The organism is Bradyrhizobium sp. Arg237L (assembly GCF_029990105.1).
Taxonomy (GTDB): Bacteria; Pseudomonadota; Alphaproteobacteria; order Rhizobiales; family Xanthobacteraceae; genus Bradyrhizobium.
The window spans coordinates 115,211-155,588 of the sequence record NZ_JAQMIL010000010.1; the positions used below are offsets into that span (position 1 = coordinate 115,211).

The following is a 40,378-nucleotide window of genomic DNA, read 5'->3' on the forward strand; positions in this document are numbered from 1 at the left end:
AGCTTGCTTGTGCGGCCACGATCGTTCGGCCGTCACCTTGCATGCCCAGCACGTGACGGGACGAGAACCGCTCGCCCTCTCGCGATATTGGCCGAACTGCACAAGCTCGACTGGCGCGAGCAATCGTTGGCCTCGCTGCACGGCGACGGCCGCGAGCGCGAGGAAGTGCGCGCGATCTCGGTCTGGCGCCGATCGCTCGCGCGCCCGACCGCGCGCTATTACCCCTTGCTTGACTGGGGCGGGCGCTGGCTTGCTGAAAACTGCCCGCAGCCGCCGCGCCGAACCATCGTGCATGGTGACTACAGGATCGGAAATTTTCTCGAGCGCGAGCGAAAGATCACAGCCATCCTCGATTGGGAGCTGACGCATCTCGGCGATCCCCACGAGGACCTCGCATGGGCCCTGATGCCAACCTTCAACGCCAGGAGCCGCAAGCTCTATGGCGTGGTCGAGCGGGAGGAGGTGATCGAGCTCTATCAGCGCGCCTCGGGAATCTCGATCTCGGCAAGGAGTCTCGCGTTCTATGAGGCCTTTGCTCTGTATCAGGCTGCGGCGATCCAGATGTGCGCGGTTCGCGCCTTCGAGGTCGACCGCTTCAACGACATGCGTATGGCCGTGATGGCAAGCCAGATGCCGTCGATCGTGCGGGCGTTCGAGCGAGCATTGGAGGCTGTGGCATGAGCGCGTCCTTTGAAAGGCTGATCGACGGCATGGTCGAAGCGCTGCAGGCACACGTTCTGCCGGGAAGCCACGATGATTTTGCCCGGGGGCAGATCTTCTCGGTGATCTTTGCGCTCAATGGGTTGAAGCTCGCGGCGGACTGGAAGACGGGGCCGCTGTTGGAGCAAATTCGCCTTCAGGATGACGCCTTCGCGGCGGTGAGGCGATTGGCGGATGGAATGAGCCATCCGCCGTTGCCGGTGACACGTCTCACCGGCGGCATCGTCGACGCCGCGACCGTCGAAAGCCTGCGTGACGAGGGCGACCGGAAGCTGGGCGAGCTCTTGCTGTGGGCGACCGGCGAGGATGCGAGGACGGCCGACCGGAGCGCGGCAAGCGAGATCGAGATGATGCTGCGGCGTCTGATCTGCGATCAGCTCAAGGTCGAACTCGCGACGACGCCGAAATCGATGCTGCAGCAAATTGCGGGCGAACGGGTCGCGTCCGGGGCCAACTGAAGCTTAGTGAATGCCGGGGAAGGCGCTTGCCGCCGGCAAGTTGGAGTGATATTAGTTAAACGGTCAGTCGGATTATTAAATGACCGATGCGGAACCGAGCTGTGGGAGGCGGAGCGATGAACGTAATGACCGGCATCTCGCCATGGGAGCAGTTGATCCGGCCGGATCGGGTGCACGGGACGCTCTACACCAATCCCGCGATCTTCGAGGCCGAACTCGAGAACATATGGTACCGCACCTGGGTCTATGTCGGGCACGAGAGCGAGGTGCCAAAGGCTAACGACTATGTGGTCAAGTCGATCGGCCCGCAATCGGTGATCATGACACGCGACGAGCAGGGCAAGGTCAATCTGCTGCTCAACCGCTGCTCGCATCGCGGCAATCAGGTCTGCTCCTACGACAAGGGCAATGCGCGCTCCTTCACCTGCCCGTTCCACTCATGGACCTTTGCCAACGACGGCCGCCTGGTCGGCTATGCCTTTCCGGATGGCTATGAGGGGCAGGACAAATCGAAGCTCGCGTTGGGGCGTGTCACCCGCGTGCAGTCCTATCGCGGCTTCGTGTTCGGCTCGTTCGCGGGCGAGGGGCCGACGCTGGAGGAGCATCTCGGCGGCGCCGCCGAAACCATCAATCGCCTGGCGCGCTCCTCACCGGAAGGCGAGGTCGAGGTCACGGCCGGTTTCCTCAAGCACCGCGTCAAAGCGAACTGGAAATTCATCCTGGAGAACGAGTGCGACGGCTATCACCCGGCCTTCGTGCATACCTCGATCTTCGGCGTCGCCGATAGCGCGATCGGCAAGCTCTATGGCGGCGCCTCGACCGCGATGACGCGCGACTACGGCAACGGTCACACCGAGATCGATTTGCGTCCCGAGTTCCGCAAGCGCGATCAGCCGATGAGCTGGTTCGGCACCTCGTCCGAGCGTCTGCCGGATTACACCGCGCAGATGAACGCCGCCTATGGCGAGAAGGCGGCGCGCGAGATCATGATCGACGGCACGCCGCATGTGATGATCTTCCCGAACCTGTTCATTGCAGAAATCCAGATGTTCGTGATCCAGCCGCTGGCGGTCGACGACAGCGTGCAGCACGTCACCGCGCTGCAATTCAAGGGTGCACCCGACCTGAACCGTCGGCTGCGCCAGCAGACCATGGGCTCGGTCGGCCCCGCCGGTTTCCTGCTCGCCGACGATTCCGAGATGTATGAGCGCTGCCATCGCGGCGTGCTGGCCCGCAATCCGGAATGGATCTTTCTCGGGCGCGGCGAGAAGCGCGAGCGCCAGGACGAACTCGGCTTCCGGGTCGGCCATGTCACCGACGAGGTGCCGTCGCGCGGCATCTGGAGCCATTATCGCAAGCTGATGGAGCGTGGCTGATGTTGTCGCGCGAGAGCAGCGCCACGCTGATGAATGCGGTGACGGCGTTCATCTACCGGGAAGCACGGCTGCAGGACGAGCACCAGTACGAAGACTGGGAAAAGCTCTGGACCGAGGACGGCGTCTACTGGGTGCCGGCCAACGGCGTCGATATCGATCCCGAAAAGGAAATGTCGATCATCTATGACAACCGCTCCCGCATCGCGCTGCGCGTGCGGCAGCTCATGACCGGCAAGCACTTTACCCAGACGCCGCAGTCTCGCCTGCGCCGGCTCGTCTCCAACATCGAACTGATGGACGAGCAGGCGACCGGCGACATCGCGGTCGCCAGCAACAGCCTCATTTTCGAGTCAAGCCTGCGCGACGACACGCTGTGGGCCGCGCGCAACGAGTATCGGCTGCGCTATGTCGATGGCGAATTGCGGATGGTCTACAAGAAGGTCATGCTCGTCAATAGCGACAAGGCGTTGTTCACGCTGTCGTTCCTCGTCTGACGCCGGAAAGGCCATGCCATGATCGACAAGGGACCGGTTCTGCTCGACATCAGCGACGGCATTGCGCGGCTGCGGCTCAACCGTCCCGATGCCGCGAACGGAATGAGCGCGGAATTATTGAGCGCGCTCTGCGACGCCATCATGGTCTGCCACGGCCATCCGGATCTGCGGGTGGTGCTGCTGAGTGGCGAGGGTACCAATTTCTGCGCCGGCGGCGATGTGCGCGCCTTCGCGTCCAAGGGCGAGAAGCTGCCGGACTACATCCGCCAGGCCACGGCCTATTTGCAGAATGCGGTGACGGGGTTGCTACGGCTGGAAGCCCCGGTGATCGCGTCGGTCCAGGGGTTTGCCGCAGGCGGCGGCGGCTTTGGCCTGGTCTGCGCGTCCGACATCGTGATTGCCGCGGAGTCGGCAAAATTCCTTGCCGGTGCCACGCGGGTGGCGATGGCGCCGGACGCCGGTGTCTCCGTGACGCTGTCGCGGCTGGTCGGCTTGCGCCGCGCGATGTCGATCCTCCTGACCAATCCGGTGATCTCGGCGCCCGAGGCGCTACAGATGGGAATCGTCACCAAGGTCGTGCCCGACAACGAGCTCGGCAGCGCCTCGCTCGCGTTCGCAAAGGAGTTGGCGGCCGGCGCGCCGAAGGCACTCGCCGCGACCAAGCGCCTGGTCTGGGCAGGAACCGGCACCAGCATCGAACAGTGCCTGTCAGAGGAGGCGCGGACCGTGTCCGAACTGTCGGGCATGGCTGATGCCCGCGAAGGCCTCGCCGCCGTGATCGAGCGGCGCAAACCGAATTTCACCGGGCACTGACGCGTGCCCGCCGCCGGGACATTGCGATTTGGGCGGCTGGATGGGCGCCGTGCGCTCCTTACCGGCGGCGCACATGGCATCGGCGCGGCAATCGCCCACGGATTTGCCCAAGCCGGCGCAAAAGTTGTGATCGGCGATCTCGACCTTGCCGCGGCATCGTCTCTTGCCGGCGAGATCGGCGCGGAGGCCGCCCGCCTAGATGTCAGCAATCCCGCGATGGCGCGCGAGATCGTCGCGCAACACGGGCCGTTCGATATCCTCGTCAACAACGCCGGGATCGACCAGCACGCCTTCTTCACCGACACGACTGAGCAAGATTGGGCAAGGCTGCTCAGCGTCAATCTCGTCGGCGTGCTCGCCTGTACCCATGCAGTGCTGCCAGCGATGCAGGCCACGGGCTTTGGCCGCATCATCAACATCACGTCAGAAGCCGCGCGGCTGGGATCGAAAGGTGGGGCGGTGTATTCGGCCGCCAAGGGCGGCGTGATCGCCTTCACCAGGAGCATGGCGCGTGAGAATGCCCGTTATCGCATCACCGCCAACGCCATCGCGCCCGGGCCGATCCGCACGCCGATGCTGGAACAGGCCGTCGCCAAAGGCGGCGAGAAGTTGCTGCAGGCGATGACCGATGCGACGCTGCTACGCCGGCTGGGCGAGCCCGGGGAGATCGCGGCGGCTGCCTTGTTCCTTGCCTCCGACCAGGCGGCCTATATCACCGGCGAAACGCTCGGCGTCTCCGGTGGCATGGGGCTGGGTGGCTGAGATGGCAGACGTGCCTCACGATATTTCGGCAGCTCCGGTCGATCGCGCGATCGAGCGGATGCGCACGGTCTATCGGGGATGGACGCGCGAGACGTCGGTTGTCCAGATGCGCAGCGATTGGGATGCGGCCTTTACCGGCTGCTCGGTGCCGGTCGCATGCCACCACGTCTCGGTCGGCGGCGTCGACGCCGAATGGATCGTGCCGGCGGATGCGCCGCCGGACAAGGCGATCCTGTATTTCCACGGTGGCGGCTTTCGCATCGGATCGGTCGCCTCGCACCGCGACCTGATCGCGCGGATCTCGCAGGCGAGCGGTTGCCGGACGCTCGCGATCAGCTACCGGCTGGCGCCGGAGCATCGTTTTCCGGCCGCACTGGACGATGCGCTCACGGCGTATCGTTACCTGTGCGACCATGGTTTCGATCCCTGCGATATCGCCGTCGCAGGCGATTCCGCCGGCGGAAATCTCGCGCTCGGCACCATGCTGGCATCGCGCGACCGCGGCGAGCCGCTGCCTGTGGCGGGAGTGCTGATGTCGCCCTGGACCGATCTCGCTGCGACCGGCGCGAGCTATCGGACGCGGGCCGAGGCCGATCCGATCCATCAGCGCGCGATGATCCTCGCTCTGGCAAGGACCTATCTCGGTGCAGAGGGTGATCCGAACAATCCAATGGCATCGCCGGTATACGCGAAGCTGTCCGGCCTGCCGCCGCTGCTGGTTCAGGTCGGTGACCGCGAGACCGTCCGAGACGATTCCACCGAACTCGCAGCAAAGGCGAAAGCCGCCGGTGTCGACGTCGATCTGCAGGTCTGGGACGGCATGATCCACGTATTCCAGATGTTTGCCGAGATTCCGCAATCGCGCGAAGCCATCGCCTCAATCGCAAAATTTTTGCGCGAGCATCTTCACATCCCCGCCGGGAGGGACTGAAATGAACCTCATGACCGCCAATCCGGGCCAACTGGCTGAAGCCGAATTTCTCTTCTCCGAGCAGCCGAATCTGCCGGAGGAGCTGCGGATGCTGCGCGAACAAGTGCGGCGTTTCGTCGAGAAGGAGGTCGTGCCGCACGGCGAGGCGTGGGAACGCGAAGGCAAGATCCCGCGCGAGATTTTTCGCCGCATGGGCGAACTCGGCTTCCTCGGCATGCGCCACGCCGCCGAATATGGCGGCACGGATATGGGCCCGCTGGCCTCGATGGTGTTTGCCGAGGAGCTGGGGCGGTCCAGCTTCGGCGGCTTTACCTCGTCGACGCTAGTCCATACCGACATGTCGGCGGTCCATATCACGCTGCGCGGCACGCCGGAACATAAGCGGAAATATCTGCCGGCGATCGTCCGCGGCGAGACGATCTGTTCGATCGCTGTCACCGAGCCCGATGCAGGCTCCGACGTCGCCGGACTGAAGACGCGGGCGATGCGTGACGGCGATTGCTGGGTGATCAACGGCGCAAAGATGTTCATCACCAATGCGGTCTATGGCGACATCCTGATCGTCGCGGCGCGCACCGATCCGAACGCCAAGGGCAGCCGCGGCATCTCGCTCTTCATCGTCGAGCGCAACGCGCCGGGGATCTTGGCGACAAAGCTCGACAAGCACGGCTGGCTCTGCTCCGACACCGCTGAGATCGCATTCCAGGATGTGCGGGTGCCGGCCGAAAACCTGCTCGGCGAGGAGAACAAGGGCTTCTATGGCATCATGGAGACGTTCCAGAACGAGCGCATCTGCATCGGCGGCATCTGCGCCGGCGAATCCGCCAAGGCGATCGAACTGGCGACCAACTATGTGAAGACGCGGCAGGCCTTTGGCGGTCCGCTCTGGAACCAGCAGTCGGTGCGGTTGAAGCTGGCCCAACTCGCGGCCAAGGCGGCTGCGGCGCGGCAGCTTGCCTATCACGCCGCCGAGCTCGCCGAAGCCGGGCTGCCCTGCCTGCGCGAGGTCTCGATGGTGAAGGCGTTGTCGCCGGAGGTGCTGCACGAGGTCGTGCATGGCTGCCTGCAGCTCCACGGCGGGAGCGGCTTCATGCGCGGCACGCCGATCGAGCGCATGGTGCGTGACGCCCGGGTGCTCACCATCGGCGGCGGCGCCACCGAGGTAATGCTGGAAGAGGTCGCCAAGCAGATGTGAGGAACGCCGCTAGCCGGCGGGCTTGCCCTGGCCGACGGTCCTTGCCGGCACGCCGGGCTTGAGCCGCCAGTTCGGGCCGAAATCCCCGAGCGGATGAAAATACAGCGGTTCGGTCGTCTCAAGCTCACGCAGCCGGGCGGCATAGTCATCGAGATAGCGGCGCCGCGTGTCGTCGTCGACGAAATTGACCGACCAGGAGACAAAGGGCGGCAGCACCTTGCAGCCGGCATAGTCGAGTGCGCCGTTCTGGACCGGCCACAGGATCACGTCGAGCGCGCCGACCAGACCGTCCGGCGCGCACATGTCGGGGTAGGCTGCGGTCGAGGTCACGACCATGGCGCGGCGGCCGGCGAGACCGCCGGTGTCGTAGCGCCTCCCGGCGCCATAGACGCCGCCGTTGACGAAGACGCGGTCGATCCAGCCTTTCATGATCGCGGGCACCGAGAACCACCACAGCGGAAACTGCAGGATCAGGAGATCGCACCAGAACAGCTTTTCGACCTCGGCGGCGATGTCGCCGCGAAGCGTAGAGCGCTGGTAGTTGTGCTTCTGCTCGCGGTCGTAGCGCAGCGCGTCGGAAAACCGGCGATCGCCGAAATCGTCGGCGGTCGCCACCGGGTCGAAGCCCATCGCATAGAGATCGGAGACCCTGACCTCGTGCCCCGCGCGCGGTCAATTCCTCGACCGACCGCGCCAGCAGCGCGCCGTTGAAGGATTGCGCCTCATGGTGGGCATAGACGATCAGGACTTTCATGCGACCTCAGTTCGCCGGCTTGAAGCTGAGGGTTGCGGCATCCGCCCGCATGATCTGCAGCTTCTGGTTGGAGAAGCGCACGCCGGGGCCGAAGCTGATCGGCGCCATCACGCCGGTCTCGACGTTCTTGGTCTTCTCCAGCTCCGAGATGGTGCAGGCCCAGGTCGGTTGCTTGCCGCAGCGTTGGATCGCGCCGATCAGGACCTTGGCCGCGGCGTAGCCGGTCATGGTGTAGCGGTTGATGCCCTTGAGTTCCGCTTCCGAGACCAGCGGCCTGGCTTTATCGAGGAACGCCTTGCCGGCTTCGCTGGCAAAGGGCTCGACATAGTCGACCGCATAGATGCCGTCGCCGGCCGGGCCCATCAGCTTCAGCACCGGCTCGATGCGGCCGGGCCAGAAGATGCCGGTGACCGGCTTCAAGTTCAGCTTCTCCAGTTCCTTCATCATCGCGATGTTCTCCGCGATGATGCCGCCGGCCAGGAACACTTCCGCGCCGGAATCCTTCAGCTGCAGCATGTCGGACGAGAAGTCCTGCTGGCCCTTCTTGTAGTTGCCGCTGTAGACGACGTTGAGCTTCTTCGCCTTGACCACGGAGTCGAAGCCGTCACGGACAGTGATGCCGTAATCGTCGTCCTGGGTGATGAGGCCCCACTTCCTGCCGGGATTCTTCTCGGCGAGATAGTTGACGAGGTGGATGATGCCTTCCTCATAGGACTGGCCGACCACGAACACGTTCTTGCGTGCCGGCTCCCACAGGAATTTCACCGGCGCGACGTCGATCACGGTCGGGATGCCGGCCTTCTCCAGCACCGGCATCACCGCGATCGACTGTCCGGAGCCGGACATGCCGAGCATGGCAAAGACCTTGTCGACCTCGATCACCTTCTTGGCGCCCTGGATGGTGCGCGCGGTGACGTAGCCGTCGTCCTCGAGCACGTATTTGATCTTGCGCCCGTTGATGCCGCCGGCGTTGTTGGCCTCCGCGATCGCGATTTTGTGGCCGATCGAGGCGGCGACGCCGAGCAGCGCCGGAGGGCCGGTTAGCGGTTCGACGTCCCCGATCAGGATCTCGGTGTCGGTGATGCCGGGATCGGCGGCAAGGGCGTTGCCAGCGGTGAAAACGGTCGCCGCGAGCAACAGCGACGCAGTCGTCAGATATGTCCTCATTGTCCGTCCTCCCTCAGTACGCATTATGATTTTCAGTAACGCAATGGCCAGTGCACCCAGGTCCGCCTGACGTCGTGCCACGCGCCGACCAGGCCGCGCGGCTGGAAGCGCAGGAACAGGATGATGACGAGGCCGTAGAGCATGCTCTTCAGCTCCTGCGCGCTGGTCGTGAACATCGCGTCCAGCTGCCCGCTGAACAGGCTGAAGACGAGGCGCGTCGCCTCCGGCAGCAGCACGATCAGGATCGTGCCGAGCACCGCGCCAAGCGCCGAGCCGAGGCCACCGACGATCAGGATCGCGAGCGCCTCAATCGAGAGCAGGAACGGAAAGCCCTCGACGCTGACGAAGGACAGGTAGATGCCGTAGAGCGCGCCGGAGATACCTGTGATGAACGCCGACGTGACGAAGGCGAACAGCTTGTAGGCGTGCAGGTTGATGCCCATCACACGCGCGGCGGTGTCGTTGTCGCGGATGGCGACGAAGGCGCGGCCGACCCGGCTGCGGCGGATGTTCAGCGTCGCGAACAGCGTCAATATCGCGATGCCGAGGCAAAGATGCGTGAATGCGGCGTCGCTGTCGAAGCTGATGCCAAGAATCTCCGGCCGCTGCACAGAAATGCCGCGGGCGCCGTTGGTGAGCCAGCGCGCCTCCAGGATCACGGTGTTGATGATGAAGGAAAAGGCCAAGGTCGTGATGGCGAGGTAGAGACCCTTCAGCCGCAACGACGGCGCGCCGACGATCAGGCTGGCGAATGCCGGCACCACGCCGGCGCCGAGGAAGCCGACCAGCGGGTGCATGTGATACCTCGACACCAGGACCGCGTAAGCATAGGCGCCGGTGACGAGGAAGCCGACATGGCCGAGCGAGATCAGGCCGGTGTAGCCGGTCAGGATGTTGAGGCCGAGCGCGCCGGTGACGGTGATCAGGATGATGGTCAGGAACGACAGTGCGTAGGCGTTCAGCGCATAGGGTGCGACGATCAACGCGAGGAGCAGCACGGCCGACCACAGCCAGACCGGCGGTGAATCGATCAGCGCGACGAGCTCGCCATATGTCTGCTTGTAATCGCCGGTGCGCATCGCGCTAGACCCTTTCGATGTCGCGTTGGCCAAAGATGCCAAAGGGACGGATCATCAGCACCACGATGATCATGGCGAAGCCCGCGACCTCCTTCATGCCGGAGCCGATATAGCCGCCGGCCAGGTTCTCGGTGATGCCGATCAGGAGGCCGCCGAGGCCGGAGCCGAGCACGGCGTCGAGCCCGCCGAGGATGGTGGCCGGAAACGCGTCAGGCCGAGCTGGAACATCGCGGGCGACAGGTCGTAGGACAGCGCGAAGAACACGCCGCCGATGCCGGCGATGACAGAGGATGCGGCCCAGGCCAGCGCGTGGACCCTGGTCGCGCTGATGCCCATCAGCAGCGCGGTGCGGTCGTCGGCCGCGACCGCGCGCATGGCGACGCCGATCTTGCTGTAGCGGAAGAAGGCCCAGATCGCCGCGAGCAGCGCCAGCAGCGTGACGATCACGGCGATCTGTCCGGTACGGACGCCGATATTGCCGACGCGCACGATGTCGCGACCCACGCCGACGTCGAGGCCGTGGGGATAGGCGTCCCAGATGAAATTGATCGCCGAGCGCAGGATCACCGCAAGCCCGATCGTCACCATCACGGTGGCGAACACAGGTTCGCCGAGCATCGGCCGCATCACCACGCGTTCGATGACGAGGCCGAGCAGGATCGCGCCCAGGATGGCGCCGAGCGAGACCACGACGACGTTGCCGCTGACCGTGGTCGAGATCGTCCATGCGATATAGGCGGTGATCATGGTCATTTCGCCCTGCGCGAAATTGACCAGGCCGGTCGACTTGTAGATCACGGCAAAGCCCATGGCGATCAAGCCATAGATCGCACCGATCGCAAGGCCCGAGATCAGGAGCTGGAGGAGATACTGCATTCAAATCTCCGTCCCGTAAATGATCGCAAGCTCGCGCGCGAACTTCTTCTCGATCATGGCGCGGCGCACCTTTTGCGTGGCGGTCAGCTCGCCGTCGTCGTGGTCGAGCTCCTTTTCGAGGATCGCGAAGCGGCGGATGTTCTCGACACGTGCGAAGCGCTTGTTGGTCTCGTTGACGATGCGCTCGACCAGCTCATGCACCTCAGGGAGCTGGGAGAGCGACTTGTAGTTGGTGTAGGGGAAGGCGCGGTCGCGGGCCCAGCGGCCGACATTGTCGTAGTCGACCTGGATGATGGCGCCGAGATATTTCTTGGCCTCGCCGATCACGATGGCTTCCTTGATGAACTCGGAATCCTTCAGCGCATTCTCGATCTCTGACGGCGCGATGTTCTTGCCGCCCGCGGTGATGATGATCGCCTTCTTGCGGTCGATCACGGCGATCTCGCCATTGTCGAGGATCTCGACGATGTCGCCGGTGCGCAGCCAGCCATCGGGCTCGATCGATGCGGTCGAGGCTTTCTCGTCGAGGAAGTAGCCCTTGAACACGCCGGGATTGCGCAACAGGATTTCGCCGTCGGTATCGAGCTTCCATTCGGTCCGCGCCATCGGCGTGCCGCAGCCGCCGATCCGGTGATGGCTTTGGGTCTGGATGAAGGCAACGCCGCCGGATTCGGTCAAGCCATAGCCCTGCGACACCGGGCGGCCGATGATGTCGAAGAAGCGCAGCGTCTCCGGTGAGATCGACGCGCCGGCGCAGAGCCGGTGCCGGCTATGGGCGAAGCCGAGATGACGCTGGATGTTGCGGAACAGCAGGAGGTAGAGCAGCGTGTAGGCCGCGCGGTCGAGCCAGCTCTCGCGGCTTTCCTGCCGGCGGTCCGAGAGCGTTCGTCCCCAGGCCAGACAGGCCTTGGTCAGGCGCTGCCGCAGCTTGCCGCTTTCGCCGAGCCTGAACAGAAAGCCCTGCTGCAGCTTCTCGTAAATGCGGGGAACGCCGACGAAGAAGCTTGGCGCGATCTCACGGATGTTGATCGCGACGGTGTCGATCGATTCCGCAAAGCTGACGGCGCCGCCCAGCACGAGATGGGTCACCTCGCCATAGCAGCGCTCGGCGACGTGGCACAGCGGCAGATAGCTAACCGCCTCGAATGGCTTGTCGGCGATCCCTACGGTTTCGGCATAAGTATAGGCGGCGTAGACCAGGTTGCGGTGGGTAAGCATCGCGCCCTTGGGCGGACCGGTCGTGCCGGAGGTATAGACGAGGATGCAGACGTCATCAGGCGCGCCCTGCGAGATCAACCGGTCGAGCGTCGCATTCGCCTCCGGATTTTCGGCGGCATAAGTTCGGCCGCGCCGGCACAGTGCCTCAAAGGACATCAGCTCTGCCTGGCGATAGTGCCGCAGGCCCTTCAAGTCGATGCAGACCACGGCTTCCAGCGCCGGCAGGCCGCCATTGCCGGTCATCGCATCGAACACCTTGTCGGTCTGTTCCTGGTCGCCGGTGATGACGACGCGTGCGCCGCTGTGCTTGACGATGTATTGCAGTTCGACCCATGGATTGGTCGGATAGATGCCGACCGCCACCGCGCCGATCATCTGAATGCCGAGATCGGCATAGAACCATTCCGGCGTGTTCTCGCCGGCCATCGCGACGCGGTCACCGGGCTTGATACCAAGCGAGAGCAGGCCGAGCGCCACCGCGCGCGCGGTCTCGTAATAGTGGTTCCAGGAATACGGGTTCCAGATGCCGTAGTCCTTCTCCCGCAGCGCCAATTTGTCGCCGTGCATCGCAGCGCGCTGCCGCAGCAATTGCGGGATGGTGATGGCGGCATCTTTCAGCGCCGCCTGCAGCGGGCCGGCATTCGCGCGCGGGGCAGGGACGGCGCCGGCCGAAGCCGTTGGATGGACAGTTCGCAATGTGTCGGTCATGGACATCAGGCGCCTGCCTTCATCGCTTCGGCGCGTTGCCTGCCGAGATAAGCTTCCGCCACGGCGGGGTTGCGCCGCACTTCGTCCGGCGTGCCGTCAGCGATCTTGCGGCCGAAATTCAGCACATGGACGCGGTCGGAAATATCCATCACGATCCGCATCTCGTGCTCGATCATCAAAACGGTGATGCCGAGTTCGTCGCGGATATCGAGCACGAAGCGGGCGATGTCCTCGGTCTCCTCCTGGTTCATGCCGGAGACCATTTCGTCGAGCAGCAGCAGTTTTGGCTCGCAGGCGAGCGCGCGGGCCAACTCGACGCGCTTCTGCTGGCCGTAGGAGAGGGTGCCGACCACGGCATCGCGGATGTGCTCGATCTCGAGGAATTCGACGATGTGCTCGACGCGCTGCCGCGCCGCGATCTCTTCGCTGCGGGTGCGGCCGAAATACAGCACGGCATCGAGCACGTTGGAGCGCAGATGGGTGTGGCGGCCGGTCAGGATGTTCTCGACCACGGTGCCATGCTTGAACAGCGCGAGGTTCTGGAAGGTGCGGCCGATGCCGATCGCCGCGAACCGCCATGGCGAGACGGTCGAGAGGTCGATGCCGTCAAACACCATGCGGCCGCCGCTCGGCCGCAGCACGCCGGAGATCATGTTGAACAGTGTGGTCTTGCCGGCGCCGTTCGGGCCGATCACGCTGCAGATCTCACCGGCGGTCACGTCGAGGCTGACGTCGGCGACGGCGTGCAGGCCGCCGAACCGCTTGCTGAGCTTTTCGACCGTAAGCAGGAAGGTCACGACAGCCACCTCTTGCGCCGCTTGTAATGCTTGACGTCGCGCAAGCTCTTGCGGCCGGAGGCGGAGACGCCGAGGTAGAATTCCTGCACGTCCTCGTTGGCGGTGAGCTTTTTTGCGGTGCCGTCGAGCACGACGCGCCCGGTTTCCAGGATGTAGCCGTAGTCGGCAATATCGAGCGCGCGCTGCGCGTTCTGCTCGACCAGCAGCACAGTCATCTTCAGTTCATCCCGCAGGCGCACGATCACGTCATAGATGCGGTCGATGATCAGCGGCGCGAGGCCGAGCGAGGGCTCGTCGAGCGCGAGCAGCACCGGGTCGGTCATCAAGGCGCGGCCGATCGCCAGCATCTGCTGCTCGCCGCCGGACATGTAGCCAGCGATCTGGTCGCGGCGCTCATAGAGGCGCGGGAACAGCGCAAACACCTTGTCGCGACGCTCGCGCGCGTCCGCCGCGGTCCTGGTGTAGCCGCCCATCTGCAGGTTCTCGTCGATCGTCAGCGCGGCGAACACCCGTCGTCCTTCCGGGACCTGGACGATGCCGCGGCGCACCAGGTCGTCAGGCGACAGGTGATGCACATCCTGGTCGCGGAAGCGGATATCGCCGTTCTCGATCACGCCTTCCTCGGTGTAGAGGATGCCGGACATCGCCTTGAGCAAGGTCGATTTGCCGGCGCCGTTGGCGCCGAGCAGGGCGACAATGCCGCCTTCGGGCACCGTGATCGACACGTCGCGGATCGCCTCAATCGCATTGTCGTAGACGATGCGCATGTTGCGGAACTCGAGCAAGGGCGCTTGTGCCGCGATCGCCAGCGGACCGGCACTGCTTGCCTGGGTCGCGATCGCCATCGCTCTCAGACCCTGCCAGCGTGGACGCGGAGGCGGCCAGCAAGGATCGCATCGGTCACGAGCTTGGCGGTTTCGGCGCAGGCCTGGGTGCCGCCATTGCCATATTGCTTGACGGCATCGCCGACGCACCAGAGACCTTCGATGCCGGTTTCCCGCGGCAGGTCGTAGCCGGCGCAGCTTCGTTGCGCCGGCCAGTCGTCGCGCATGACGCGGATCGAGAGAATTTTCGCCTGATCGAAATTGGCGAACTGCTCGCGCAGATCGGCCAGCGCCAGTGCAACCTCGGTATCCGAATCGAAATCGCCAAGCGCCGGTACCGGCACGGCGTAGGCGACATAGAGATGCCAGCCGGGAGGCGCGAGCTCGGGGCAGGTCGCGGAGAGATTCGCCATGTTGCAGAGTCGCCGCGTCTTGCCGAAGGTGACGATGCCGGGGTGATCGATCAGCGGCTCGCGGCTGGCAACATTGATGACGATGTTGGCGGCAGGGCGCAGATCGTTGCGGACCTTCGCGACATAGGCAGGCGGGAAGGCGGCGTCGCCGGCGAGCGCGACGGTTGTCTTCGGGCCGGCATTACTGATGACGAGATCGGTTTCGATCCGCACTGGCGCACCATTGCGGGTCACCGTCACGCCGGTGACGCGGCCGGCGTCGACATGAATCTGCGTTGCCGGCGTGCCCAGCCAGATGTCGCCGTTGCGCCTGATAGCACCGCCAAGCGCGTTCCAGACGCCGATCGTGCCCTGCGGGCAGAACCCGAATTTCTTGAACGCGCCCTTGCTGGTGAAATAGGTGAGGAAGGCGCGTGCCGGCAGCTCGGCCGCGTTGCAGGCAAAGATCGCGGCGCAGAGATTGCGGAAGATCGCGTGCACCATGGCGTTGCTGGTGTAGGTCTTCAGCCAGTCCTCGGTGGATTGCCGCCCGTCCGGCAGGTTGCCGGTGCGGGCATCGGCGAATTTTTCCAGGATCCGCGAGGCCTGCTTGGTCAGTTGTCCGAGCAATAGCGACCAGCCGCCGCGGCCGACGTCGATCAGCTTGCCGTCGATGAAGAAGGAGGCGGCCGGCTCCGGCGCGCGGATGTCGAGGGGGACGCCGACGGTGTGAAAAGTCTCCTCGAACACGCCGCCGAACTCGATCGCGATGGCGCCGATATTGACCTTGAATCCGTCGATTTCTTCGGTGGAGGCGCGACCGCCGAGGCGGTCCTTATCGTCGACAACAAGCGTATGCAGCCCGCCATGGGCAAGACGCGCCGCGGCGCAAAGCCCGCCGGCGCCGGCACCGATGACCACAGCATCAACCCGTTGATCAGTCACCAAAACCTCCCCTGAAGCGCCGCCGCTTTTTCCCGCGCGTACGACTTGCTGTCCGGGCCGAACAATAATATAATCCGAACGTCCGTTCAAATTATTTTTTGGATTGGGTCAAAATGCCCTGCTGCTTCGCAGGGCATGCGGAGTGCGGTGGATGGAGTTCTTTCGGGGGGGCAAGCCTTGGGCGCGCTGCTGGTATATTGAATGACCGTAATCGGGACGTGGGATTCGTGCCGTCGGCGGCGGAATGAGAGGGATCGATGGCGCGGACGCGTTCTGAGAACTACGACGATATCCAGCGCGGCATTCTGACTGCGGCCTGTAGCTTATTCGCCAAACAGGGATATATGCGTGCCTCGATCGCGGACCTTGCCGAGGCCTGTAAGCTGTCCCGCGGCGCGCTATATCACTATTTCGATTCCAAGGAAGCGATTCTGTTCGCGATCCTGGATGCCCATATCCGCCAGATGATCGCAGACGTCGAAGCGGCGATGGCGGAAAAGTCGACGACGCTGGATCAGTTTCGCGTGGCGATCCACGCCATCGTCGAGCTCAACGCGCGCTCGACCGATGAGCAGCGCGTGATCTTGAACGACCTGTCGTTTCTGGGCGAGGCCGAGCAGGAAGCCATCAAGGGACTTGAACGCCAATTGGTCGACATGATCTCCGACCTCCTGGTCCGGTTGGACAAGCAGGGCCGGATCGTCAAGCGGACTAAGAAGATCTACAGCATGATGCTGTTCGGCATTTTGAACTTCAGTCACACTTGGTACGACGCCAAGGGCGGGATCGCGCCGAGGGAATTCGCCGACTTGGTGGTGGATCTTTTCCTCTACGGTTTCACGTCTCCGGTGGCCGCGAGAGAAATGGCGAGGGCCCAGCGCCAGCGTGCGTGAGCCGGCCTTTCGAACTCAAGGCGCCGTGATCCTTTCGGTTGGCTTTGTTGCCCAACTCCGACGATCACGTGGGCGCAGCGCACCGAGACGGCAGGGCATGGCTACTCCTTTCGACTTTCCATCGCCAAAAATGCCTGTGTAAGAGCACCCAGAGCCGCTGCAACAGCTGCCCATACATTCCAATACACCGCCTCTATTTGTGCGTGTGTGTATCGAAAACCTTATCCGAGTTGATGACGTGATGGAATCGCCTAAGCTGGCGGAATGATCGGGCTGTTCTGCTTCGTGCTGGCCGTCCTGGCCTCGCCATTCAAGTCGAAGTTGCGGCTTGAGGCTGAGAACGCATTGCTTCGACATCAGTTGATTGTCCTGAGGCGTCGGCTGTACGGTCGCGTTCGGCTGACGAAGCAGGATCGATGGTTCTTCGTCCAGATGTATCGATGGTTTCCATCGATCTTGCAGGTCATCACGATTATTCGGCCCGAGACGCTCGTGCGTTGGCACAGGGTCGGCCTTCGTTGCTACTGGCGTTGGAAGTCGCGCCCATTGGGAGGGCGACCGCAGATCGACACGGAGCTCCGCGCGTTGATCCGGCGGATGAGCGGCGACTATAACGAGATATAAGATGGCGTTCCGTTGTGGCGTTTGCGAGTAGTGATCGTGCCCATGAGTGGTACATTGCCTTTCAGTGTCGAGTGGTACAGGCGATGTACCACCGGATGGCAAAAAACAAGAGAAAATGGGCGGAAATGGTGTGGAAAAATAACCGATTTTCGATTATCTAACCGGGCCAATATGATAGATAGCGCAATAAAATCAACAGCTTACCTAGAAAGGCGCTTCAGCATTGCCCCGATGATGGATTGGACCGATACCAGGTGTCGCGTCTTCCATCGTCAGCTTTCGCGGCGGGTGCGGCTTTATACGGAGATGCTGACCACCGGCGCCGTCATTCATGGCGACGGCGCGCGGCTGCTTGGGTTTGATGCGAGCGAGCATCCGGTGGCGTTGCAGCTTGGCGGCTCCGATCCGCGTGAGCTCGCGGCCGCGGCCAGGATCGGCGAGGATTTCGGCTATGACGAGATCAACCTCAATGTCGGCTGCCCGTCCGATCGGGTCAAGGATGGCCGGTTCGGCGCCTGCCTGATGGCGGAGCCGGCGCTCGTTGCCGAGGGTGTTGCGGCGATGAAGCGCGCGGTGAGGGTTCCCGTGACGGTGAAGTGCCGCATCGGGATCGACGACCAGGATCCGGAACTGGCGCTCGATACGCTCGCGCGCGGCGTGATCGAAGCGGGCGCGGATGCGCTGATCGTGCACGCAAGGAAAGCCTGGCTGAACGGCCTGTCGCCGAAGGAGAACCGCGACATCCCGCCGCTCGACTATGATCGCGTCTATCGGCTGAAGGCCGCCATGCCCCATGTTCCCATCATCATCAATGGCGGCATCGCGAGCCTCGAGGAGGCGAAGCGGCACCTTGTGCATGTCGATGGCGTGATGCTGGGCCGCGCCGCCTATCAGGAGCCGTGGCGGTTGTTGTCGGTCGACCCCGAACTGTTCGGCGTGGCGGCGCCGCACGCCACGATGCAGGACGCGTTTGAGGCGATGATCCCCTATATCGAGGGCGAACTCGCGCGCGGCGCGCGACTGCACGCGATCACGCGGCATTTCGTCGGCGCGTTCTTCGGCGTGCCGGGGGCGCGCGCGTTCCGCCGCCATCTCGCCGAGCATGGCACGAAGCCGGGTGCGGGCGTCAACGTGCTGCGCGAGGCGATAGCGCTAGTTGGAAGCCGTGCGGCCGCGCCGATGGCGGCCTAGCACGTCCGGATAACCGGTCAGCATCAGCTTGTCGGCGCGCACGCCCCAGCTTTCCAGCCGATCCAGGAAGCTCATGCCGAGCAAATTGGTCTTCATCTGCCCGCGCGGCACCACCAGCGCCGGAATCGACTTTTCGACCAGGTGACCGACGGCGAGGCGATCGAGCGTCAGCCGTGCCGCCTTGGTGTGGCCGCCGGCGGTTTCGAGATCGACATTGTATTCGAGCATTTCGATTGGCAGCCCGATCGCCTTCGCGGTCTCCCAGGTCAACACCACCGAGGTCGCGCCGGTGTCGATCACCATCGGCGCGCTGACCCCGTTGATCTTGGCGCGCAACGCGAACTCGCCGCCCTGTCCGCGCGGGATCTGCACGGCAGGGCCGGGGGTCACAACGTTCCCGCGCAGCATGTGCGAGACTTGGCTACTGGCGCGCGCGATCTGTTCGTGATCGCCATAGGCGACGACCGCGCCCGCGGTCGCAACCAGCAACAGGAGCACGAGGAGGACGCGGCTCATGACACTGCCTCCCGCGTCCAACGCACTAGAGCATGATCCGGAAAAGTGGACACCGGTTTTCCCTCGTGACAAACGCGAAGCGTTTGCGCGGAGATCATGCTCAAACAAAGAACTCGAGCGGGATGACGCTTCGAAGAAAAGTCACCACGCTCTAGGCGCGCTTCGGGCGCGCGTCCATCGGCTCGAGGCCCGCTTCCGCCATGCGCGCGGGCAACAGTGCCATCACGGCGAGGCGCTCGGCGCTGTCCATCTTGTGCCAGCGCGCGATCTCCGGCAGCGTCCGCCCACAGCCGAAGCAGAGCCTGGTCCTGGGGTCGATCATACAGACTGCGATACACGGCGTTTCTGTGCTCATCCATCGATAGTGAAACGATTTCGATCGCGGGTGCAAGCAAGTCTAGAGTCCGGTGCCTGCACTCATGATCGGCTTGTGGCGCCCCCTTTGCTTGTCGTCGGTCGAAGGAATCGAGGGTTGCGGCTGCAAGGGCGGCGCTTCCTCGGCCATCGGCGCGAGCGCCGACATCACGCGCTCCGGCGGGAAGGTCACGATCACCTCGGTGCCGATGCGCAGCTTCGACTTCAGCGTGAAGGTGCCGCCATGCAGATCGATCAGGCTCTTGGCGATCGGCAAGCCAAGTCCCGCGCCCTGTTCCGCCGACTTGATCGAGTTGGAGCCCTGGCCGAACGATGCCAGCACGATCGGAATCTCGTCCTCGGCAATGCCGGAGCCGGTGTCCTTCACGCTGAGATATTGGCCGCCGGAGGCGGTCCAGCCGACCTTCAGCCAGATCTCGCCGCCTTGCGGGGTGAACTTGATCGAGTTGGACAACAAATTGAGCACGATCTGCCGGGTGGCGCGCTCGTCGACCCAGATCCGCGGCATGCCCTGCTCGAACACTTCGTGGATGGTGATGCCGCGGCTGGTCGCGCGCAGTTTCAAGAGATGGTGGCAGTCGGCGACGACATGCAGCAGCGAGACCGCTTCCTCGTTGAGCTCGTAGCGGCCGGCCTCGATCCGCGACAGGTCGAGGATCTCGTTAATGAGGTTGAGCAGGTGAACGCCGGAATTGTGGATGTCGGCAGAATATTCCTTGTAGACCGGCACCGCATGCGCGCCGAAGATCTCGCTCTTCATCACCTCGGAGAAGCCGAGGATGGCGTTGAGCGGCGTGCGCAGTTCGTGGCTCATCTGCGCCAGGAAGCGCGACTTGGCGACGTTCGCGGCTTCGGCGCGATGCCGCGCCTCGTCGGAGATCGCCTTGGACTGTTCGAGTTCGGCGATCAGCACGTCCTTCTCGGCGCGCGCCTGCAGCGTGGCGAGCGTCGTCGAGTGCAGCCGGTGGGCAAGCAGGGCGAAATAGCCCTCGGCGCCCAGCGCGAGCAGCGCGAACACGTAATTGTCAAAGGAACCGCTCAGCACGAAACTGACGGCGATCGCGATCGTCACCGGCGCGGTGGCCGCCAGTGCCGCGATCGGAAGGCTCGCTGCGAGCATGCTGGAGACCGCGATCACGAGCAGCATCAGGAACATCATCAGCGCATTGGAGGCGGCGTCCGTGCCCGCGGGGTGAGTCAGGATCACCGTCCAGAACAGGCCGTAGAGCAGGTCGAGCAGCACGAACCGCGTCTGCCATTTGCGCGTCGCGGCAGGCGAGGGGGATTCCTTCAGGAACTTGGCACAACTCTTCACGGTCGCGGCATGGACTCCGAGTATGCCGATGGTCCAGGCGGCCGCCACGAGCGGCTCTCGCCACACGCCGAACAGCACGCCGGTGGCGATCACCAGCAGCATCACGACGTAGGATGCCGAGATCCGCGTCTGGGCGTATTGGCGGAGCAGTTCGGTGTCGAATGCGGGGCGGGTCCCGCTGGTTGACGTTAACCGATCCCGCGCCTCCCGGACCCGCTGCGCTGCGGCGCGGCGGCTGTTGACCGGCGCGGCAGCCTGGGGCTCGGCCGGCAACTGGACAACTTCAGGCTTTTCCGCGGGATCACTCATTAACAACACAAAATCCTGCCCGCAAACCGCACGGGCTTTTGCATTGTCTATCTCTCGCGCCAAATCATTAAGCGATGACTTAGAAAGCTAAAGAATCTCGTTAACGAGAGGTTAAATTAACGATTGGCGTTTGGGGGAATGCGCCTCAAACCTCCCCTTGAAAAGGGGAGGTCGATTTGCGCGGAACCCGCAAACCGGTGGGGATCATTTCTCTCCACGAACGCCGGTGCGCGTGGCTGACCCCATCCCAACCTTCCCTTTTCAGGGGGACGGAGCCTAAGCAGCGTGAGGCGCGCTTTCAGGCTTGCGAAAGCACCCCGGATATTGTAACTAACTTTCAGTTACGTTCGGCGGGCTGGAATGTCGCAAGTAGATAAGCTGAAGCGTTCTTTTCGGGATTGCCGCAGCACCTTTCGCTATTGCGACCTTGAACGGCTGCTCACCGGTGTTGGGTTCGACGAGGTCAGGGCTGGGAAGACCGGCGGCAGCCGGAGAAAGTTCATGCACCGGACAACCCGGGTGATGATCTGGCTTGACGAGCCGCATGATGGCGAAATGAGACCGGCGATGGTTCGCCGCCTGCGGCTGCAACTCGAAAGTTTGGGTCTGATATGAGCACAGTTCGGTACCGCGATTATCAGGGTGAGGTCCAGTTCGAGAGCGGCAAACTCGTTCTTCGGATACTTCACATCAACGATCTGATCACAACCGAGGTCGATAGTGCCTCGGAGGTTGAAGCAGCATTTGCCGGGCTTGTTGAAGATTATCTAGCCTCCTGCGCTGAGCTGGGCAGAGAGCCTGACAGGCCCTTCAAGGGGCTGTTCAACGTCCGCATTCCGCCTGACTTGCACAAGAAAGCCGCCTTTGCAGCCGCAGACGAGGCCGTCACGCTGAACGCCTACGTCGTTGCTGCTCTGGAAGGTAAACTTGGGTCTCCGACATTCATCAGCCATCACTCGGGAGATGTGCGCAATGCGTCCACTCTCGCAGGCTATCTGCGCCTTTCGCTTGTGACGTCCCCAGTGAGGTTACATCCAGCCGTCGAGGGAGAACATGAGCTCGACAGCCTGACAGGGGAAGTCCACATCGAGATCGACCGATTCGTTGCCAAGAACGAAATTGATCCAGTCTATCTCTCGAACGCCTACTACTTGGTTCCTGAGGTCGTTGGAAGCGACGCATTTGCCGTCATCCGCGAGGCCATGACAGCCACTAACAAGGTCGCTCTTGCTCGGATAGGAGGCAATGAATTCGAGCACACCATGGCCGTAGAGCCTCACCGAACGGGCATGGTGGCCACCATGCTTCGCAGCGCCGATCAGGTCCGCGACCCGAGCGACCTCTTTCACTCAATTAGAGACGTCAAGGTCACCAAGGACATGATCGACCTAGCCAAGCACATCGTTGAACAGAAGGCAGCTACTTTCGATCCGCGCAAGTTGAAGCATGCACCGAAAAAGCGGAAGAAGGTTTCAGACCAACCCGAGCTGGTACTTTCCCGCACTCGCGGGAATGTCATCGACCTGATGGATGCGTTGCGGCGAAGTGCTCGGGGCAAGAGCGCCACTAATCCGGATGCTGGTGCACCCCGCCGTAAGGCCTGAAGGTCATCGAGCATTCTCAAGCGCGGCCTGCGACATCACGGGATCGGTGCAAAAAGGCCTGAAACGGCGCATCGGTCTCGCGTCGGTTAGTCGATCTTCAAAACGCCGCTGCGTGGGAGCGCAGGGCGATCGCTGATGCGTGTCGGGAACGGGAGGGTACATTACCATGCACGCCAACCCAGGCGCACGCATGTTTTGTTCGACATTCCAAAGGCTTGTTCGGGCGAAATTGATGCACCGAATTGCACCGAGGTGCAAAATTCCCCTTGAAAAGGGGAGGTCGGTTTGCGCGGAACGCGCGAACCGGGTGGGGATCATCTCTCTCCACGAACGCCGGTGCTTGTGGCCGACCCCCATCCCGACCTTCCCCCTTTCAGGGGAAGGAATGCAGCCACGCGCCGTTAACGTTCCAGCCGCGCGAGCAGGCTCGACGTGTCCCAGCGCTTGCCGCCCATCTTCTCGACTTCGGCATAGAACTGATCGACCAGCGCGCTCACCGGCAGGTTGGCGCCGTTGCGTCGTGCTTCCGCGATGCAGATCGAGAGATCCTTGCGCATCCATTCCACCGCGAAGCCGAAATCGTACTTGCCATCGCTCATGGTCTTGTAGCGGTTCTCCATCTGCCAGGATTGCGCCGCGCCCTTCGAGATCACGTCGATCACGGCGGCGACGTCGAGCCCCGACTTCTTGGCGAAATGGATGCCCTCGGAGAGGCCCTGCACCAGGCCGGCGATGCAGATCTGGTTGACCATCTTGGTGAGCTGGCCGGAGCCTGCCGGTCCCAGCAGCTTGCACATCCGCGCATAGGCCGCGATGACAGGCTCGGCGCCTGCATAGGCGTCTTCCTTTCCACCGCACATCACCGTCAGCACGCCGTTCTCGGCGCCGGCTTGTCCGCCGGAGACCGGCGCATCGACGAACTTGAATCCCGCTTTCTCGGCGGCGGCATTGAGCTCGCGCGCGACTTCGGCGGAAGCGGTGGTGTGGTCGACGAAGGTCGCGCCCTTCTTCATGCCGGCGAATGCGCCGTCCGGGCCGATCGTGACCGCGCGCAGGTCGTTGTCATTGCCGACGCAGCACATCACCAAATCCTGGCCTTCGGCCGCCGCCTTTGGCGTCGGCGCCGCGCGGCCGCCGAACTTCTCGACCCAGGCCTGCGCCTTCGCCGGCGTCCGATTGTACACCGTCACCTCGTGGCCCCCCTTTTTCACGAGATGTCCTGCCATAGGGAAACCCATCACGCCGAGACCGAGAAAAGCGACTTTAGCCATGTCTGCTACCTTGTTTCTTGCCTAATAACCTTGGGATTTGCCGGCGACATTGGACGGGCCGGACGGTGTTTTTCAGGCGGGAGGGCCGCACCATAAACGCTGCGCCGCAGAGGGCAACGGCTCGTTTGGCCGACATCAGCGGTTTTGTGTTATGATAACTCACCAACGAACCTCACAAAAATGGGAGTGAGACATGAATGGAAGAGAGGCGGGCGCAAGCGTAGGCGTGCTCGATCATTTCAACATCCGCACCCGGAAACTCGCCGAAACCGTCAAGTTCTATGAGGAGGTTTTGGGCCTGGAGAAGGGCGCTCGGCCGAATTTCGCCTTTCCCGGCGCCTGGATGTACAGCGAGGGCAAGCCGGTGGTTCACCTCGTGGACATTTCCCCGACCGACGAGCCGCAAAAGCCCGACTCCGGCGTGGTCCATCATGTCGCCTTTGTCAGCCGCGGATTCACGGCGATGAAGCAGCGCCTTCAGTCCAAGGGCATGAAATTCGATTCCCGGCAGGTTCCGGGCGGCGACCTCTGGCAGATCTTTGTGCACGATCCCAACGGCGTGATGATCGAGCTGAATTACGAGGTCGCCAAGGAACAAGACGCCGCAGCGCCGGCCGAGCGCGCCGACGACGTCGGCGGCAGGTAGGAACCTTTCGGGCGCGGCGTAAACCGCGGAATCTATTGCGCTGGCACAACTACCCTTTTCTGCCGATCCGTCATATCTGTGACCTCAGCATGAAGATATTCGGCAGGAGAGCGGCTGTGAGCGTGACGCAGCAACAGGTTCTGGAGAAATTGGCGGGCGTGACGTCGCCGCGCGGCGTCGCTTTGACCAATGCCAATGTGCTGTCGCCGATCACGGTCAGCGACGGCAAGGTGTTCTTCTCGATCAATGTCGATGCCGCGGAAGCGCGCGCCTGGGAAAGCGTGCGCGCGCAGGCCGAGAGCGCCGTGCGCGCCATTCCCGGCGTCACCGCCGCCATGATCGCGCTGACCGCCGAGCGCAAGCCTGGTTCGGCCGCCCCGCCGCAGCCGCACCGTCATGCCGGCGGCGGCATTGCGCCGGCCTCGACGCATCGGCCGCCGCAGGGCGCGCCATCGCCGATGTCGCGGCAGGCGGAAATCCCCGGGATCGCCGCCGTCATCGCGGTGGCCTCGGGCAAGGGCGGTGTCGGCAAATCGACCACCGCGCTCAATCTCGCGCTCGGCCTGCGTGATCTCGGTTTGCGCGTCGGCCTGCTCGATGCCGACATCTACGGTCCCTCGGTGCCGCGGCTGACCGGAATCCGCGAGAAGCCGGCGCTCAACGACGACAAGAAGATGATCCCAGTCTCCCGCTTCGGGCTCTCGATCATGTCGATCGGCTTCCTGGTCGAGGAAGACACCGCGATGATCTGGCGCGGGCCGATGGTGATGTCGGCGATCACGCAGATGCTGCGCGACGTCGCTTGGGGCACGCTCGATGTGCTGGTGGTCGACATGCCCCCCGGCACCGGCGACGCGCAGCTCACGCTGGCGCAGAACGTCCCGCTCAAGGGCGCCATCATCATCTCGACCCCGCAGGACCTGTCCCTGATCGACGCGCGGCGCGGGCTCGCCATGTTCAAAAAGGTTAACGTGCCCGTGCTCGGCATCGTCGAGAACATGAGCTATTTCCAGTGCCCGCATTGTGGCACGCGGTCGGACATTTTCGGCCATGGCGGCGCCCGGCATGAGGCCGAGCGGCTGGGGGTGCCGTTCCTGGGCGAAATTCCCCTCCATATGGCGATCCGCACCACCTCGGATTCCGGTAATCCGGTGGTAGATAGCGAGCCGGACGGGCCGCACGCGGCGATTTACCGCGCAATCGGGACCAAGGTCCGCGACCAGCTCCGGGGCGTGATCGCCGCGGCTTGACGGTCATTTCCGCCTGGTATTTCCCCTCGCGCCCCTCCGACTTTCGTCCAGTCCCGTCATGCCAATGTCGCGTTTCCGCGGGCGGCCATCCGTGTTAAACGGCCCCGCCAAAGCGCCCCGGAGCCTGAGGATTCGCCCGCCCCGGATGAGATGTTTTGGGGACAAATGGGAAACGCCCCGCAAGGAGATGCCTTAAGATGAAGCGTCGTGACTTTTTGAAAGTTTCTGCGGCCGGTGCGGCCGCGACCGCGGTCGCCGCGCCGGCGATCGCGCAGTCTTCTCCCGAAATCAAGTGGCGCTTGACCTCGAGCTTCCCGAAGTCGCTGGACACGATCTATGGCGGCGCTGAGCAGCTGTCGAAATACGTCGCCGAGATGACCGACAACAAATTCCAGATCCAGGTGTTCGCGGCTGGCGAGATCGCCCCGGGCCTGCAGGCGCTGGACTCGACGTCGACAGGCACCGTCGAGATGTCGCATACGGTGGCCTACTATTACGTGGGCAAGGACCCGACCTTCGCGATCTACGCCTCCGTCCCGTTCGGCCTCAATGCGCGGCAGCAGAACTCCTGGTGGTATCAGGGCGGCGGTGAGCAGCTCGGCAACGAGTTCTTCAAGAAGTTCAACGTGATCGGTTTCCCCTGCGGCAACACCGGCACCCAGATGGGCGGCTGGTTCCGCAAGGAGATCAAGACGGTCGCCGACCTCTCGGGCCTCAAATTCCGCATCGGCGGCATCGCCGGCCAGGTCCTGCAGAAGGTCGGCGTGGTGCCGCAGCAGCTTGCCGGCGGCGACATCTATCCGGCGCTGGAGAAGGGTACCATCGACGCTGCCGAGTGGGTCGGCCCCTATGACGACGAGAAGCTCGGCTTCCAGAAGGTCGCGAAGTACTACTACTATCCGGGCTTCTGGGAAGGCGGCCCGACCGTCCACGCTTTCGTCAATCTCGAGAAGTGGAATGCGCTGCCGAAGAACTACCAGGCGATCCTCACCAACGGGGCCGCGAATGCCAATAGCTGGATGGCCGCGCGCTACGACCTGCAGAACCCGACGGCGCTGAAGCGACTGGTTGCCGGCGGCACGCAGCTCCGTCCGTTCACCAACGAGGTGCTGGAAGCCTGCCTGAAGGCGACCAACGAGCTGTGGAGCGAAATCTCCGCTAAGAACCCCGACTTCAAGAAGTCGATCGACGCGATGCAGGCCTACCGCTCCGACGAATATCTGTGGTGGCAGGTCGCCGAATACACCTACGACAGCTTCATGATCCGCTCGCGCACCCGCGGCTGAGCAGATCTCAAGCAGTAGACGGACAGCCCGGTCCCCTCGCGGGGGCCGGGCTTTTTTCGCGAACGCGAACATCCCGGATTCAGGCGTTCGCCGCGGCTCGAACGATTTCCTCCATTTCGCCGACGAGCGGAGCTGCGCTGACTTCGGCGGCAATGATGTCCTTGAACCGGCGGGCAGCGATGAGGAATTGCGGCTCCCGGATCAGGCGCGTCATCGCAGCGGCAATTTCCGTTTCCGTAGCGGTCGGCGGCAAGACCAGCCCTACGCCGCGGGCTTCGACCCGCGCGGCAATGTCGCCCTGATCGCGTCCGAATGGCATGACCAGAAGCGGCAGGCCGTGGGCGAGCGAGCGGCTCGTGGTGCCGTGGCCACCGTGGCTCACAACCAGCGAGGCTTCCTTCATGACCGCATCATGCGGGGCGCTCGGCAGCAGCGTGACATTGTCCGGCGCATGCAGAGTTGTCTGTTCCAGAGCAGGTCCGAGTGTTGCAACCGCGTCCATATCGACGCTTCCTGCCGCGTTGATCGTACGTTGCAATGCTTCCGTCTGATCCTGATTGGTCGTGCTGAAAGAAATTAGCGCGCGCGGACGATCCCCGTGGGACCAGGGAGATATCCACGGCTTCGACCAGTTCGAGGAATCCAGGAGTGGCCCGATGTAGCGGACATTGCCGGGAAGGAAATCGGGGGCAAAGTCGAACGCCGCACTCATCGCTATCAGGACCCGCGCCGGCCGGTCGAATAATTCCAGGACATCGGCCGAGGGACCAAGCTGCAGGCTTGCCCGCGCCTCATTCAACATCGGCAGCCATTCATTCATGACAGCAACGAACCGGTTGCTTGCTGCCTCGACGGCGACACGGTCTTCCGGCGTACTCGGCGCGGGCAAACAACTGCCAATTGGTGGCTGCCCTGGGAGAGGTCGTATGCTGATGGTGGGCGAGAGCAGGGCACAGGGAACGTGTTCGGCCTCCGCGGCGAGCACAGCGCCGAACAGAGGCATATCGGTCAACACAGCGTCAGTCGTGGCGCGCCGGATCTCATCGCTGATGTCTGCACCTTGAGCGGCGGCCGGCCCAAATAGGAGGTGATCGAAGGCGTACTGAAGGGGGGCGTTGGTCCGCGCAATCGGGGAAATCTGGGGCTTCCGTTGCCAGGTCGCGAAGTGGAAGCCTGCCGTCTCGACTGACGCACGCGCGTCCGCACGCGCGATGAAACGAACGTCATGGCCCTTCGCACGCAATTGCTGCGCCGCTGTCAGGGTCGGTCCGAGATGGCCATGGTCTCCCCAGGTGGCCACCAGGAAATTGTAGGACATGGCTTGTTTCCCATCGATCGATCGGGGGGCGACTGCGAACCAATCGACGGCGGGCCGCCGATCGTGGATCGGAGAGCTTTGGATACGCGCGCTACCATACGATTGCAGCGGATCGGATCTTCGTTGCATCGGTAATCCGCTCGCGCTTTTGCGCGCTGCGGCGAAAGTTGGCGATGGCAATCGCGTAGGGGATGTTCCATGCTGCCCTCAGGCCTCGGTACGAAGGCCGATGACACATAATCAAAAGGGAGGAAACAACATGAAACGACGGGACTTCATCAAAGTCGCCGGCATTGGTGTCGCCGGTGCCGCTACTCTCGCCGCGCCGGCCATTGCGCAGTCGATGCCGGAGCTGAGATGGCGGATGACGACGAGCTGGCCGAAATCGCTCGATACGCTGCATGGCGCAGCCGAGATCATGGCCAAGGTGGTCGGCGAGGCCACCGACAACAAATTCCAGATTCAGACCTTTGCCGCCGGCGAGATCGTGCCGGGCCTGCAGGCGCTCGATGCCGTGCAGAGCGGCACGGTCGAGATGGGCCACACCGCGTCCTACTACTATTTCGGCAAGGATCCGACCTTCACCTTCGGCGCCTCGGTGCCGTTCGGGCCGAACGCGCGGCTCAATCAGGCCTGGTACATGATGGGCGGCGGCAAGGAGCTCCTGAACGAGTTCTTCAAGGGCTACAACGTCACATCGCTGCTTGCCGGCAACACGACGTGCCAGATGGGTGGCTGGTTCCGCAAGGAGATCAACACCGTCGATGATCTCAAAGGATTGAAATTCCGCATCGGCGGCTTCGCCGGCCGCGTGATGCAGAAACTCGGTTGCGTGCCGCAGCAGATCGCCGGCGGCGACATCTATCCGGCGCTTGAGAAAGGCACGATCGACGCCGCCGAATGGGTCGGCCCCTACGATGACGAGAAGCTCGGCCTGCAGAAGGTCGCGCCACACTACTACTATCCCGGTTGGTGGGAGGGCGGCCCGATGCTGCTGGTGTTCGTGAATCTCGAGAAGTGGAACAGCTTGCCGAAATACTACCAGGCCATCCTCGAGCAGGCCGGCCATCACGCCAACAACTGGATGATGGCGAAGTACGACACCGTGAACCCGACCGCACTGAAGAAGCTGCTGGCCGGCGGCGCCAAGCTGCACGCCTTCTCGCCTGCGATCATGGAAGCAAGCTTCAAGGCGGCAAAGGAGCTACATACGGAGGTCGCGGCCAGCAACGCCAATTTCAAGAAGGTCTATGAATCGCTAACGGCCTATACCAGCAACGGCTATCAATGGTTCCAGGTCGCCGAAGTCGGCTACGACAACTTCATGGCGCGCCACTCGCAGAGCTGATCCGTTGATCAATCAAAGGGGAGGCTTGGTAGCCTCCCCGTAGCCCGGGTGAAGCGCAGCGCAACCCGGGACCGCTCGTAATCGTGGATGCCGATATCCCGGGTTACGCATTCGCTCCACCCGGGCTACGGGGCGGTGCCGCAGCCTGCACTTTCACCGGTGCCGTCTCGGGCATCAGGCTCATCGCGAGAAGTCCGACGACGGCGGCAAGCAAGAGGTACCAGGCCGGCGCCAGCGGATCTCCTGAAATATGCAGGAGCCACGTGACCACGAGCTGCGCGGTGCCGCCGAAGCTTGCGATTGCAACCGCGTAGACGGTGGCGAACACGCCGCCGCGGATTTGCTGGGGCAGCGCCTCGGTGAAGGTCGCATAGAAGGCGGTGAACGGCAGCGATCCGATCAGCGATAGCACGCCGAAGCCGAACAACAGCGACCACGCGCCGGGCGCACCGGCGATCCACAGGAAGATCGGATAGGTCAGCGCGAGCGTGACGAGCTGCGGATAGATCATGACGGGCTTGCGGCCCAGCAAGTCGGCCAGCCAGCCTCCGAGCAACGCGCCTGCGATTCCGAGACCATTGCTGACAAGCGACGTCGCAAAGGCGAGAGACGGCGCCACATGGAGCGTGTTCTGCGCATAGGTCGTCATGTACTGCGTCACATAGGTCGAAATCGTGCCGCTCGCCAAGATCATCAGCGCCAGTGCGATCAGGCGAATGTGCCGGCGCGCCAGCGCGAGATGGCTCGAGCGCTCAATGCGCCGGGCGCCACTTTCGCCTTGCGGGACCGTCTCCGGCAGCGTCCGACGCATCCAGAGCCCGAACGGCAGGCAGATGGCCCCGATCAGGAACGCCAGGCGCCAACCATAGGATTGTAGCGCCTCTGGCGTCATCGTCCTGCTCAGGATGAAGCCGACCAGTGCGCCGGTGGTGGCGGCGATCTGCTGGCTTGTCGGCTGCCATGAAACCACCAGCGCCCGGCGTTCGGGCGGGGCGATCTCCAGGAGATAGGCCGTGGTCGGCCCGACCTCGCCGCCGAGCGCAAATCCCTGCATCAAGCGCGCCACGACCACAATGATCGGCGCTGCAAGACCGATGGCATTGTAGGATGGGGTGATCGAGATCGCCAGGATCGCGCTCCCCATCAACGCAAAGCTGAGCAGCATTGCCGGCCGCCGGCCAACACGGTCGGAATAGATGCCAAGCACGATCCCGCCGATGGGGCGCGTGATGAAACCCGCGCCGAAGGTCGCGAGCGACAGCATCAGGCTGCCATACTCGCCTTGCGTGGGGAAGAAGGTGTGTCCGATCTGTATCGCGAAGAAGCTGTAGGTGATGAAATCATAGAATTCGAGCATGTTGCCGATAGTGGCGGCAAATGCTGCGCGTTTCACGCTGAACCCTTTGTTCTCCTCAATGCCGATCGACAACCGCGCCTTCCTCGAAGCAATTCAATGAAGTTGATTATTCGTTCTCTCGCGAGTACTTGCAACGCATCGGGAACGTCCTCCTGCCATGCGCTCATCGCAGTCGCGGTCAACGTATCGCTCTCGGCTGCGTCCGAATTGCGCGACCGGTATCCAAAGTTTGATGCTTGGCTGGGATTTGCGTCAGTGGCGAGCACTTTTTCGCGACGTCGCGTTCCGCCCCTAAGCCGCCCCTCGGCTGATCACGCGGCGCTATAGCGCTCCAAGTCCAAAGCCAGTTGGTCGAGAGGCTGCCTGTTTCCAATTTGGGCCATCCAGCACCAAAGTTCGAGAACGAAATATAGATGGTAGAGATCGAGCGTTAAAAGCCAGTGCTTTCGGTCCATGGCGCCATATCCGTCAAGGAGCGCGCGCCGGGCCTCTGCGTCGAGATAATAGAGTGCTTTGGCGACATCCATCAGCGGATCTCCGGCCAGCGCGCCTTCAAAGTCCAAAACACCGGTGAGCAGGAGGCGGCCATTTGAGACGGTGGCAAGCAGGTTGCCCGCGTGCAGATCATTGTGACATAGCACCGCGCGTGTGCAGGCGCTGAACAGTTCGGCGCGGTCAGCGAAATGTTGGGAAACCCGCTTGGCAAGATCTGCATTTCCGCCGCGCTCAGCAAATTCCTTGAGCTTTCGTTGGAATTGATGCGTCAGGTACTGGTGGTTCGTCGAATGCGCTGTCCAGATGCCGTTCGGACCGAGGTAGCCGAACGCCTCCATGGAGATGCAATGAAACTCGCGAAGCAGCCGGCCGATTTGCGCGTAAGCGGATAGCCGTTGCGCCGAGTCCAGAGTCGTTTCCAGTTGGCCAAGTATCGAACCTTCGAGCTTGGTCATCAATGTCAGGTTTAGACCGAGCAATCTCTTTGAGTCGTCCGCAAGCAGAATGCGTGGAATAGACACGCTAAGGCGATCTCGGATGAGACCAACGACGGTTAACTCCTTTTGCATCTTCCAATGCAATTCGTCGGGATAGACCTTCAGTACGAGCGGCGGATGCGCGTGATCCGCGAAAGCGATCTCGTAAACTGCTGAGATCTCGCCGCCATGAAGCCTGGAAATCGTCGCAACAGCTTGCTTCAAAACGGTCTGATCAACGATCGCCTGCGCCGTCGCGACGGACAGTTCCAAATTGGGCTTGAGGCTCATCGCGGCATCCATTCGAAACTTGGCCTCCTCGCACGTCGGGGCCGTGTCCGCAAGTGCTTCGCAGCGGGGATTGGGTAAGCGCGCGTTCTGAACTTCCGTGCCAAAGTCCGGTCAAGCGTAGCGCGCGCCTAATCCTGGCGTATTGAGCTGGCCAAGCTCTTCGTCATCGGATAGCCGAAACTCGTTCCAAACGTGCCAACCGGTGGTCCGTCTCCAACATAGCCGTTCGACAGATAAAATCTGAGCGCGGTCTCGGTGCTCATCAAATTGCACTGATCATTGCCTCGTTCGGCGGCTCGCGCCTCCAGCGCGCGCAGCAGGGCGCGGCTGACTCCGCGAAACCTTGCATCGGGCGACACATAGTTGAGGCCAATCCTTCCCGCATCGGTCACTGAACCGACCGCGAGAATGTCGTCATCTTCGACGGCCACGAGCAAAGAATTGTCGGGTCGCCTGACCCAAGTGCAGAAGTTCTCAAGGGTCTTGTTGCCCAGCCATTGCGCCAGGATGGAGGGGTCGTTTCGATGGTCAGCCTCGCAAAGCTCCGCTATCGACCGCTTCAACACGATACAGGCGGCACGCGCGTCTTCTGGCAAGGCGTCTCGTATTTGCATTCAGCAATTTTGGCATTGAGCCAACACCCGGGCAATAGGTCGGCCGCTTTTTGTTTGGTGTGGAGCGGGCGTGTGAATACCCGCTTTGCCTCAGCGGAGAGCGCGTTTCGCGATGTCGCTGTATGATCCATTTCGGGCATTGAATTTCATTTGGCGTTACAAGCTGAAGGGTAGTATTTATTCGCCTCCTCTATCAAAACTTGAAATCTGGTTGCGGGGCAGTTATGCTAATCATCGTTTCCTGACGTTACTGTTTCCAACCATTGGGGGCTTCTGATGATGCTCCACGGGTTTTTGTCTGCAACGATTGTTGCCGTCTGCATCACCTTTCCTGCAGTTGCCGAGCCGCTTCCGAAAGCTTCACAGCCAGAGGAGCTCGGCATATCTGCGCAGCGGTTGAAGATACTCGATGCCGCCTTCCAGTCCGAGGTGGACAGTGGAAAGCTTCCTGGAGCCGTCGTTCTGATCGTGCGCAATGGCAAGGTCGCTTACTCGCGCGCGTTCGGGTACCAAGATCGCGAGAAGCAGATCGCCATGAAGCCGGATGCAATCTTCCGCATCGCCTCCATGACAAAGCCGCTCGTATCCGTCGCGGCCATGATGTTGGTGGAAGAGGGCAAGCTCCAGCTTGTCTCGCCGGTGTCGGCCTTCCTGCCCGAATTCAAGGAGGTCAAAGTCGGCGTGGAGAAGGCCAACGACGGGACCGGTAAGCCGGAACTTGTGTTGGAGCCTCCTCGGCGTGAAATGACGATCCATGATTTATTGCGCCACACCTCTGGGCTGACTTACGGACAATTCGGCGACTCATTGGTCAAGCAGGCCTATCGCAGCGCAAATATCGGCGCACCCGGTGAAAGCCTCGCGGCTGTCGTAAGCAAACTGGCGCAATTGCCGCTCGCCTATCAGCCAGGCACGACGTTTGAATACAGCATGTCTACGGACGTTCTCGGCCGCGTCGTCGAAGTCGCGTCTGGTATGGAACTGGATCAGTTCATCGCCGAGCGCATAACAAAGCCGCTCGGCATGCCTGACACCGGGTTCTACGTATCCGAGGGGCATGCCGGCCGCGTTGCCGAACCGCAGGTGGATGCAGCGACGGGCAAGCGACCGCCCATGCGCGATGTGAGTGTGCGTCCGAGTTGGCTCTCCGGAGGTGGCGGCATGGTGTCGACTGCAGCCGACTACGCGCGCTTTTGCCAAATGCTGCTCAATGGTGGTGCATTCGAGGGTAGACGCTTTCTCTCCCCTCGGACGGTGGCCTACATGACGACCGATCACTTGCCTCCGGGAACGGTAATAAGCCAAGCCGTGCAAGGCTTCGGCTCACTCATTCCAAGCCCGGCTCTGGGGCAAGGCTTTGGCCTTGGCTTTGCGGTTCGCACAGATGTCGGACGCAATCCGATGCCAGGCTCGGTTGGAGAATTCTACTGGACTGGCTCGTCAGGGACAACCTTTTGGATAGATCCGAAAGAGAACCTGGTCGCCATTCTGATGGTGCAAGTGCCGCTGCTCCGCGGTGCGTACTACCGCTCTCTCATCCGAAATATGGTCTATCAAGCATTCGCCAATTGACCTTTCCGAAACCGGACGAAATGCGGCGATGCACGAATGCTGCCGATCGTCTCGCTACGAAACCTCGCTGCTGATATGAGTTTTGACCCGCGGGCTTCGTGCAAAAATAGCAGCACCGCGGCACCATCACATTTCCGCTGCAATAGGGAAGGTATATTATCCTCTGCTCATTCGGTTGAGGGAAACAAGCAGCGGCCTTTCGTTCGATCTTTTAAATTGCATCGCGAAAATTGCATTGCGAAAAGGAGCAGAAGCCATGGCGATTACCACGCTGAAGGTCTTAGCTAGCCTCCTGCAACTCCACGGGCCAGGCGCAACAATTCAGAGCGACCATCCAGGCATCGACGCGCTGCTGAATGAGCTGCGCGAGCAGACCTCAACAGAAGGACTTAGCTCCGAGCAACCCGCGGTTATTCCGGACCAACCCGTTGTAAATCAAGTTTATTTCAGGCGCGGCTTTGGCAGAGGGCCGTATGCAGGCGGCTTCCGCAGGGCTGGATACCATCCAGGCGCAGGTGCATTCCGCAGAGGCGGATACGCTCCAGGGTTCCGCAGAGGGGGCTTTGTCCGAGGATACTAGTTTAATCGCATCTTCTTCATGCACGTCTCGGTGCCGGGATGTTGGTCGACGATTCAAATGCTGTCGCCTTCCAGGATCAGCCGATCACGCAGTTGCTGGTCAAGGTAGCAACGCGATGCAACATCGATTGCTCCTATTGCTACTGGTTCCGCGACGCGGCCGTCTACGATAAGCCCAAGCTGATGAGCATGGACGTGTTGCATCAGTTGTTGCAACGCATCGAAGAGCACGTCGCGCGATACTCCCTTGTCGATTTTCCCATCGTCCTGCACGGCGGCGAGCCCTTGCTCTGGGGTGTCGAGAATTTCCACCGTTTTGCCGAGGCCTGCGAGAGCATTTCATCGCGAACGGGCTGCGACATTCCCATCGCGGTCACAACCAATGGCGTGTTGATCGATGACGAATGGCTGAACTGCTTCGAGACGCGCAACATTTCGGTTGCGATCAGTCTCGACGGACCGACACATATTCACGACATTCACCGTCGCACGTTTCAGGGGACGGGCACCCACGCAGCGGTGGAGCGCGCCGCCCGCATGCTGGTATCGCGCGACATTTGCGTAAGCGCCCTGGCTGTCTGCAATCCCGCTTACCCGCCGGAGCAGTATGTCGCGTTTTTCACCGCCTGCGGAATTGCCAACTACGACATCATGATCCCCGATGCGACGGTGGACGAGAAGCCGCCATCCATTGCGTCGTTCTACAACGGGTTGTTCGACTTGTGGCTGACGGCAAATCGCACGGCGCCGACCGCCAATATCCGCATTATTTCCGACATGATCACCGCCCTGCTTGGCAACAATTCGCCGACCGAGGGCGTAGGCCACAAGCCCATCGAGCTTTGCACCGTGATGACCGATGGCACGGTGGAGGCCCACGATGTGCTCCGGATCGCAGGCGACGGCTTCACGCAGACCAAGTTCAACATCTTCGATCATGCGATCGACGAGGTCAGGAACGAGCCGCGCTGGAAAGCAGCGCGCGATGCCTCAATCAATCTGTGCGAGAAATGCCGGCAGTGCAAGTTCATGAACGCCTGCGGAGGGGGGTATCTTCCGCATCGTTTTTCCAAGGCAAATGGTTACGACAATCCTTCGGTATATTGCGACGATCTCTATTCGATGTTCGAGAACATGCAATCCGTCCTGGAGAGCCATCTTTATGTCAGCAAGCCAGGCGGGGAACGGGTCAACGTGAGCGACGCATTGACACGCGCTTAGCAGTTGGGCGGCAAGAGGCAACCGGGAGTTCGATTCTCGTTTGTTGGGCGATGCCCGCTCCGCGTCGTGCTTGGTCGGCGAATAGCGCGGGGGAGGCAAAAAGCCTCCCCTAAGCTTTGTTCGCTCACTTCCTTATTTTGCTGAGCTTCTCCAAGAGGAGCTTCGCGGCGGGCCCGGAGGAGGCCGGATTCTGACCGGTGGTCAGCAGGCCGTCGCTAACGACGTGAACCGCCCAGTTGGCCTTCTTCGAAAATACGGCGCCCAGTCTTAACATCTCGTCTTCGACAAGAAAGGGCACCACTTTGGTGAGGCCAACGGCTTCTTCTTCGCCGTTGGTGAAGCCGGTAACTTCCTTGCCCTGAACCAGAGGCTTGCCGTCTGGCGCCTTTACGTGACGCAACGCACCTGTGGAATGACAGACGACAGAGATTGGCTTACCGGCGGCGAGGAAGGACTCGATCAGCTTGATCGAGTTCTTGTCGTCGACGATATCCCACATCGGGCCGTGGCCGCCCGGATAGAAGACACTGTCGAAGTCTTCCTGCTTGACGCTTTCGAGACGAACGGTCTTGTCGAGCTGAGCTTCGGCCGCGGCGTCCTGCTCGAACCGGCGCGTAAGGTCGGTTCGGAATTCGGGCTCGTTGCTCTTGGGATCGAGCGGGGGACGGCCGCCCTTTGGGGATGCGAGCGTGATCTCGACCCCGGAGTCCTTGAACACGAAGTAAGGAGCGGCGAGTTCCTCAAGCCAGAATCCGGTCTTGCGTCCCGTATTTCCAAGCTGGTCGTGAGAGGTGATAACCATCAGGATTTTCATGATTGCTCCTATTGCTTGGCGGTTTTCATCAAAGGACGAAAAATGTTTCGACCCGTTCCAGCCTGCCATCAAGCACTCCCGGGATGACCGATCTCGACCGTTCAACCAATGGCGCCTGCCTCGCCGTGCTGTTGGCACGCAAGCGGCAAAATTGCTCGTTATGCCTTGTTAGAAGCCATTAGCCATTGCGTCGCTCGAGGAGCCAGCCTATCCGCGTTGGCGGGTGGAAGCGGTCAGCACTGCTGCCGTAATTTGTCGGCAGTGCAGGTTCATGGGAGGGAGCTATCTTCCGCATCATTTCTCGAGCGCTAGTCTAGATCGGGTTTTCGTCGAAGAGACGCGCGACCATCGCGGAGCCAAGATATCCCTGTCGTAATGGTCTTGCGTTGCTTGCTTTCACGACGAAGTGAGGCGCATGCCTGTATCCGAACCCGGACGATCCGCGAATGTAATTCCGTCAGATCACGCAGTTGCGCGCTGACGATGAAGGCCTCCCGTCAGGCGCCCGCAATGCGGCTCCAGGACTCACTTGGTCGGCCATTACAGGAGAATCAAACATGATCTCTGCGGCATTTCCGTACAAAAAGAAGCGGCGGCGAGTCCTCGGCAGTGAGATGGCGTATGTGGAGGTGGGAAAGGGCGACCCCATCGTGCTGCTGCACGGCAATCCCACCTCGTCATACCTGTGGCGCAACGTGTTGCCGCATCTGGAGCCACTGGGCCATTGTATCGCCCCCGATCTGATCGGCATGGGCGACTCCGACAAGCTGCCCGACAGTGGCCCCGGCTCATATCGCTTCGTCGAGCACCGCCGCTACCTGGACGCCTTGCTCGAGGCTCTCGATGTGCGCGAGCGGGTCACCTTCGTCATCCATGACTGGGGTTCGGCCCTCGGCTTCGACTGGGCCAACCGCCACCGCGAGGCCATGAAGGGTATCGCGTACATGGAGGCGATCGTTGGGCCGCAGTACTGGGACCACTGGGACCGGTTCGGAATGCGTCCAGCCTTGGAGGCGCTGCGTTCCGAGAAAGGCGAGGCGATGGTCCTGCAAGACAACTTCTTCATCGAGAGGATCCTGCCAGGTGCCATCCTGCGTACCCTCTCCGCCGAAGAGATGGCGGAGTACCGACGGCCGTTTGCCGAGCCGGGCGAGGGGCGACGGCCGACGCTGACATGGCCTCGACAGATCCCCATCGAAGGCGAGCCCGCCGACGTGACTGCGATCGTGACCGCCTACGCGGACTGGCTGGCGACGAGCAATGTCCCTAAGCTGTTCCTGAGGGCCGAGCCCGGTGGGATCCTCGCCCACGGCGCGGTTCTCGACTTGGCCCGCAGATTCCCAGCGCAGACCGAGATAAAGGTGGCGGGAACCCATTTCGTCCAGGAAGATTCGCCTGATGAGATCGGGCGGGCCATCTCCGGCTGGATGTCGAAGTTGTAGATTGCACTTACTTGGAGATCGCCGGACTTCGGACGATCATCGCTGCCCCTGGGTATTAGGCTTGGATGCTCGACCGATCTCAACTACGTGCCGTTCTCGCCGGAGCCGTCGGAGGTGCAATTGCGATCGGGAGCATGGAGGCGTTCTCCTCTGAGAGCGCAGTTCCCCTTTTCGCGATTCCATTCGCGACGTCGATCGTAACAGTATTGGGCTCGCCAAAAGCAGAGCCGGCGCGACCCCGCGCCCTTGTCGGCGGTCATCTTGTCTCCACGTTCGTTGGACTGCTGGTTGTGAAATTGTGCGGCCCGGTGCCGTGGGCGGCCGCCGTCGCTGTTGGTTTGGCAATGGTCGCAATGCATCTGACCGGCACGTTCCACCCGCCTGCCGGCATCGATCCGCTGGTTGTTGTCGTCAATAACATGTCCTGGATTTTTCTGATTGTGCCAGTTGGTGTCGGCGCCCTGCTGCTCACAACCTTCGCTTTTGCTTGGAACAATCTCGTCACGCGATGCACCGATGAAGGCGATGCCGGGCCGCCTATCCGGTGGTGGTGGTCTTGAAACGTCTCACACCAGTTGCGCTTTTTGCCGCGGAAAGCATGCCAGTGTCGCCTGGAGCATGATCCGGAAAAGTGGAAACCGGTTTTCCCTCGCGACAAACGCGAAGCGTTTGCGTGGGAAGATCATGCTCAAACAATAATCTAAAGCGCGATGATGATTCATCCTCATCTCATCGCGCTTTAGTGCGCCTCGTTATGCGGCGAGACATTCCGCTTTGCAGCCGGAGGGTGGGGCGCGGGGCGCGACGCCGGATGCGACGCGGCGGCAACTCGGTGTGGCGCCGGCGCAGCGAGTGGATGCTGGGGCAGCCTCGGGGCCGCGGCAACGGCACCTGGTTTTGGCGTCGGTGGGGCGGCGACCGGTTTCGCTGCGACATTTGCCGGCTTCGCTGCAGCATTCAGAGGCTTCGCTTCCGGTCTGACCACCGCATTCGGCGGCTTGGGCAACGCTCCGTTGGTCGGCGCAGCGTGCTCCGAGCCAACAGATGCCCTGTTTTCAAGTGGCTTGTTCGCGGCGGGAGGATCGTTCGCAAGAGGCTTATTGGCGGGTGGGGTGGCCGCAAGCGGCTTGCTCTCGAGCGGCTTGTTGGCGACCGCATTGTTCGCAGGCGCTTTGGGAGCGACCGGCTGCGGCAGCGGTGCGCGTCCCGGCTTTGCTTCGCGTGCAGCGACAATGCCCTTGCCGGTGAACTCGCCTGGCTTGGCTGTCGCAGCGATTGCCGGGCGGCCATGGTTCTCGGAGGCGAGCAGCGCTCTGTTCGTGCTCGCCAGGTGCTGCTGCTGGATCTGTGCAGGCGCAGGAGTAACGTGGTGATCTTGCGCAGCCACCCGCTCTTGCGCCGTCGGCTGAGTCGTGATTCCACCACTGCCGCCGTTGAAGCTGACACGCGTGACGTTGTTGATCACGGTCGTGCTGTAGACGTTGGTGACGTTGACGCTGCCGAAATTATTGACGGTGCGGTTGTAGGCCAACACGCCATTGTCCCAGTGGCCGCCTTCATAGCCGACGCCGCCATAGCCGAAACCATAGTTGACGCCACCGTAGAAACCGACACGCGGCCCCCAATAGCCGGTGTTCCACGCGTAGACGCCCTCACGCCACGCCCAGTAACCGGGTGTCCACAACAAGCCAACGGCCGGCGGCTCCACCCAGGTTCCCGGAACCCAGTAATATCCGTCCGGGCCGTAAGCCCAGTAGCCGGGCGTCCAAATGTACCCAGGCGCGGGAAGCGGCGGTTGCTCGTACACCGGAAGCTCGGGCGGGGCGATCGTAATGCTGATGATTTGGGCTTGGGTGACAGGTGAAACGACTAGCGCGGCAAGAAGCCCGATGATGAATAGAAGGCGTCGCATGTTTGTTCCTTCCACATGAGCAGCTCCCCGCGAGTCGGAACGATGTTGAGCGAATGACGCAACATTATGGCGCACTGGTCTAGGGTCTGTTGGGATTCATCGGGAGTTTATCACGGCAGCGGTCAGATGGATCATGGCTGCGAAGCTTTG

40 protein-coding genes (1 of these 40 only partly in view) are annotated in these 40,378 nt (G+C 62.3%); 20 read left to right on the top strand and 20 right to left on the bottom strand.

What is annotated here, in order from left to right:
- Positions 1 to 19: the 5' end (the start) of a hypothetical protein gene (locus tag OZ411_RS08680; protein ID WP_349016988.1), read on the bottom strand. Its footprint begins 560 nt before the window's first position; the window shows 19 of its 579 coding nt (coding positions 1-19); it begins with the start codon at positions 17 to 19; its stop codon lies off the left edge, out of view.
- Here OZ411_RS08680 and OZ411_RS08685 point away from each other — a divergent pair.
- The 8 genes from OZ411_RS08685 to OZ411_RS08720 all read left to right on the top strand — a co-directional run bounded on the left by OZ411_RS08685 (position 10) and on the right by OZ411_RS08720 (position 6,749).
- A complete protein-coding gene (locus OZ411_RS08685) occupies positions 10 to 681 on the top strand; it encodes a phosphotransferase family protein (RefSeq protein WP_282527588.1) in 672 nt (223 codons plus the stop codon). The two genes, OZ411_RS08680 and OZ411_RS08685, sit on opposite strands and share 10 nt — an antisense overlap.
- Positions 678 to 1,178 (top strand): hypothetical protein, encoded by a 501-nt coding sequence (locus OZ411_RS08690; RefSeq protein ID WP_282527589.1) that lies wholly within the window; start codon positions 678 to 680, stop codon positions 1,176 to 1,178. Before OZ411_RS08685 ends, OZ411_RS08690 begins: the two co-directional genes overlap by 4 nt.
- 116 nt (positions 1,179 to 1,294) lie before the next feature.
- Positions 1,295 to 2,554 (top strand): aromatic ring-hydroxylating dioxygenase subunit alpha, encoded by a 1,260-nt coding sequence (locus OZ411_RS08695; protein ID WP_282527590.1) that lies wholly within the window; start codon positions 1,295 to 1,297, stop codon positions 2,552 to 2,554.
- A complete protein-coding gene (locus OZ411_RS08700; protein ID WP_282527591.1) occupies positions 2,554 to 3,048 on the top strand; it encodes an aromatic-ring-hydroxylating dioxygenase subunit beta in 495 nt (164 codons plus the stop codon). Before OZ411_RS08695 ends, OZ411_RS08700 begins: the two co-directional genes overlap by 1 nt.
- An 18-nt stretch (positions 3,049 to 3,066) precedes the next feature.
- The gene (locus OZ411_RS08705) at positions 3,067 to 3,861 is read left to right on the top strand and encodes an enoyl-CoA hydratase-related protein (RefSeq protein ID WP_282527592.1); all 795 of its coding nucleotides are present in this window, start codon (positions 3,067 to 3,069) and stop codon (positions 3,859 to 3,861) included.
- A gap of 3 nt (positions 3,862 to 3,864) precedes the next feature.
- Positions 3,865 to 4,623: an SDR family oxidoreductase gene (locus OZ411_RS08710; protein ID WP_282527593.1), complete on the top strand. Its 759-nt coding sequence runs from the start codon at positions 3,865 to 3,867 to the stop codon at positions 4,621 to 4,623.
- 1 nt (position 4,624) lies between these two features.
- Entirely contained in the window at positions 4,625 to 5,554 is a 930-nt protein-coding gene (locus OZ411_RS08715) for an alpha/beta hydrolase (RefSeq protein WP_282527594.1), read from the top strand.
- Between the two features lies 1 nt (position 5,555).
- On the top strand, positions 5,556 to 6,749 hold the full coding sequence (locus OZ411_RS08720; RefSeq protein WP_282527595.1) for an acyl-CoA dehydrogenase family protein: 1,194 nt from the start codon (positions 5,556 to 5,558) through the stop codon (positions 6,747 to 6,749).
- 9 nt (positions 6,750 to 6,758) lie between these two features.
- On the opposite strand, the gene OZ411_RS08725 is transcribed toward OZ411_RS08720, so the two are convergent.
- From OZ411_RS08725 to OZ411_RS08765, 9 genes are all read right to left on the bottom strand, one after another.
- Positions 6,759 to 7,379 (bottom strand): NAD(P)H-dependent oxidoreductase, encoded by a 621-nt coding sequence (locus tag OZ411_RS08725; protein WP_282527596.1) that lies wholly within the window; start codon positions 7,377 to 7,379, stop codon positions 6,759 to 6,761.
- 130 nt (positions 7,380 to 7,509) lie between these two features.
- Entirely contained in the window at positions 7,510 to 8,670 is a 1,161-nt protein-coding gene (locus tag OZ411_RS08730) for an ABC transporter substrate-binding protein (protein WP_282527597.1), read from the bottom strand.
- Positions 8,671 to 8,702: 32 nt separating this feature from the next.
- A complete protein-coding gene (locus OZ411_RS08735) occupies positions 8,703 to 9,749 on the bottom strand; it encodes a branched-chain amino acid ABC transporter permease (RefSeq protein ID WP_282527598.1) in 1,047 nt (348 codons plus the stop codon).
- 4 nt (positions 9,750 to 9,753) lie between these two features.
- Positions 9,754 to 9,921 (bottom strand): hypothetical protein, encoded by a 168-nt coding sequence (locus tag OZ411_RS08740; protein WP_282527599.1) that lies wholly within the window; start codon positions 9,919 to 9,921, stop codon positions 9,754 to 9,756.
- Positions 9,891 to 10,625, bottom strand: coding sequence for a branched-chain amino acid ABC transporter permease (locus OZ411_RS08745; protein ID WP_282527600.1), 735 nt, complete (start codon positions 10,623 to 10,625; stop codon positions 9,891 to 9,893). Before OZ411_RS08745 ends, OZ411_RS08740 begins: the two co-directional genes overlap by 31 nt.
- On the bottom strand, positions 10,626 to 12,557 hold the full coding sequence (locus tag OZ411_RS08750; RefSeq protein ID WP_282527601.1) for an AMP-binding protein: 1,932 nt from the start codon (positions 12,555 to 12,557) through the stop codon (positions 10,626 to 10,628).
- A complete protein-coding gene (locus OZ411_RS08755; RefSeq protein ID WP_282527602.1) occupies positions 12,557 to 13,348 on the bottom strand; it encodes an ABC transporter ATP-binding protein in 792 nt (263 codons plus the stop codon). The genes OZ411_RS08750 and OZ411_RS08755 overlap by 1 nt, the downstream gene beginning before the upstream one ends.
- Positions 13,345 to 14,193 (bottom strand): ABC transporter ATP-binding protein, encoded by an 849-nt coding sequence (locus tag OZ411_RS08760; RefSeq protein WP_282527603.1) that lies wholly within the window; start codon positions 14,191 to 14,193, stop codon positions 13,345 to 13,347. The genes OZ411_RS08755 and OZ411_RS08760 overlap by 4 nt, the downstream gene beginning before the upstream one ends.
- Before the next feature lie 5 nt (positions 14,194 to 14,198).
- Entirely contained in the window at positions 14,199 to 15,509 is a 1,311-nt protein-coding gene (locus OZ411_RS08765) for an FAD-dependent oxidoreductase (RefSeq protein ID WP_282527604.1), read from the bottom strand.
- Between the two features lie 257 nt (positions 15,510 to 15,766).
- On the opposite strand from OZ411_RS08765, the gene OZ411_RS08770 reads away from it, so the two are divergent.
- Positions 15,767 to 16,402: a TetR/AcrR family transcriptional regulator gene (locus OZ411_RS08770; RefSeq protein WP_282527605.1), complete on the top strand. Its 636-nt coding sequence runs from the start codon at positions 15,767 to 15,769 to the stop codon at positions 16,400 to 16,402.
- 855 nt (positions 16,403 to 17,257) lie between these two features.
- Complete coding sequence (gene dusA / locus OZ411_RS08775; RefSeq protein WP_282527606.1) at positions 17,258 to 18,217, top strand: tRNA dihydrouridine(20/20a) synthase DusA; 960 nt, start codon at positions 17,258 to 17,260, stop codon at positions 18,215 to 18,217.
- Here dusA and OZ411_RS08780 read toward each other — a convergent pair.
- The 3 genes from OZ411_RS08780 to OZ411_RS08790 form a co-directional block, all read right to left on the bottom strand.
- Positions 18,179 to 18,733 carry a TIGR02281 family clan AA aspartic protease gene (locus OZ411_RS08780; RefSeq protein WP_282527607.1) on the bottom strand — a complete coding sequence of 185 codons (555 nt, stop codon included), beginning with the start codon at positions 18,731 to 18,733 and terminating at the stop codon, positions 18,179 to 18,181. The two genes, dusA and OZ411_RS08780, sit on opposite strands and share 39 nt — an antisense overlap.
- Positions 18,734 to 18,884: 151 nt before the next feature.
- On the bottom strand, positions 18,885 to 19,088 hold the full coding sequence (locus OZ411_RS08785; protein WP_282527608.1) for a DUF1289 domain-containing protein: 204 nt from the start codon (positions 19,086 to 19,088) through the stop codon (positions 18,885 to 18,887).
- Positions 19,089 to 19,130: 42 nt separating this feature from the next.
- On the bottom strand, positions 19,131 to 20,732 hold the full coding sequence (locus OZ411_RS08790) for a HAMP domain-containing sensor histidine kinase (RefSeq protein ID WP_282527609.1): 1,602 nt from the start codon (positions 20,730 to 20,732) through the stop codon (positions 19,131 to 19,133).
- 360 nt (positions 20,733 to 21,092) lie between these two features.
- Here OZ411_RS08790 and OZ411_RS08795 point away from each other — a divergent pair, with 360 nt between their 5' ends.
- Together OZ411_RS08795 and OZ411_RS08800 are read left to right on the top strand one after the other, a co-directional pair.
- Positions 21,093 to 21,347 carry a type II toxin-antitoxin system HicA family toxin gene (locus OZ411_RS08795; protein WP_282527610.1) on the top strand — a complete coding sequence of 85 codons (255 nt, stop codon included), beginning with the start codon at positions 21,093 to 21,095 and terminating at the stop codon, positions 21,345 to 21,347.
- Positions 21,344 to 22,336: a toxin-antitoxin system HicB family antitoxin gene (locus OZ411_RS08800; protein WP_282527611.1), complete on the top strand. Its 993-nt coding sequence runs from the start codon at positions 21,344 to 21,346 to the stop codon at positions 22,334 to 22,336. Before OZ411_RS08795 ends, OZ411_RS08800 begins: the two co-directional genes overlap by 4 nt.
- 401 nt (positions 22,337 to 22,737) lie before the next feature.
- Here OZ411_RS08800 and OZ411_RS08805 read toward each other — a convergent pair whose 3' ends face one another.
- Positions 22,738 to 23,607 carry an NAD(P)-dependent oxidoreductase gene (locus OZ411_RS08805; RefSeq protein WP_282527612.1) on the bottom strand — a complete coding sequence of 290 codons (870 nt, stop codon included), beginning with the start codon at positions 23,605 to 23,607 and terminating at the stop codon, positions 22,738 to 22,740.
- A gap of 193 nt (positions 23,608 to 23,800) precedes the next feature.
- On the opposite strand from OZ411_RS08805, the gene OZ411_RS08810 reads away from it, so the two are divergent.
- The 3 genes from OZ411_RS08810 (at position 23,801) to OZ411_RS08820 (ending at position 26,789) form a co-directional block, all read left to right on the top strand.
- Positions 23,801 to 24,253: a VOC family protein gene (locus OZ411_RS08810; RefSeq protein WP_282527613.1), complete on the top strand. Its 453-nt coding sequence runs from the start codon at positions 23,801 to 23,803 to the stop codon at positions 24,251 to 24,253.
- Between the two features lie 116 nt (positions 24,254 to 24,369).
- On the top strand, positions 24,370 to 25,503 hold the full coding sequence (locus OZ411_RS08815; RefSeq protein WP_282527614.1) for an Mrp/NBP35 family ATP-binding protein: 1,134 nt from the start codon (positions 24,370 to 24,372) through the stop codon (positions 25,501 to 25,503).
- 197 nt (positions 25,504 to 25,700) lie between these two features.
- Positions 25,701 to 26,789 (top strand): TRAP transporter substrate-binding protein, encoded by a 1,089-nt coding sequence (locus OZ411_RS08820; protein WP_130578943.1) that lies wholly within the window; start codon positions 25,701 to 25,703, stop codon positions 26,787 to 26,789.
- A gap of 79 nt (positions 26,790 to 26,868) precedes the next feature.
- Here OZ411_RS08820 and OZ411_RS08825 read toward each other — a convergent pair whose 3' ends face one another.
- Entirely contained in the window at positions 26,869 to 28,107 is a 1,239-nt protein-coding gene (locus tag OZ411_RS08825; RefSeq protein WP_282527615.1) for a glycosyltransferase, read from the bottom strand.
- Between the two features lie 259 nt (positions 28,108 to 28,366).
- Between OZ411_RS08825 and OZ411_RS08830 the strand changes: the two genes are divergently transcribed.
- Positions 28,367 to 29,455, top strand: coding sequence for a TRAP transporter substrate-binding protein (locus OZ411_RS08830; RefSeq protein ID WP_282527616.1), 1,089 nt, complete (start codon positions 28,367 to 28,369; stop codon positions 29,453 to 29,455).
- Between the two features lie 103 nt (positions 29,456 to 29,558).
- Here OZ411_RS08830 and OZ411_RS08835 read toward each other — a convergent pair whose 3' ends face one another.
- The 3 genes from OZ411_RS08835 to OZ411_RS08845 all read right to left on the bottom strand — a co-directional run bounded on the left by OZ411_RS08835 (position 29,559) and on the right by OZ411_RS08845 (position 32,670).
- A complete protein-coding gene (locus OZ411_RS08835; protein WP_282527617.1) occupies positions 29,559 to 30,884 on the bottom strand; it encodes an MFS transporter in 1,326 nt (441 codons plus the stop codon).
- Between the two features lie 239 nt (positions 30,885 to 31,123).
- Positions 31,124 to 32,086, bottom strand: coding sequence for an aminoglycoside phosphotransferase family protein (locus tag OZ411_RS08840; protein WP_282527618.1), 963 nt, complete (start codon positions 32,084 to 32,086; stop codon positions 31,124 to 31,126).
- Positions 32,087 to 32,202: 116 nt separating this feature from the next.
- Positions 32,203 to 32,670 carry a GNAT family N-acetyltransferase gene (locus tag OZ411_RS08845; protein WP_349016989.1) on the bottom strand — a complete coding sequence of 156 codons (468 nt, stop codon included), beginning with the start codon at positions 32,668 to 32,670 and terminating at the stop codon, positions 32,203 to 32,205.
- 294 nt (positions 32,671 to 32,964) lie between these two features.
- Between OZ411_RS08845 and OZ411_RS08850 the strand changes: the two genes are divergently transcribed.
- Together OZ411_RS08850 and OZ411_RS08855 are read left to right on the top strand one after the other, a co-directional pair.
- Positions 32,965 to 34,260 (top strand): serine hydrolase domain-containing protein, encoded by a 1,296-nt coding sequence (locus OZ411_RS08850; RefSeq protein ID WP_282527620.1) that lies wholly within the window; start codon positions 32,965 to 32,967, stop codon positions 34,258 to 34,260.
- Between the two features lie 618 nt (positions 34,261 to 34,878).
- Complete coding sequence (locus tag OZ411_RS08855) at positions 34,879 to 36,060, top strand: radical SAM protein (RefSeq protein ID WP_282527621.1); 1,182 nt, start codon at positions 34,879 to 34,881, stop codon at positions 36,058 to 36,060.
- Between the two features lie 124 nt (positions 36,061 to 36,184).
- Here OZ411_RS08855 and OZ411_RS08860 read toward each other — a convergent pair whose 3' ends face one another.
- Positions 36,185 to 36,874, bottom strand: coding sequence for a type 1 glutamine amidotransferase domain-containing protein (locus tag OZ411_RS08860; protein ID WP_282527630.1), 690 nt, complete (start codon positions 36,872 to 36,874; stop codon positions 36,185 to 36,187).
- 557 nt (positions 36,875 to 37,431) lie between these two features.
- Here OZ411_RS08860 and OZ411_RS08865 point away from each other — a divergent pair.
- Both OZ411_RS08865 and OZ411_RS08870 read left to right on the top strand, forming a co-directional pair.
- Complete coding sequence (locus tag OZ411_RS08865) at positions 37,432 to 38,316, top strand: haloalkane dehalogenase (RefSeq protein ID WP_282527622.1); 885 nt, start codon at positions 37,432 to 37,434, stop codon at positions 38,314 to 38,316.
- Positions 38,317 to 38,450: 134 nt separating this feature from the next.
- Positions 38,451 to 38,876 (top strand): HPP family protein, encoded by a 426-nt coding sequence (locus OZ411_RS08870; RefSeq protein WP_282527623.1) that lies wholly within the window; start codon positions 38,451 to 38,453, stop codon positions 38,874 to 38,876.
- Positions 38,877 to 39,055: 179 nt separating this feature from the next.
- Here the strand turns inward: OZ411_RS08870 and OZ411_RS08875 are convergent, their stop codons facing one another.
- Positions 39,056 to 40,228, bottom strand: a complete 1,173-nt coding sequence (locus tag OZ411_RS08875) for a hypothetical protein (RefSeq protein WP_282527624.1) — start codon at positions 40,226 to 40,228, stop codon at positions 39,056 to 39,058.
- Positions 40,229 to 40,378 lie beyond the last annotated feature (150 nt).

Bases quoted from the DNA above. Each gene is read 5' to 3' on its own strand.
- OZ411_RS08840 (WP_282527618.1), bottom strand. From the start codon at position 32,086: ATGGATGCCGCGATGAGCCTCAAGCCCAATTTGGAACTGTCCGTCGCG.
- OZ411_RS08860 (WP_282527630.1), bottom strand. From the start codon at position 36,874: ATGAAAATCCTGATGGTTATCACCTCTCACGACCAGCTTGGAAATACG.
- OZ411_RS08770 (WP_282527605.1), top strand. From the start codon at position 15,767: ATGGCGCGGACGCGTTCTGAGAACTACGACGATATCCAGCGCGGCATT.
- OZ411_RS08760 (WP_282527603.1), bottom strand. From the start codon at position 14,193: ATGGCGATCGCGACCCAGGCAAGCAGTGCCGGTCCGCTGGCGATCGCG.
- OZ411_RS08865 (WP_282527622.1), top strand. From the start codon at position 37,432: ATGATCTCTGCGGCATTTCCGTACAAAAAGAAGCGGCGGCGAGTCCTC.
- OZ411_RS08705 (WP_282527592.1), top strand. From the start codon at position 3,067: ATGATCGACAAGGGACCGGTTCTGCTCGACATCAGCGACGGCATTGCG.
- OZ411_RS08780 (WP_282527607.1), bottom strand. From the start codon at position 18,733: ATGAGCCGCGTCCTCCTCGTGCTCCTGTTGCTGGTTGCGACCGCGGGC.
- OZ411_RS08745 (WP_282527600.1), bottom strand. From the start codon at position 10,625: ATGCAGTATCTCCTCCAGCTCCTGATCTCGGGCCTTGCGATCGGTGCG.
- OZ411_RS08850 (WP_282527620.1), top strand. From the start codon at position 32,965: ATGATGCTCCACGGGTTTTTGTCTGCAACGATTGTTGCCGTCTGCATC.
- OZ411_RS08785 (WP_282527608.1), bottom strand. From the start codon at position 19,088: ATGAGCACAGAAACGCCGTGTATCGCAGTCTGTATGATCGACCCCAGG.
- dusA (WP_282527606.1), top strand. From the start codon at position 17,258: ATGATGGATTGGACCGATACCAGGTGTCGCGTCTTCCATCGTCAGCTT.
- OZ411_RS08855 (WP_282527621.1), top strand. From the start codon at position 34,879: ATGTTGGTCGACGATTCAAATGCTGTCGCCTTCCAGGATCAGCCGATC.
- OZ411_RS08725 (WP_282527596.1), bottom strand. From the start codon at position 7,379: ATGGGCTTCGACCCGGTGGCGACCGCCGACGATTTCGGCGATCGCCGG.
- OZ411_RS08830 (WP_282527616.1), top strand. From the start codon at position 28,367: ATGAAACGACGGGACTTCATCAAAGTCGCCGGCATTGGTGTCGCCGGT.
- OZ411_RS08825 (WP_282527615.1), bottom strand. From the start codon at position 28,107: ATGTCCTACAATTTCCTGGTGGCCACCTGGGGAGACCATGGCCATCTC.
- OZ411_RS08700 (WP_282527591.1), top strand. From the start codon at position 2,554: ATGTTGTCGCGCGAGAGCAGCGCCACGCTGATGAATGCGGTGACGGCG.
- OZ411_RS08820 (WP_130578943.1), top strand. From the start codon at position 25,701: ATGAAGCGTCGTGACTTTTTGAAAGTTTCTGCGGCCGGTGCGGCCGCG.
- OZ411_RS08870 (WP_282527623.1), top strand. From the start codon at position 38,451: ATGGAGGCGTTCTCCTCTGAGAGCGCAGTTCCCCTTTTCGCGATTCCA.
- OZ411_RS08695 (WP_282527590.1), top strand. From the start codon at position 1,295: ATGAACGTAATGACCGGCATCTCGCCATGGGAGCAGTTGATCCGGCCG.
- OZ411_RS08790 (WP_282527609.1), bottom strand. From the start codon at position 20,732: ATGAGTGATCCCGCGGAAAAGCCTGAAGTTGTCCAGTTGCCGGCCGAG.
- OZ411_RS08735 (WP_282527598.1), bottom strand. From the start codon at position 9,749: ATGCGCACCGGCGATTACAAGCAGACATATGGCGAGCTCGTCGCGCTG.
- OZ411_RS08875 (WP_282527624.1), bottom strand. From the start codon at position 40,228: ATGCGACGCCTTCTATTCATCATCGGGCTTCTTGCCGCGCTAGTCGTT.
- OZ411_RS08800 (WP_282527611.1), top strand. From the start codon at position 21,344: ATGAGCACAGTTCGGTACCGCGATTATCAGGGTGAGGTCCAGTTCGAG.
- OZ411_RS08805 (WP_282527612.1), bottom strand. From the start codon at position 23,607: ATGGCTAAAGTCGCTTTTCTCGGTCTCGGCGTGATGGGTTTCCCTATG.
- OZ411_RS08730 (WP_282527597.1), bottom strand. From the start codon at position 8,670: ATGAGGACATATCTGACGACTGCGTCGCTGTTGCTCGCGGCGACCGTT.
- OZ411_RS08750 (WP_282527601.1), bottom strand. From the start codon at position 12,557: ATGTCCATGACCGACACATTGCGAACTGTCCATCCAACGGCTTCGGCC.
- OZ411_RS08795 (WP_282527610.1), top strand. From the start codon at position 21,093: ATGTCGCAAGTAGATAAGCTGAAGCGTTCTTTTCGGGATTGCCGCAGC.
- OZ411_RS08715 (WP_282527594.1), top strand. From the start codon at position 4,625: ATGGCAGACGTGCCTCACGATATTTCGGCAGCTCCGGTCGATCGCGCG.
- OZ411_RS08810 (WP_282527613.1), top strand. From the start codon at position 23,801: ATGAATGGAAGAGAGGCGGGCGCAAGCGTAGGCGTGCTCGATCATTTC.
- OZ411_RS08690 (WP_282527589.1), top strand. From the start codon at position 678: ATGAGCGCGTCCTTTGAAAGGCTGATCGACGGCATGGTCGAAGCGCTG.
- OZ411_RS08720 (WP_282527595.1), top strand. From the start codon at position 5,556: ATGAACCTCATGACCGCCAATCCGGGCCAACTGGCTGAAGCCGAATTT.